Below are 57,671 nucleotides of genomic sequence, written 5' to 3'. Positions count from 1 at the left end.
TTGTTTATTGACGTGCGCCATCGTGGTTTAATGCGTTATTTCGCTTTGATGGTATTGGTTTGAAGGAACACAGATTTGTCAGCGTTACGATTTCTCGCGGGAGCAACGGCATTTAATACCTTGGCAGAACAAGGTCTTAAATCTGAACATTTTACCCAGCTACTTGCCGCCTCTGGTGGACCTAAATGGCTTGGTATCGCTGGGCTGGATAAATATCTGTTTTCTGAGTTTTTCAAAGCAAGACAAACGCCGCTTTATACATTAGGCGCGTCTTCAGGGGCGTGGCGTTTAGCGTGTTTGGCGCAGCAAGATCCCCTCGCAGCCTATGGCCGCTTAGAGGATTTTTATATTGGTCAGCGTTACGACAGCATGCCAACCCCGCAGGAAGTCAGTGCGCAAGTTAAAGGCGTAGTGCAGGGGATTTTAGGCGCCAGTGGTGCTAGTGAGATCGTCAATAACGCTCATATCCACAGTCATTTAGTAGTGTGCCGCGGCAAACATTTAAATCGTTTAACGGCTAAGTTACCTCTCGCTGCCGGACTGGTGATGACGGCGGCGACCAACTTATTGAGCCGCCGAAGTTTAGGCTGGCATTTTGAACGTGTGGTCTTTAGTCAACAAGCTGCAGCATCCCCCTTTTTGCAGCTCAATGATTTACCCAGTCGGCAGGCCGAATTAACCGAGGCCAATGTCGATGCTGTGATGTTAGCAACGGGGTCGATTCCGTTGTTGCTAGCCCCAGTGTCGCAAATTGAGGGCGTTGCCGATGGGCAATATTACGATGGCGGCATTACCGACTATCACTTCGATTTGCCTTTATCCCACGCAACTGGCTTGACGCTGTATCCGCATTTCTATCCGACGATCAGCCCAGGATGGTTCGATAAATCCTTGAAGTGGCGCCAAGGTCGAGCCAATTATCACAATGCACTCGTGTTGGCGCCAACGGCCGAATTTGTGGCTTCATTGCCCTTTGGCAAAATCCCCGACCGCGAAGATTTTAAACAACTGGATACGGCGCAGCGGATGCAATACTGGCGAACAGCGGTGGCCTTGAGTGAACGTCTGGCCGAGGAGTTTGCCGAGGTTGTTGCTAAGGGAAATGTGCTGGAGCGACTAGAGCGCTTTTAGTTTTAAGTGAGGTGGTCTATAAAACGGGGTTTAAAATGGCTGGTTTGAAATGCCCTGATTTAACCTAGTTGGGTCGCCAATTTATTTTGCACTCAAGGGCTTCAGGAAGGAAATTATTCTACCTACTACACTCTAAAGTAATAGGGAATACGAATGCATTGATGTTCGTCTCCTTCTATTTAGGTGCTGGAGGTTGCTATGCAAACACGAGAAATGGCGTTACTCATGCGCGATGCCTTGTTGCTGCCACAGGGACGGGTAGAGGTTCGTGTAGTCGACCCCGGTCATCTGCGCATGGTGGCCGATGTCTTTAAGGGCAAATATGCGCTCGCTTTTGCCACCATCAGACCCCGCGGCAGTCCGCCCTGTTATCCCACCGCCACCCAGTGCGACATTATCGATTTTAATCAGCTAGAAGACGATTCACTCAGCATAGTGCTCGAAGGGCGCCAGCGCGTCAGCATCCTCTCGGCGGCGCAGGCCAAAGATAAGTTATGGATGGCGCGCACTTTACCCTGTCGTAACTGGCAAGAAGAGCCGATTAAAGGTGAATTTGAGCTGATAAGCGCTGCATTAGAGCAATTTTATGAGGTGAATCCCGATCTGTTTGAGCTCTATTCTCAAGTGCATTTAGAAGATGCGGCTTGGGTAAGCCAACGCTGGCTCGAGGTTTTACCTATGTATAATAAAGACAAATTAGTGTTAGTGAATCAGCCCGATTGCCACAAAACCTTGGACTTCGTGCTGCAACTTATCAAGTCCCATGTGGACTGAAAAACCACAAAAAGGCTAGAATAGCGGCTTTCTATAGCCGCTTTTTTTGTGATATGACAGCATCTGCCCGCGCCGCCCAACCTTCTTACATAGTGCTTCCTGTGAATGCCACAGATATACCCACAGTGTTTGCCTTTCTCGCACAGCATTTTGCCCGCATAGGTGAAGATGTGTGGCGTCAGCGGATCCTCGACGGAAAAGTGCATTGGCGCGACGGCAGTTTGATCGCCATGGACACCGAATATCGCCCAGCAGCGCGGGTGTATTACTACCGTGAAGTGCCGGTTGAAGCGAAGATTCCCTTCGAAGAACAGATCCTCTTCCAAGATGACAATGTCATTTTGGCCTATAAGCCACACTTTTTACCTGTGACCCCAAGCGGTAATTATGTGAACGAATGTCTGGTACATAGGCTGAGATTACGCACCGGCATAGACACTATCGCGCCTGCTCATAGGCTTGACCGTGAAACCGCAGGGGTGATCTTGATGACAGTCGCTCCCGAAACCCGCGCCCTTTATCATCAATTATTTATCGACGATGCTATTCGTAAAGACTATCAAGCGATTGCCAAGCTGACACCAGAGATTATTGAACAATACCAACAGGGAAACTTAACTTTGCCCCTGCATTGGACGGTAAAAAACCGCATGCAGCCGAGCGACCCGAGTTTTACCATGAAAATCGTTGGAGGCGAGGCGAATACCCATTCTGAAATCAGCCTAGTGGCCATAAAAGGCGATCTTGGTTTGTTCCACCTGAGCCCAATTACCGGCAAAACTCACCAGTTGCGGGTGCATATGCAAAGCTTAGGTATGCCATTGTTAAACGACAGATTTTATCCAAGCTTATTACCAAAAGGGCCGGATAAGTTTGCGACGCCACTTAAGTTGATGGCACAGCGTTTACGTTTCATCGATCCTGTGAGCGGGATCCATCACGACGTGCAATGTGAGGGTTTTGCGTTTTAGTCAGCGGAAAGCATTATTTCCAGTCTGCTTGAAGGAAATGATCGGGTGCAATTGTGCGCTTGCCCCTGTGATGGTATGAATACAAGCTGCAGTATCTGAGTCTCTGCCATAGGGAGCCATATTACGATTGTTTGAAGGAAGTCCATTATGACCAAATCTGCGATGATCTCTATCTTACTTTGCGCTGCGGTATTAGTGGCGGCCATGTTTTATGGCGACTGGACGAAACAACCTTATTTAAAAGATATTGCCGCAGAGATCCGCAAGGGGGCTGCGGTGATTGAACCAAAGAAACCGAGTTCGTCTGCAGCATCGGTCATTGAGGCTGATGATGTGGACCAAGACTCGAAAGTGATTTGGGACCAAATGGTGCATGAAAAGCCGGCGAATAAGCCGCAGCCAGAGGCGTTGATTTTCAATCAAGCCCAGCCGAAGAATGTCGATACCGATGAGGCTTTATCTAAAAATCTTCCGCCGCTGGATTCGGGTTCGGGTGCCACTCAACCTGAAACGGTTAAACATCATAAACCTGTTTAAGCTGTTATTCCTGTTTGGGTGGTTCGAACAAGGTTTCACTCATATCGCCATGTAAAACCGCAATTTTTGTCGGCGCACCATCATCCGCAAGTTCCAAAATCCCAATACCGCTTTTATTCACTAAACGTTTGCTCGGTGCACCATTCGGTCTTCTGCCGCGCAGCGACATGCGTTTTCGTTTCGTCAGTAAGTTAAGCGGTGAAAAGTGGCCGTAAAGCCAGCCATTGAGTTTATCGAAAATCGGTAACAGCTTCTCGGGGAAGTGATTTTTAATGCCGCTGCAGGTGATTTGGTAGATGTTAGGGCTGCTGCGCCTAAAGCGAATACTTATGTCGTAACTAAAGGAGTAATGCACATCGCCGGAGAGGATCACAAATTCTTCAGGGGTTTTACGGTGCATAAAAATACTCAGTAGTGCGTTGGCGGCACCGGGGTGGGCCATCCAGTTTTCGGCGTCCACCAACAAAGAAGCGCCCATCAGCGTGGCAGTGCGCTGTATCGCCTCAATCAATTTTACCCCAAACATAGGTGCAGGCGAGACGATAATGACCTTAGACTGGCCGAGCAACTCTTGCTGCAAATCCATTAACGCCTCCCAATCCATTAAGCCGGACGGTTTTGCGAGATTGGATTCGCTGCGCCAGCGGCGAGTGCGGGTGTCGAGCACCACAAGTTTGGGTGAGGTCGCTAAGGTGTAATGCCATTGCTCAAATTTGAGTAATTCTTCGATGAGCAGATCCTGACTTTCACTCTGTGGCTGTGCAAAAAAGGCATCGAGCAGCGGGCGGATTTCATCGGTAAATTTATCGGGTGCATTGCCAAGTCCTTGGAACAAGGTATAGCCAATTAGTGCATTACCAATAATGCGTTTTGAAAATGCATGCTCGTAGGCTGCGAGTTCCCATTTAGCGGTCAGGTTCCAGTCGTCGGTAACATCGTGATCATCAAACATCATGTAAACGGGAATGTGCGCCATAAAGCGCCTCACCTGCGTCAGCCCAGCTTTAAAGCCGAGCAAGTGTTGCCACTCATTTTGCCAGCGGGCGCTATTGGCGGGTGTTAAGCCATCGACATCCTTGGGAATATTGACTAATTCCCACAGTTCAGGTGACCAAGTGAGTAAATACAAGGCGATGATTTCATTCAGACTGACGAGATGATTTTCGGCTATGGAGGAAGTGAAAATCGGGTTATTGCGATACCAACGCCATAGCGCGGTTTTTGCTGGATATTGAGTGTGTGGCAGCAGATTTTTATGGCGCTGATATAAATCAGCGGGCTGATAATGCAGCGCTTCACTACTGGCTATGTTCGCCCCTTCAAATTGCTCATGCTGAAGGCCAAGCAAGTCGATGACTTGTCCTATGGCGTTTAACATGGGTCCAGCCACATCATCGATATAAACCTGATCGCCACTCATCACGATAAGTGCGGGGCGATCGTCCGCTACACCCGTGTCGATTATTTGGGCTAAATGGGTATCGGCGGCGACGAGCGCATCGTCACTGTGGTGATGCGGATTGCGGCAAGAGCCATGGAATACTTGGGTTAATTCTGGGGTCAAACGCACGCTTGGCGATGAGGCATCGCCATAGTTCAGCTGACTGATGTTGGCAAAAATATCCCCATGTTGGGCGGCGGACACTTGGTAGCTCATGACTCGATTAGGCGTGAGTAACTCTGGTCGCGACAGCATGATCAGATATTGATGGGCGTGCTGCCCGAGTGGCACATAGTGCACATCGGCATCCTGCAACGTAAACTCATGTTCCCCTAGACGCAACATAAGCTCAGTTAATGGCTCACGACTTACAAACCACAAGGTAAAATGGGTGGTATCGCAGTGGCGCAGCATAGGGCCTGCCAATATCAGAGGAAGTGTCGGAGTCAAATTCAGCCTATTGGTGCTCAGGTTAATCTCAAGTGAGTTAACCCTAAGTAAGTTTGGTTTAAAAGAGTAAACAAGTGCGTTGAATATGAAAAGCTTTTAGAATTGTCAGCCATACACATGAGTTGAAACTGAATGGGGCAATATGGCTAAGATCATGGTAACAGGCGCGACTGGGCTACTCGGCCGAGCTGTTGTAAAACAGCTTGAATTAACGGGACATGAGGTTGTGGCCACAGGTTTTAGCCGCGCAAGTGCACGAGTGCATAAACTCGATCTGACTGCCCCTTTGGCTGTCGAGGCATTTATCGCCCGCGAGCAACCGCAAGTCATAGTGCACTGCGCCGCCGAGCGTCGCCCCGATGTGTCGGAGCAAAATCCACAGGCTGCATTGGCACTTAACTTAACCGCCAGCCAAGCCCTCGCTATGGCAGCCAAGGCTAATAACGCTTGGCTTATCTATATCTCCACCGACTATGTGTTCGATGGCACTCAACCTAAGTACGCCGAAGATGCCGCCACTCATCCGGTTAATTTTTATGGTGAATCTAAGCTAAAGGGTGAAGAAATCGTGCTTAACACGAGTGCTGATTTTGCCGTGCTACGCTTGCCAATCCTTTACGGTCAAGTAGAGAAGCTGAGTGAGTCGGCAGTGCTAGTACTGATCAATCAACTGATTGAACGTCATGCTCAGGGGGTCGATCATTGGGCAGTCCGTAGTCCAACCTCGACCGCCGATATTGCCCAAGCCATAGATAAGATGATCGCACAGCATATTGAAGCACCTATCGTGCAGGGGATTTATCACTTTAGCGCCGCAGAGACTATGACTAAGTATCAGATGCTGCTGACCTTAGGGGAGATTCTCCAACTCAGTACGGCGCACTTAATGCCTGAGTCGACACCTACGGATAATGCCAAACGGCCAAGGGACTGTAGCTTGAGTTGTGCGCGTTTAGCTGCGCTCGGTATTCGCTCCGACATTGATTTCGCCACTGGCGTTCGCCAAGCATTAACGCAATCGAGTGGCGCACTGGCCGCACTCGGACTCACTCTGTAGGAATGGCTATGGCTAAGATCTTAGGGACCAGTCTACAGGCCGCCGACCAAGTCGCATTACTGCGAACCTTAGGATTGCTGCTGCAAATTGGCTTAACCATGTTTGCCGCTGATACTTTTGGTCTTAGCCTGCAAATGGAGCCGTTAGTGCATGTGTTAGTGCTGGAGGTGTTATACCTGTCACTCACATTAGCCTTACGTAAACCTTTGTTTGCCAAGGAACGTGGCCTCTTTATCGCGCTCAGTTTAGACACACTATTTTGGATCTCTTGGCTGCACTTTTCCGGCGGCGCGACTAATGCGTTTATCTCGTTATTACTGCTGCCGATCGCACTTGCGGCTGTGACTTTGCCAATCTGGGCACCTTGGGCGTTGACGGCTATTTCAACCTTAGCTTACAGCTTGATGATTTTTACTGTGCCCGAATCTCCCATGCAGCACCACGGTATGGATATGAGTTCCCACTATTTAGGCATGTGGTTTAATTTTGTGATTTCAGCTTTGGTGATGACAACCAGCGTGGCGTTAATCACTAAACGTATGCGCCGCCAAGATGCGCAGTTAGCTTATATGCGCGAAGGACAATTACGTCAGGAACAACTTTTAGCCCTAGGTACGGCATCGGCGCAGATGGCACATCAATTGGCCACACCGCTTTCGAGCCTGAGGTTGTTACTCGATGAAGTCAAAGAAGATATGAGCGGCACTTCGATAACGGTTGTCGAGATGGAGACTGCGTTAGGCCGCTGTGAACATACACTCACCGAGCTGCGATTAGCGACGGAGTCGATCCGCGATCGCCGCCAGCGGCCACAAAAGATCGCTGAGCTGGTGGACGGTTTAAAGCAGAAAACCTTACTGCTCATGCCGCAGACCGAACTGAACTGGCTGTTTACCTGTGCGCCTGAGCAACTGGCAGAGCAAAGCATTCTGACTGATATGAGTCTAACGCCTGCGATCATGGCTTTGATTGAAAATGCCGCCCGCGCTAGTGTCGAAACTCTAGGTGCGCCGCAGGTGGATATCAGCTTAGATATCGCGCCAAGTGAAGCTCAGATCTACTTGCAGATCCGCGATTATGGCGCTGGTATCGCGCCCTCTTTATTGCCGCAATTGGGCACCTTATTAATTGAGAGTCCCAAGGGCTTAGGTGTTGCGCTGCTACTCAGTCACGCGAGCCTAGAGCGTTTGGGCGCAGAATTGATTCTGGCCAATCATCCCCAAGGCGGTACTGTGGCACAAATTCGCTTTACGATTCTAAAGGACAAAGCGGCATCGTTATCGCCCAACACTAAGGCTGCTGACGGAGTCAGATCATGAAACGTTTATTGATTGTCGAGGATGATCTTTCTCTGGCGAGTATTTTAGGCCGACGGCTCACGCGCCACGGCTTTGAGTGCCGCTTAACCCATGATGCCAGCGATGCTCTGCTGGTGGCGCGGGAGTTTCGTCCTAGCCACATCCTGTTAGACATGAAACTTGCCGAAGCTAATGGCTTAGGGTTAATTGTGCCACTGCGTAACCTGCTGCCTAAGGTGACCATGGTGTTGCTCACCGGCTACGCCAGTATCGCCACTGCGGTGGAAGCGATTCGCCTCGGCGCCGATAATTATTTAGCTAAACCTGTCGATACTCAAACCTTACTCGCCGCGCTGGAAATGGAAGGGCATTCTCATACCCTTCAAGAAGATGAAGTCGATGACTCGCCCCTCAATCCTAAGCGTTTGGAGTGGGAACATATTCAGCAAGTACTCAATGCTAACCAAGGCAATGTGTCCGCCACCGCCCGACAACTCGGGATGCATCGCCGCACCTTACAACGTAAGTTACTCAAAAAACCTGTGGGTGAAAGTGGGCATTTGAAGTAACGCTTTATTCTCGCATGCTGGCCAGTGAAGCTGACTCAAGCACATGAAATAAGGATACTAACGGGATTGAGGCCGGCTTAGTGCGCCGCATTTGAGCATAAAAAATGCCACTCAAAAAAGGCTGAGTGGCATTAACAAGAAACGAGAAGTTTATCGATGAGTCGGCGCTAGGATTTTACGCTAGCGCCACGATACGATTTCTTATGCGATTAAAAGTTAACGGTTTCTTCGTTTGAGCAAGGGCCGTTAGTTTCACACACTTTATAGCTGAAGCTAGTGCCAGCTAGGTCGGTGAAACGGTCAATAAACGATGAATTGCTTGAAGTACCTACCGCAACGCCGTTACGGAAGATAGTGTACTCATCAGCGTTATGGCCTTCCCATGCGAGTGCAACACGAATGCTGCCGCGACGAGATTTGTTAGCGTTTTTCACTGTCATTTCTAACGCCACTTCTGGTACTTCAACTGCAAATTCTTCAGAAGTGCTTGCTGTTGCGCCATCGTTGTCAGTCACAGTCAATGTCACTGTGTAGTTGCCTGACTGAGCATACTGATGATTTACACTTGCGCCTGAAGCAGTAGTGCCATCACCGAAGCTCCAGCTCCATGCAACGACATCACCGTCGCTGTCAGTACTGGTGCTAGTGAAGCTACCGTTACCGTTGGCAAAGCTTGCAGTAAAGCCCGCTGTTGGATCTTGGTTTGGTATCTCATCGCCACCGTCATAAGCACCCACTAGGCTCACACCTGTGTAGCTGCTATAGCCACTGACCATGACCCAATAAGTCCCCGTTTGGGCTGGATCGATAGGGCAGCTTTCGGCATTACCGGCTTTGTATGGACGGCAATCATAGCTACTAGAGGTAGGAGCTTGGCCGAATTTAACATACATGTCCGCATCACCCGTGCCGCCTGACATATTAAAGCTCAGGTTGGTTGCACCGCTTGCTACGTCGAGTTTGTAGTATTGTTTGCTACCAGATGCGCCCGCTAAACCCGTCACAGCGACACCGTTCGCGAGTTCAGTCGCTTCTGGTGGTGGCGGTGGTGGTGGCGCTTCACAAGGTGTGATACCCACAGCGGCAAACGCAGTAACCACATCGTCAGCACTTAAGCCTAAGTCAGTCGCCGCAGATTTAACGCCACAAGCGCCTTGCCAGAACAAGCTGTCAGCCGTCCAATATAATTGGTTAGCAACCACAAATGTTTGGAATGCAGTGCGTGTATCCCAGCCCGGTAAGTTTGCGAGTGTGTAGAAGGCTTTGTTGAAGACACCTGAACTGTGGTGTACGTCGATGCCATCATAGTAATCGTCAATATGGCCGATTGAGATTCCGTCTAAGGTTGGATCTGCCATGTAACGCAGTGCGCCATTGCCTTTAAAGATATCAGCGCCGACTAACCAGTCGTTCGTGCCGTGCATGTAAAATTCAGCAGCTTCACCCGCCATATCTGAGAAGGCTTCGTTCATGCCACCAGATTGAGCATCGTAAATCAGGCCTGAGTTTTGCTCAGTGAAACCATGGCTCACTTCGTGTGCCGAGACATCTAAGCTCACTAATGGATAGAAGGTTGTTGCGCCATCACCGAAGGTCATAGCACTGCCGTCCCAGAAGGCGTTTTCATAGTTGCTGCTGTAGTGAACCCGCATGGTTAACTGGAAAGTTAACGGCGCAGTGTTGTACCACTCGCTATACATGTTGTAGATCACGTTACCAAAATAGTGCGCATCGTTTAATGGCGAGTAAGCACCGTTGATCTCTTTAACTGTATTGCGTGGGCAAGTATAAGAGAAGGCTGTTGCGCCTGATGTGGCACCGTTCAAGTTAACGGTTTTCACGTTAGGTGAGTTCATGGTGCAGGTGTCACCACTCACTTCAACGTCTAAGTAAGAAAAATCCGTACCGTATTCGTATTGGCCAGTCTTGATGTTACCGCCAGGACCTGTACCGCTCGCGGCGTGGTTAATCCCTTCCCAACGCTTGAGCACTTCACCTGAGTGCGCGTCAATCATAGTGAATGGACGGCTTAGCTCATCGCCATATACCACAAAAGACGTCACATAAACGAGGCGAGTTTTAGCCGTATCATCAAGGTAAAGCCATAATTTTGCTTGTTTGTTTTCAGCTTTTAGGCCTGCAACAGCTTTCTCTGACTTGCCACGAATGGCAATGTCTAACGCTTTGTTAGCCGTTAATGTGGGTTTGACAAAATCAGCCGACTTTTCAATATTTTTTAATACGCGGCCAGACATGTCGCTGTAGAAGCCCATGCTCGATTGTGACGTTGCAACAGAGAAACCATAAACAGGCACGTCATGGAAATATTGTTGTAAACGTTGCTTCTGCTTGCCTTGACCTAGGTCGAGTTTTTTCTCGACTTTGAGTTGGCTACCTGCGTCTAAGTTGAACTGAGACACTAAGTTATTGCTTGAAGACGCGCTTCTGAGTGTGCCGACATCGACAACATCAGCAGCAAATGCTGATGTGCCTAACGTGGCCGACACAGCAATGAAGAGTAGCGACAGTTTTTTGTTTAGCATCATGCTTAAAATCCTTTTTCCGTTTGTCATTAACGTTGGAATGCCATACTGTTTAACTGGCTCGGGCGAGCGTTTTTTTATTGTAATTTCTACAGGGTCGTCGGCATCCCTCTGCCATGGCCGAATAGAATGAGCTGTTGCTCAGGCGGAAATTCTCAGATTTTTATTCTGTGTAAAGCGTGAATAACCGCATGACCTTAGATGTTATTTAAATGTAAAAGTGTTAACAATCGTACAAAGGAACTATCTTCAGCATTCATTTAGGTGCTTTTAAATTTGAATTAGGACTTTTGGGTAATAGCGATTTAGCCTAGTCAAATGGCGGGTTTTGTGAGTCGTAAAAAGTGCTTTATTGATGAATTTTCATTGGTTTAGGCTGGAACTGTTGGCGAGGTTAAGCGGGTAATTTTTAGGTAGGTGATTTTTAAGCGGGTGGCTTTAAGGATTAGCGGTGCTTTTGGGCATAACCCTTTTTTAAGGGCAAAGATCCATAGCTTTGCCGGATTCATTTTGAAAAATGCACTTTGCAAGAGCCATTTGAAAGATGCCCTTTGAAATATGTTCGTGGCAAGAGCCCGTTCGCATCGCGCGACTTGGCTCACTGTTCAGCTTATTTCACCAAGGTAACTCAGTGCCATCGTAGGCGAAAAAGCACCCTGTTTGTGCCGGAGTGGCATTGGCAATGATGGGCAGCAAGCAGTTGGCGACATACTCAGGTGTAAACAGTTTGCCTTTAGGCACACTCTGTTGAAAGGGTTGAGACAATGGCGTATCTGTGGTGCCCGGATGCAGGGATAACACCACGCAGTGTTTCATGGTTCGTTGCCACTCAATCGACAGTGTTTTGAGAAACATATTCAGCGCGGCCTTTGAGGCCCGATAGCTGTACCAGCCACCTAATCTATTATCGGTAATGCTACCAACTTTCGCCGATATCACGGCAAATCTTGCCGAGTCACTTTGTTTTAAGGCATGGCAGAAGTGTTTAGCCAGCATGACGCTGGGCAGGGTATTGAGCGTTAAATTGTGCTGGAAAAAGGCAATATCCAGTGACTGTAGGCTTTTTTCTGGCCCTTTATCTTGGGTGTGCAAAATCCCGACACAGTTAATCAGCCAATCTAATTCAGTGAGTTGTTCACTCAGCTGTTTAATCTCGGCCTCATTGGTCACATCTAGCGCATGCCATTGGATATTATTCTGCCTGTCTTGGGGAAGATGATGCCTATAGGTGGCGTGCACAGTTGCCTCGGGATATGCCTCTTGGACTTGCTTAACCATGGCTTGGCCAATACCCCCACTCCCGCCGACGATAAGTACTTTCATGGCAAACTCTCCCTATCCAAATCTCTATATCAAACTTTCCATATCAAACTCTCTATATCCAAGAGTCACGCTTAGGCCCACTACTAATGCTAAGTACTAACAATCAGTACAAATGCTAAGCACTAACACTCAGTGCTAATGGTTCAGCTATAAACGGTTTAGATGAACAAGATTGTGTTCGGCCGTGGCTAATATGGCGTGCCTTACGGACTCGTCCATTTTGTCCCAAGTTTGGTATAGCATGCCGATCCTTGGGTTCTGCGACAATCGAGCGCGGTGTTTGTCCATAAAGCGCCAATAAAAGCTATTGAACGGGCAGGCAAGTGCGCCGCTGCGCTCTTTTATCTTGTAATGACAGCCGCTGCAGTAATCACTCATTTTATTGATGTAGGAACCGCTAGCGGCGTAGGGTTTAGTACCGACAATACCGCCGTCGGCAAACAAGGCCATGCCGCGAGTGTTGGGCATTTCAACCCATTCTATGGCGTCAACATACACGCCTAAATACCACTCATCGACTTGATTTGGCTCGATTTCAGTTAATAAACAGAAATTGCCGATCACCATTAAGCGCTGAATATGATGGGCGTAGGCAAAATCTAATGATTGGGATAACGCTTGTCGCATGCAGTTCATTTTAGTGTCGCCATGCCAAAAATAATCGGGCAGCGTCCCATGGGCATTGAGCGCGTTAGTGCTGGCGTACTGCGGCATATTGGCCCAGTAAATGCCGCGAACGTATTCTCGCCAACCTAATATCTGCCGCACAAATCCTTCGACTTGGGCGATATCAATTTCAGCATTGGTCTGATAGCTGTCGATGGCCGCATTGATGACTTCTAACGGGCTGATTAATTTGCTGTTAAGGCTGAATGATAGTCGACTATGGTACAAGCTCCACTTGGCCGGATGTTGTGCTGTCATGGCATCTTGAAAACGGCCAAAGGATGGCAAGCAAACCTGACAAAAATACGTCAATAGTGTGAGGCTTTGCGCACGGTTTATCGGCCACAGCAATGGCGCATCAATGCGACCCATGGTCGGGATTTGGTGACGCTCAAGCCTAGCGAGAATCTCAGTTACATCGAGGCTAAACATTAATGGCTCAGGCAAGACTTTTATATCCTGAGTTTTAAGCTTCTGACGGTTGCTGGCATCAAAGTTCCATTGTCCGCCGAGTGGTTTTCCTTCTTGCATCAAGATGTTGAAGCGTTTACGCATACGGCGATAAAAGTGCTCCATCATAATGTGTTTGCCGACGGGGAACTGCGCATCGATTTCGTCAAACGGCAAGATAAAGTGCTCTGTATCAACACAGTTCACCACGGCGGTGTTGAGCTTAAGCTGGCTCAATTGCTCAAGTAGGCGGTATTCATCTGGCCTTTGGTATTCAAACTTGATCGCGCCAACCTGTGTTACCTGATGTCGAATGAGCCCCAGTAGATCGCTATAGCCCTGAGTGTTATTGAAGGTGTCATCAAGGGTGAGAAAGAGCACTTGATGCCCTTGCGCCCGCAGCTCTTGGGCAAATTGCGCCATTGCCGCAAAGAAGGCACATATCTTTTGCACATGATGGGTCACATAAGTGTTTTCTTGGTGCAATTCTGCAATCACATACAGCACTTGCTCATCAACACGGTTAAACCAAGAATGTTGGGCATTGAGTTGATCGCCTAAAATTAACCTGACTGTATGGAATTGCTGTAATTGCATTAAGTGGACTCGTTGAATGACAATTTTCAATTGAGGGTTACGGTTAAATGGGGGATTGGGATCAATCTGAAGGTAGCTTTACAGGGGGAAGTTTTATCGCTGTGATTTGGGATTGGTTAACTTCTTTGAATACTGAATCAGGTTAAATTATTTTAAAGCAAAGTCGTGGGGCTTCACCCCACACCCGACCAAAAGGGGAAAAGCGCCTGTTCCCCTTTTGGAAATCCCCCGGCGTCCCTAGCGAAGTTACATGCATTAGTTACTGGTCTCATACTCCAATAAAAATTGCCTAACGGCTCAGATGGGACATCCCTGTCCCCCCGAGCCTGCGCCATCATCCATGATGCCGCCACGGCATTTTTATCTGCGTATTTCGACAACTTCGCAGGGGAAGGTGAACTCCTGAAGTTTCGGTGTTAGCTTCTAATCTCAAAAAATTTTGCCTGTCCTATCTTTTTCATTATTTTATAGTATGTTACTCAATTTTAATGCGTCACTTAACGCAGCAGGAGCTTAGTTTGTATGCGGGAATATGATGGGATTGAAAAGCGTTACCAAAGGCCAGATGCCGATTTAGCTAAAAGTTTGATGATTATTGAAAATTTATTGGGTTTTACGCCGCTAGAGGATAGGTTGGAATTTGATTTGTCTTTTTGGGCTGGCGGTTCAGGTGTATTCGATAAGTTGGCGGTTTCATGTTCTGTGACTCCAGAGCAAATGGTACTCGCTCAAGATAAGTTGAGACTCTATTCCCCAGAGGCAGCGATAGCATTGGATGAATGGCGTGATGATTTTATTTGGTTAGTGGAGGATGAAGACGTTTGTACCGATGTGTTGGTTAGGTCGGCGCATTTTATTAATAAAAATAAAGCGCCATTTCAAGATGTTTGTCTTAAAACGCAGTCCATTTATTTCGCTTACATGAGTGATGTGAATGGCTGGACTGCGGTATGGGGTCAGCAAGATAGGCTCAATTATGCTTATTTCTGCCAAGGATAGCCTTTATCTTTAAGTGATTACTGACAATCGCCAGTTAAGTGTTATTTACCAGTCCGTAATCAAGGGCGTAGTTTTCAAGCTTGGCATCGAGATCATCTAGATCTTTATAAAACTCGTCATCGAGCTTATCGAGTACGCTGTACAGGTCTTGGTTATCGGTTGCGGCTAAACGACGATCTCTGTCGATTGGTACTGGCTTTTCGCCAAACACGGCCTGTTTTGCTTGGTGCAATAAGTTTAACGAGTGGCTTGCTCCCATTTGGATAAGTCCACGTTCGGCGAAGGCGTAATGCTCACCTGAAGAGTTGTCGAAATACTGAATAAATCCACCATTATAGACTTCGCCAGATAAGCAGTTCACCGCATAGTAGTTTTGTTCCTCTGGTCTAAGCGTATAAAAACCTTGATCTTTGTTATGTACCCTTACAACAAGATCTCGCCAAAAGGCTCGAAAGGGACAGGTTTTATCGAGTTCACGCTCATGTTGGTAGTATTCCTTCGCACGCTCGAGATTTGCACGTATGCCATTTTTGCAGGGCATGCATAAACCCTCATTTTTCTCGGCGGTACTCGGAAGGATTAAGGTGTTACATTCTTGGCAGGGGATTTTTTCCGACATGGTCTTTCCTTTGATACTCAAGTCAGTAAGAGAACTCACAGCTTCACAAGCTACCCATTGTTAAATTCTCTGTTTCTAGAGTTTACATCCCACAATTAAGCGTCTATTTACCTAACGTACTAGTTGTACTTTATATTCATCGCGATCAGCGGTTCGCGTGAGGCTTTTTCGGCGCGTAGGCGGGCGAGGTATTTTTCCCATAGATCCACTTGGTGGGTGGCGAGATCGTAGAGTACTTTCCACGAGAATAGGCCTGTGTCGTGGCCGTCATCGAAGACGATTTTTACGGCGTAATTACCGACAGGTTCTATGGCGCTGATGTTGACGTTTTTCTTGTGGGTGACCAGCTTGGGATTGCCGTGACCATGCACTTCTGCCGAGGGCGAGTAGACTCTGAGCATCTCGCAGCTGAGCTGATATTGCTCACCATTATCGAAACTGATTTCTAGAATGCGCGATTTACGTTTCAGTTTAAGATCGGTGACATTCGGCGTTGCTGTGGTCATAGGTTGGCTACCAAGAAAATGCTAAGGATAGGATAACGACTCATTAAAGTAACACCTGACTAATGTAACCACTCGCGGCCAAGGATACAAAGGGTAAGCGAGAGCCTTGGTCAGGCTTTTCGTTTAAGTCACACTTTTGCATTGTGAGTTACCGTTCACCGCCAAGTCGTTGGGCTTGGCGGTGAGCGGGTTTTCACTAGAGGATAAAGCGGCTTAAGTCTTCGTCTTTGACTAAGTTATCTAAGTGGGCGCTGACATAGTCGGCGTCGATAACAAAGGCGGAGCCCGATTTTTCCGATGCCTCGTAGGAGATATCTTCCATCAGCTTTTCCATCACAGTGTGTAAACGACGGGCGCCGATGTTTTCGGTGCGCTCATTCACTTGCCATGCGGCTTTTGCAATGCTGTCGATACCCGATTCACTGAATTCAACTTTCACGCCTTCTGTGTTCATCAGCGCGATATATTGCTCGGTGAGCGAAGCGTGTGGCTCGGTCAGAATGCGTTTAAAATCATCGGCTGAGAGCGCATCTAACTCGACACGGATCGGTAAACGACCCTGTAATTCAGGAATTAAATCCGACGGTTTAGACATCTGGAATGCGCCAGAGGCGATAAACAGTATGTGGTCGGTTTTCACCATGCCGTGTTTGGTGGTCACAGTGCAGCCTTCGACTAACGGCAGTAAATCGCGCTGTACGCCTTCACGGGAAACGTCTGGGCCAGAGGTTTCGCCGCGCTTACAGATTTTGTCGATCTCGTCGAGGAACACTATGCCGTGTTGCTCAACCAATTCAATGGCTTGCTCTTTTAAATCTTCCTGATTGACCAGTTTTGCCGCTTCTTCTTCGATCAACAGCTTGAACGCTTCTTTGATTTTCATCTTGCGACGTTTTGCCGGTGCTTGGCCCATGTTTTTAAACAGGCTTTGCAGCTGGTTGGTCATTTCTTCCATGCCGGGTGGCGACATGATTTCGACGCCGATTTGTGGTTGTGCCACATCGATATCGATTTCTTTGTCGTCTAATTGACCTTCGCGCAGTTTTTTGCGGAACACTTGACGGGTGTTTGAACTGGAATCGGTTTCTGTGCTTTCCCAGTCATTTTTAGGTTTAGGCAGCAAGGCATCAAGAATGCGCTCTTCGGCGTGTTCTTCGGCGCGTTGACGGCATTTACCCATTTGCTGTTCACGGGTCAGTTTGATGGCGATGTCGGTTAAGTCACGGATGATTTGCTCGACTTCTTTACCGACATAACCCACTTCGGTGAACTTAGTGGCTTCAACTTTGATAAAAGGCGCATTGGCGAGCTTTGCTAAACGGCGGGCAATTTCAGTCTTACCCACGCCTGTTGGGCCAATCATCAGGATGTTTTTTGGGGTGACTTCTTGACGGAAGTCTGCGTCCAGTTGCATCCGGCGCCAGCGATTACGCAGGGCGACGGCGACAGAACGTTTGGCCTTTTGTTGACCAATAATATGTGCATCCAGCTCGTGGACAATCTCACGGGGGGTCATTTCAGACATAATATTCCTCACGGGCTGTTTAGTAATTGAGTTCTTCAATCGTTTTGAATTGATTGGTAAATACGCAAATGTCGCCCGCAATTGTTAAGGACTTTTCAGCAATTTCTAGCGCAGACAATTCGGTATTTTGCAGTAGGGCGAGCGCCGCAGCTTGGGCATAATTGCCGCCTGAACCTATGGCAACTAAGTCATATTCTGGCTGTACGACATCACCGTTACCTGTGATGATCAGCGATGCTTCGGCATCCGCAACAACGAGCATGGCTTCGAGTTTTCGTAGCATACGATCGGTACGCCAATCTTTGGCAAGCTCAACGGCTGAGCGCAATAAATGGCCTTGGTGCATTTCGAGTTTGGCTTCGAAACGCTCGAATAGGGTGAAAGCATCGGCGGTGCCGCCTGCAAAACCTGCCAGTACCTTGTTGTGATATAAGCGACGCACTTTTTTGGCGTTACCTTTCATCACGGTATTGCCTAGGGAGACTTGGCCATCGCCGGCGATGACAACTTGATTATTACGGCGTACTGATACGATAGTGGTCACAGTGAATCCTCTTCTGGCCCGCAGCAAAAGTTGCGGTGGATGATGGGATATATATGGGGATGGATGACAATAATTCAAGTAATCGCGGCAAATGCCAAAGGAGTTTGCGATCTTTCGCGCTCCTTTAGCAATAAAAATAAGCGCTTATTGGGAAAGGGTGGATCGACCTACAATAGTGCGGCCATCGAAGGGATAGTATTTAAGATCCCAGTTTTCACTGCCGAAGCTGCGATCGTCAGAGACATAGTTGAAAATGCAGTAAGCATTGGGATCGGTAATGTCGACGGCACCATACCAGTAAACAATGTCGACATTGGGAACTGTGCGCCAAGAGTATTGATCGGCAATGACAAATTCATTATTAGCCAAAAGACCTTGCCATAACTGACCACAATAATCGCCCTGCAATTTAGCACCGGCATCAGCGGTTGCAGTCTCTATTCCCAGTGGAAATCCTGTGGTGGTCGAGTCGAGTTTTCCGTCACCATAACAGGCGAGATCTTGGGTATAACCAGAGTGACCGCCCGCAAGCCAGCAACTGTGATAAAGCTTAACACCAGAGGCAAAGGCCGCAAATGCGGTTTTGGCTCTGGCATCGTGAGCATCTTGGCCTAGGTTTAAAAACCGTGGTGCTGCGACGACGGCCAAGATCCCAAGGATGATAATGACCACAACCAGCTCAATTAATGTAAAACCTTTCGATGACTGCAAACGACTCATATTGCTCACCTATTTGTTAGAGGACAATATTCTAACGGAACTTTGATTTGCAATCAGTAAGCCATTGATAATATTTAGTTGTTTAACATTGCTGTTACATGGTTATGCAGCAAGATGGTAAGCCATCACTTCACCCTTCAATGCAATCAGCCGAATGTAAACGGCTTATAAAGCGGTTTCGTCTATAACACGATAGCGGGTTTGTACGTAGCCATTGTCGTATTGCTGCGTGTGAATTGGCATTAATTGAATCGCTTGAGCTAAGTCGCCAAAGAGGGAAATACCTTTACCCAGTAAAGTGGGGATGCGAGTGAGCGTGAGTTCCTGAATTAGCCCTGCCGCTAAAAAGCCTTGGATTGTTTGGCCGCCATCGATATAGAGATGCTTAAAGCCACGGGTTTTGAGTTGCTCGCTAATGCTTGCTGCATCGCCATTTAGCACTTGCACGTGCTCACTTAACGCCGACGGTACTGTTACACCGCTGCGACTTAATACAAACACTGGGATATTTACATAGGGCCAATCACAATCGAAGGAGAGGACTTTTTCAAAGCTTTTTCGTCCCATTACAATCGCATCGATAGTGTCGATAAAGGTATGATAACCAAAGTCTTCATCGGGATTAGTACTGGGGTGCTGATTTAAAAAGTCGATATCCCCATCGGGCGTTGCGATATAACCGTCGAGGGTCGCGGCAATAAAAACGGAGGCTTTCATTCATCTTCCTTAATGCTATTTTCGAGCGTGTTTCTCTAATGATTCTTTCAGTGCTTGTTGTTGAGCGAGGCAGTCTTGTTTTGCTTTGCCTGACATATCGTTACACATTTGACCTTTATCTGGGCCTTCCAATATGGCGGCTGCAACATAAACTGCGGCATCGGCTGCATTGCATTCTTGTTTGCTGTAGGGGGAATTTGTATCACATTTTGAATTAAGCGGCCCAACGCAGCCACTCATACAGGTCAAGACTAAGGTGCTAAAGCTGAGTAATATTAAAGGTTTGAACATTCGCTCTTCCATGATTCTTATTATTTGAGACGGTTGGAAAGTATATAACTGCTTTGCAGACGGAACTAGAATTGGATCGTTACATTTCCACTTTAGTTGTTATCTTGGAGGAAGGCATTCGCAGATGGAAGCAAAAAAATCCCCGAGGGTATAGTTACCCTCGGGTGGAGGTTCAAAAAGCAGTGGATTTCTTGAGCGCCTGCGGGGCACAAAGGAAGGAACCTATGGCTTGATTGTGCGGGTTGATACGATATTTAACAAAGCCAAATGCGCAAACTGCGACAGCTTGTCGCAGGCTGGATGAAAACTGTGTAGTTACGGTATCTTGAATGGTCGGGGTAAAAAGGGTTTAACGGTTAAATCCTTATGCGTGGCGAGAAGGCGTCGCGATTGTTTAGCGACTATGGGTCATTGGCTTATAAAACAGAATGTAGATTGCCTAAGTGTTGCACTAGCTCTGCCATATTGTTCACTTCGAGTTTTTTCATGATTTTGGCGCGGTGTACTTCAATCGTGCGTAGGGATAAAAACATCGCCTCCGAGATTTGCTTATTGGTCATGCCTTGGATCACATGGGCTAACACTTGCTGTTCGCGCTCGGTCAGTTGGTCAAACTTATGCTGCAGACTTTGCTGCTCGAAGGCCGCTTGGCTTTCACGCTGTGCCTTTTCAATCGCTTGTACTAATGCCTTACCCGATACGGGTTTTTGAAAAAAATCGCAGGCCCCCTTACGAAAGGCGCTTAACGCCATAGGTAAATCGCCGTGGCCAGTGAGAAATATCACGCCTAGCGGGCTGTGGGTTTCCAGTAATTTTTGCTGCACTTCTTGGCCGGTGATTTCTGGCATTCGACTATCTAAAATCACGCAGCCCGCCTGTGATAATGCACAGTGCTCAAGGAAGTCGCGGCCGCTGTTGAAGGTTTGCACTTGATAGCCAAATTGTCCGAGCATAAAGCCTAGTGAATCCAGAATCGCTTCATCGTCATCGACTAGATAGAGTGGCAATTTTATTGACATGGTGTTCCTTGTGGGGCGGTAAGCATGCTATCAGCTTAAGCTGGGTGCCGAGTGGGCTCAATTTTAAGCCTAGGTCTTGGGAGATACATCACTAAATTAGCCAATTCCCTCTGGGCATAAATCAGAGTTTGGCGACATTTCACAGCTTGATTTTTATCTGTGAGCTAAAGTCGTTCCATGACAATGGCATATAAGAGTGGGTAATAGAGGCGATGACGATTGACTCTTGGTGTAAAGCGGTAGTGATGGGATTATGCCTAAGTGTCATTGGGCTCAGTCAGTCCTATGCCGATGACGTGCCGCAGGTGAACCACTTTAGAGTCGGAGTGTTGGCAAATCACAGTGTGTTACAAGCTAAGCAGCGTTGGCAACCTATGATGGATTACCTGACTGAGCAAGTGCCTAATAGTCATTTTGAAGTCGTGCCAGTGGATTTTAATGGCATGCGTAGCCAGTTACTCGGTCATGATTTGCAGTTTATCGTCACTAATCCTGGGCAATATCTGCATCTAAGCAATAACTTCCCGCTGTCTTGGCTCGCGACGATGAAGAGCCGTAAGCATCAAGGCAGTACTTTTACCATAGGCGCGACTATTATTGTCCGCGCCGATAGCCCTATCCGCACTCTGCAGGATTTGCGCGGGCGTAATGTGGTCGCCAGTGATCCGCAGGCATTAGGCGGGTATCAGGCGGCCATGGGGTTACTGCATAAAATGGGCTTTTTACCCGAACAGTTTTTTGGGCAAGTGCGCTTTCTCGGTTTCCCGTTAGAACCGCTTATCTATCAAGTCAGAGACGGCAGTGCCGACGCCGCCATTGCGCCTTTTTGTACTTTAGAAGAAATGATCGCAACGGGTCTTGTTAATCAGGGCGATTATCGGGTTATCCATCCTGCAACGCCTGCAGGATATGATTGCGAGGTGAGCACTCAGTTATACCCAAACTGGTCATTCGCTGCGGCGGATACGGTTTCTCCTAAGCTGACGATGGCGATTACCCGCGCCTTATTCGATTTACCTGCCGATCATATTGCAGCAATTACCGCCGATACTTTGGGCTGGACTGCGCCCGTAAGCCAGTTAAAAGTGATTGAGTTATTTAAAGAATTACAACTACAGGGAGCATCACCACCACTTTATCAAACCGTATACAAATGGATGGCAAAAAATAAAGAATGGGGTGGCGCACTGTTGTTAATTTTCATTATTTCCACCATTTATCACCTGTGGCTTGAATATAAGTTTCGCCAGAAAAGTGAGTTTTTAGTCAGCACTGAGCGTCAATTAAAGGACAAGGCACTGCAGCTTGAGCGACTGCAAAGTGCGGCGATTCTTGGGGAAATAGGTGCAGGACTTGCCCATGAACTCAATCAACCCATAGCCGCCATTACCCAATACAGCGAAGGTGCCATGCTACAACTGGAAAGGCTTGGGCAAGATAATCCGGAACTCTATGATGTACTCGGTAAAATTAATGCGCAGTCGATTCGCGCCGGAGCGGTTGTGCATCGTATTCGCGGTTTACTCAAGCGGCGTCAGGCCAAGACCGAACCTTTAGATATAGTGCCAGTGGTGAAAGAAGCTTTAGCTCTGTTGCGGCGCGAGCTAGACCGAGCGAATGTGCAAGTTAATGTGCGAGTGCAGGGTGAGCCCTTTGAACTGATGGGCGATAGCGTTGGTTTAAGTCAAATGTGGGTCAATTTAGTAAAAAATAGCTTAGATGCGTTAGAAACCTGCGGCGATAATCGTGTGCGTCAATTATGGATCGATATCTATTATCATCCAAATGAAATCAAAGTGTTAGTTATTGATAATGGCGAAGGGCTACAGGGGCAGGCGAGTGAGTTGATGGCATCTTTTGCCTCAACCAAAGATGCGGGATTAGGGCTTGGCTTAGCCATCTGTAAGGATGTGGTTACCCGCCATCACGGCAGCATTCAAATCGAAAACTGTCAGCAATCCACGCAAGCTTTACTGCCTTGGCAACAGGGCTGTGTGGTGACTGTGGTCTTACCTAAGGGGTAATGTGCTTAGCTTCACTTAGCTGCAGATCAATTGTATTAGGGCAGTGGATAGTTTTGGGCGAATTGACTGAGCTTTTCTACTAAAAACTCTATGGTGCGACGGATCTTATGGCTGGGATAATCGGTTTGTAGGTATACCAATTGCAGTGGGATCGGTGGGGCTATTTTATCGGCTAGCACTAAGTGGAGTCTGCCTTCGGTGACATCTTGCGCCACATCGAGCCAACTCTTATAGGCAATTCCACGGCCTTCGATTGCCCAATCGCGGATCACTGCGCCATCGTTACAGAAACGTTTACCCTTGACTTCGATTTCAACGGGGGCGCCATTATGGCTGAATTTCCATTTCTGCCACGGCTCACCGCCGCGATTTAAAATCAGCACAGCATGTTGGCTGAGTTCATTTAGTGTGCTTGGTGTGCCGTGTTGTGCCAGATAAGCGGGTGAGGCGACCAGTACTCTTGGGGTCATGGCGAGCTGACGCCTTTTAAGGTTTGAGTCGTCAAGTTGACCATAGCGCAAAGCTAAATGGATATTTTGGTCTATTAAGTCTGTCATATGATCGCCAAAATACAGCTGCACTGTCAGTTCTGGGGCGCTGTCCATCAATTCATCGAGCCAAGCACGGATCTGACTGCGGCCGATATCCGAAGGCAAGGCGAGACGCACTTCGCCCTTAAGCTCACCCCTGTGTTCGGCTAAATTGGCGCTGGCGGTTTCGAGAATCGCCAGTGCGGGTTTCGCCGAATCGAGAAAGATCCGCCCTTCTTCTGTGAGCTGTAAGCGCCGCGTTGAGCGAGCAAATAGCTGACATCCTAGCTTTTTCTCTAATCTTTGCAGCGCGGCACTTGCCGCTGCCGGCGTCATGCCGATTTCTTTACTGGCTGCCGAGAGACTCTCTAAGGCTGCGATACGCAGCGCTAATTGCAGATCGTTTAAATGATACATATCAAATTATTTTTGAAAATGATTTTAATAATAGCCTGATTATCAATATAGATTAACTAATGCACAATTGCACCACTGATGTTTCATCTTAATTTCTGGTTCGGAGTGTGTATGAGTTTATTCATGTCTTACAAATTAGCGTCACTGGCGCTAAACAATCGCATTGTGATGGCCCCTATGACTCGGGCGCGTACCATGCAGCCAGGCAATATTCCTAATGACCTGATGGCGCAATATTATGCCCAGCGTGCCTCGGCGGGGTTAATCATTACAGAAGCGACACAAATCTCCGATGACAGCCAAGGCTATTCATTTACGCCGGGCGTGTATACCGCAGAGCAAATTGAGGGCTGGAAAAAAGTCACTTCGGCGGTGCATGAAGCAGGCGGTAAAATCTTCAATCAAATCTGGCATGTTGGCCGTGTATCACACCCGATTTTTCAGCAGGGTAATGCCCCGATTGCGCCATCAGCTATTACGCCCGTTGACACTAAAGTATGGATTGTGGATGAAGCCCATCCTGAAGGACAAATGGTGGATTGCCCAGAACCTAGGGCTATGGTGCAAGCGGATATCGACCGCGTTGTGGCCGATTTTGCACAGGCGGGTGTGAATGCGGTTGCGGCGGGTTTTGATGGCATCGAAATTCACGGCGGCAATGGTTATCTGATTGACCAGTTTTTACGCACCAATTCAAACCACAGAACCGATGTCTACGGCGGTTCTCAGGAAAATCGCATTCGTTTTTTACTCGAAATTGTCCAAGCCGTGAGTGCGAAAATTGGTGCCAATAAGGTCGGGGTTCGCCTCGCCCCTTACGTGACGTTTAAAGATATGGCGTGTCCCGAAATTGTAGACACTATTCTGTTAGCGGCTAAGCATTTATCGGCATTGGGCGTGGCCTATTTGCATCTTTCAGAGGCGGATTGGGATGATGCGCCCAAGGTGCCAGAGTCCTTTAGAGTCGAGCTGCGTAAAGTCTTTAAGGGCAGCATTATTGTTGCGGGTCGCTACGATGTAGCGCGTGCCAATGAGGTGATTGAGAGCGGTTATGCGGACTTAGTTGCCTTCGGTCGTCCTTTTATTGCCAATCCTGATTTGCCTTACCGTTTAATGCATCAATTGCCTTTATCTGCATTCGACAAAGGGCCCTTGTTTGGCGGCAGTGCGGCGGGTTATACCGATTATCCTACACACAACGAAGTATTGAGAGCCGTCATCCGATCCGCTGACGATGAGGTGGCCTAATGGATCGGGTTAACCGTTTATCTGTGCAGTGCTTACCCGCTTGGCTCAGCTTAAGTCTATGGTTTTCAGGTTTTATAGGTATCGCGATTGTGGGTTTTAGCTTAGCCAGTCTGAGCTTAGATGCTATGGCCGCCCAAGTCGGCGCGACCCCAGAAATCACTAAAGTACGAGCGGCGTTAGTGCCTAAAGTCTCGGCAATGGAAACGATTTCTGATGAATCACCGCAGGCACAAGTTATCGCCCGCGCCGCCTTGCTGTATGCCAGTTTTTGGAGCACGGGCGATGTATGTTTTGCCCACAGTGCGTTAGCGACAGGGTTTATCGACCGTACTCTGCCCGCTGGCCGCGCACAGGGGATCACGGGGCCACTCGAAGCCTCAAAGGCATTTAGGGCAGCGGTCCCCGACCTCTCAGTTTCAGTTGAGCATTTGCTAGTAGTTGGCGATCGTGCAGTGGTACGTCTGCGTTTTAATGGCCGCTTTACTGGTGTCTTTGGTGAGCAACAAGGCCAAGGGCAGAAAATCGATTTTCGTGCTGTTGACATGTATCGAGTACGGGATGGTTTCATCACAGATAACTGGCACCTTGAAGATTATCAAACGCTATTTTCTCAATTAGCTGCAGGGACTCAATCATGAATCAACGTCGACGATTTTTAATGGCAGGTGGCGCCATCGCTGCTGGGTTCGGCCTAAGCCAAACGGCGCTTGCTATTGGTTTACCATCATTAGATACCTTAGAAAATGACTCCAAAAGTTCAGGTGGCAGTGGGATGAACAAAATATTTTGGCCAAGTGGTGAGCAGTTAGTGATTTCAATCTCAATGCAGTTTGAAGCAGGTGCTCAAGATAAAAATGCCGAAGGGCCGTTTCCGCCGATGGAAAAGGGCTATCCAGATACCATCACCCCGACTTGGTACGATTACGGTATGAACGAAGGCATTCCAAGACTGCTGCGCTTGTGGCGTAAGCACAATATCAAGGTGACGTCTCACATGGTTGGGCGCGCCGCTGAGCTACATTCTCAACTTGCCAAACAAGTTGCAGATGAGGGGCATGAGATTTCGGGCCACGGACAAACGTGGACGCCACAATACAGCATGTCGCCAGCAGAGGAACGCGCCTCCTATGTAGCGAGTATTGAGACGCTGCAAAGGATCACTGGTCAGCGCCCCTTAGGTTTTAATGCCTTTTGGATGCGCCATAGTACTCAGACCCTCAATATTTTGCAGGACTTAGGTTTTATTTATCACATTGATGACCTATCGCGGGACGAGCCTTCAATTATCCCAGTAGGAAATAAGCCGTTTGCGGTTGTGCCTTACACTTTACGTAACAATGATATCGGCCGTTTTGGTGGCAATACTGCTATGACTGCCGCGGCCTTTTTGCAGGAACTAAAGGATGAGTTCGATATGCTCTATCAAGAAGGTTCGACGCAGCGACGGATGATGTCGATCAGTGTGCACGACCGTATTGGTGGCGCTCCTGGACTTGTGACCGCTTTAGATAAGTTTATTCAGTACGCGAAAGGTCACACTAACGTAGGCTTTATGCGTAAAGATGCCATTGCTAAGTGGGCGCTGGCGCAAAAGGACACACCGACCAATCCTGTAAGAACCTTTTAGCCTGCTATAACTCTCGTTCTCGTTGATGGCAGTTGGAAGAGGTTTGAATGGTTAACAAAAAGCGCGTTGTTTAACGCGCTGTTTGATTTTGGGAACCTTATTGGGTCGGAAGCGATTAACGCATGGCTAACATGGCCCAAGTGCGGCGACCTTGCTCCAGAATGATCCCCACGGCAAGTCCCGCAGCGGCGTTGATAGCGAGGCAAGTCACAGCGGTTGATAAAATCACAAAGATACAGAAGGGCTTACCATCGATTAAGCGTTTCGACCATGCTAATTGTAGCCCCGCAGTGGTCAGTAAACTGCCGAGGATTGCCATAGGAATAAGGCTTAATAGCCAAGCGATATTAGTACCCCAGCACAGGGCTATCATTAAGCACGTACTGCCAAAAATTAACGGCGCCAGATAAGTGCGAGCGCCAAAATGGTATTGCACCGCAAGTCCGCCCGCACCGTGGCACATGGCCGAGGCACCAAAGGGCGCGAGCAATAAGTTGGCAAGGCCTGAGCTAGTGGCGAAGTTTTTGGGCGTGAGTTTGGCGGCATCTTCAGGAAATTTCTCCTGTGCCATCACAGACGTGGCGATCACTGCATTGGTTAAGGTGAGAGCCAGTTGTGGCAAAACCAATAAAAGGGCGGCGGAAGTCCACTCAATAGACGTCGGCCATGCCAATTGAAATGGCGCTGTAACGGCTTGAATATCAAAGTTAGTGACTAAATTAGTTTGTGTACTGGCTTGCCAAATCATCCCCGCCGCTATGACTAAGGGCATGGCAAGGTAGCGCAGCGGCAAAAATTTACTGATAAATAACAGGACAAAAGCTCCCACGCCAAGCAGCCAAAATTCACTCATCATCTTAGTGCCCATCCACATCAGTTGCAGACCGATGGCGAGTTGAATGCCAACACTTACTGCTTGGGATAACTGTTTTGCTAACCAAGTAATGGCGCCGCTAAAAGCCAGAATTAACAGGATAATGCCCATCAACATGGCGCTTGCCTGCAACATGCCTGGGGTTAAGCCCTGAGCGATCACCAGTGCAGCGATGACTTTCATCGGTTGTACCGGAATCGGGCGACGGTAAAACAGCGCGCTGAGAATAGCGAATAGACCAAACCCCAAAAAAATCCCTTGGGGCGAAAATTGATTAAGGGCAATCAGCCCCAACACCAAAGGCAAAAAAGTGCCTAAGTCGGCAAAGGCACCACTGGTTTCACCGAGTAAACGGTTGAATGAAAGATGGAATACTGTTTGGGATATTTTGCCCGAGGTCATACTGATTGCCGTAATTGAACACGCTATGACTACGCAAAATAAATGCCATAAAAATCAGATGATTTGGCGGATAGACAGAGTCAAACTACCGTGAAGCGTCACCCGGTGAGACAAACTGGGGCAAGGTAGAAGACTGGCTGAGTCTAAATGTCTGTGTTTGTGCCAGAGTGGCAACATCATAAAAAAGAGATCTTAGTGAAGCACTAAGATCTCAATGGGTTTTGCAGGGAATGGTTTAATTAAGGCTGTTTATGTTTTGGTCCTTGTTTATTCTTCATTGGGTCACCTTGATAACCTAGGGCTTGCCAATCGAGTCTTGAGCCTTTGTTATGGCAGTCGTTGCAATTTAAGGCCTGTGCTTTAGGTGACACCATATGGTTGATACGCCACCACATTTCTGTTTCAGCAAAGCCATATTCGCCACTGTATTTCAGGCCTTTTTCTACCATAGTCGGGTTGGCTTCCATTCCGAGCTTGGCAGCTAAGCTCCAATCGAAATCGCTCCAGTAACCGCCTTTGCCATAGACTTTAGCGGTCACAAAGATATTGAGTTTTTTGTCGTAAATTTGCTTACCTGTGTGAACTTTAAAGGGATAAATTTTCGCTTTTGCATCATTGATATCGCCTATGGGGTAGGTGAGTTTTGTGATGGCATTCGGGTCCATTTTGTCGCCAGTCATGTACGCATTGGCTGTACCGTTATACCAAGCGTATTGGGGTTTAACCATTTTATCCCAGACAAAATTGCCTTTTTTCTTCTGGTAGGTGTGTTTGCCGTATTGGTCAACGGCTTCTGGTTTATCCTCGCCTGCGGTTGACCAATCCCAACGCATTTTGGTGGGTTCATTCTTAGCAAAGTAAGGGATATGGCAGGTTTGACAGGCAACCGTTGCCGTATGAGTGTTGAGCTTCTTATTGCTGTGCGGTGCGCTGTCGTGGCAGTTTTCACAACCAATATGGTCTATACCACCGGGAGATACGCCCATCGCATTGCCAGATATCTGATGTTTTTCAGTGGTGTGGCAGTTCTGACATTGAAAGTCATTTCCGTCGCTATCCATGTGAACATCGGTCGCTTTGTCTGGGTAAGACATGGAAGAGTCAAGATCGCCATGTTTCACCGCATCGCCACCTCCGCCATAGAAGTGGCAACTGCCGCAGTTGTCGCGAACTGGCTTACCGACATTTTGGGCGATTTTAGCTAAGTCGAGTTTTGCCATTGGCTCGCCCGCGCCTGCAGGATCTTTTACATAAGTTCCAGTCGTATCGTGGCAGACAAGGCAATCGACTTTAGTTTTATCTTTAAAATCAAAGTCGTTATCTTTCCAGCCGTAGCCCGCATGGCAGCTGGTACAGCGAGGTTCGTTGCCTGAAATTGAGGTGCAGAAGTTATTGATACTGTTCTTTTTGCCCCTAAGTACGGTTCTGTCGGGCAGCTTTTGTTCTAACTCCCAAGTCCAGTGGGAGGTTTTCATAACGTCTGTGGCTTGGTCTTCATGGCACACTAAACATTGTGCCGTGACTTGCGTACCCGTCGCAAAGGGGCCCTCGAGCACCTCTTTATGGGGATTAGCGGCATAGGTATTTAATGTCATACCCGCCAAGGCAATAAGTAAGAGTCTTCTCATTTTTTACTCCCACCCTCGGCTTGACCGAGGGCTGATAGCTGTTATTTATGACGGATTAGAAGTTAATTGTGAGTGAGGCGTTCATGTCGAAGGCGGTATCGACCACAGGCAACATGGAGTAAGCCGAACCTGCTAACACATCATCAATTTTTTGCGGAGCACCCACAGGTGTGCCGCTACCTGTGTATTCATAGTCGTAGTAAAGCCCGGCCAATTTGATAAACATTTTTGGATTGATATCAAAGATATAATAGGCTTCGGCCACATGACCACGGGTGGCAAGTTTGCTACCGATAGGGTCGTCTTGGGCTTGGGTGAAGGGTGTCCAATATTTAGAACCATAGTTATATTCCAGACCAAACTTGCCGTAGGGTGCAGGAATTTGTACGCCGACATAAATGCCGTAACCGTCTTTGGTATCACTATCGTCACTGGTTTTAGGCACCATGATGATCTCAGTACCAGTGCTATTTAACTCAGCCTCGAAGATAGCATCGGATAACATGCCACCAAACATACCTGCGTTGCCATTGGGCTCGGCGCGAGTCCAGCCGAGTGAGGCAAACCATTTAATATCGTTTGCTTCTTCCCGTGCAAAGCCAATCCCGCCTAGGTACATGTCACCCATCACACCGCTGGGTTGTACTCGGGTAACAAAGTTAAAATTGTCGAACTTTTGCATATCTTGGTACATGGTCGGAGCGAAAATGCCCGCCAGCTGAGTCGGGAAGGCCATAGTGCCTTTAAAGCCGTCATTCACATCTTTAGCGCCAAACAGGGTGAACTGGAGGAAGTTGGTGCCATCGTTGATGGCATCGATATTAAAACCACCGAGGTGGGTATCTTTAGTGACTATGTCACCAAACATTTCGCCATTGCCCCATTGGGATTCAAAGCCTTGGCCGTAACAAAAACGGACAACTTGCCCTTCAACCCCGGTGATTTCCCCTAGGTTATAACCTAGGGTGGCGCCATCGAAGTTGAAGTTAACTAAATGGCCTGAAGGCGTGCCGCCACGTAGCTCGTTTTCACGGTAGTGGCTTGGTGGGCCATAGGTTGAAGGGCGACGGCCAATGGAGAGATAAAACTCGGAGCCGTTGATTTTTTTCCAGTCAAAATAGGCGCGTTCGACCCGCAACCAGTCGCCACTGGTATTGCCGCTGCTGGTGCCATCCATAGTGAAAGATCGCCAAGAGTCAAACACTTGCACTCCTGTGGAGTCGCCCCAGTTTTTGAACATACTGAGACGGCCAGCAAAGCTGACGTTATCCCATACTTTTGCCTTAAGGTTGAGGCGCAGTCGAGTGGTGTAGTAGATGTCGTTATCTATGTCTTGTACGCTTTTGGGGGCGAGCACATAGGGCATCACGCCCTGCAACATGCCATTTTGGAAGGCGGCGGCAAGGTCTGGATTGGCTTGCATCATTTTGCCAAGAGGCGAATTTAGATCGTTGGGCATGCCAAAGGCGCCCGACATAGCTTTGGCGCCAAAGTCGTTGAAGTTAACCTTCATCGCAGGGCTCCAAACCACATCTTGGAAATGCAATGAATGGGCTTTAGTGCGGAAATCACCTGTAATTTCAAGACGATCTAATGATGTGTGTCGCTCTGTTTTATCTACGCGATTATTAAGGTCATCCAATTGCTCGGTAATATCGGCAAGCTGTTGTTTAAGTTCGGTAATTTTTTGCGTTTCATTTTGCACATCGTTCGGTGCAGCAAGGGCTTGGCCCGACATAAACAAGGCATTAGCAACGAGTATTGAGATAAGGGTACGCATAAGGTTTCTCCCTGAGTTTTTTTGTTGGCGCTATCTCGCTAAGAAGCATTTCGCCAAATTTACCCAATAGGAGTCCCTGAGGTGTTTCCCCATTTTTTCTCGCATTGGGTTTGAGTGTTAAGCCGCTAGGTGTAAAGCAGTTGCAGGGCCGCTTTGTGCTATGGCTTTAGGCTGTTAAGGCGCGAAGGCCTTGCTCGAGATCAGCCGCAGGTTTGTGGTTGGTCTGAGTCAGCGGCGTGGTCATACAAAAATTGCTGTATGTCCTTAAGGTCTTGTTCTGTGAAGCCGTTGAATACTTCTGGTTTGAGCTTGTGCTTATCTTTATCAAAGAAGCGATCCCATTGGCTCATAGTCTTGGTCATAGGTGTGAGTTCACCGCCTTCGCCACCTTGGCTATGGCAGGCTTTACATTCTTTTTTGTATAAATGTTTACCTTTCTTTGGGTTACCACCGTCTGCTGCGTAGGCATTGATACCTAAGCTGCCTATTACGGTCATTGCTATTGCTATCTTGGTTAATGTTTTCATCATCTCATTCCTTACTTTTGTGGTCATTTGTATGACTTTGTTGGCGAAGTGTTTTTATTGATTCCGCCTTGTGAACAAATTTATCAAAAACCACAGTGAGTAAATTTGAGGTGCATCACTTCCATTAAAAAAATCTAATTGATAAAAACTTCATTGATAAAAATCTAATTGACTGTATTTTGTCGCGGTTTACGTCATTTTTATTTCAGTAAAACCAATAGGTTGATTTTTTAGCTAAATTAGCCATGACGATTTTACCTGTCGTGTTTGGTACTTAACACGCCAAAAGCGACTGTGATTTAGCTAACACTTTGTAAAATATGCATTAACTAAAGTAGCTATTTTAAAATTAGCGAGATGGGGAGGGATGTGGCACTAAGCTATAAATGCTAGAGCATGATCTGACATTTTTTGTTTTTTGGCTTGGGTTGATGAGTGTTTCTGAGCCGTATTCGCCTAAACAGTCTAGGCGAATACGGACTCGGGACGGATTAAGGTTGCTGGCGCGTTGGTGCTAGAACGATTTCGCGTACGCACACATTTTGCGGTTGTTGCCATGCAAACAGTGCGGCAGCGGCGACGTTTTCAGGCGCGATAACGCCGCCCATTTCTTCTTTCCAGTCATGGTAACCGGCTTTAATGTCATCGCTGGTGGTATGACTTAGCAACTCAGTTTCTACTGCGCCTGGGGCGATAGTGATAAGGCGTACGTCATCCATGGCGACTTCTTCACGAATGTTTTCTGTTAAGGCGTGCACGGCAAATTTAGTGGCGCAGTAAGCAGCGTGGTTTGGAAAGGTTTTACGCCCCGCCACTGAGCTGATATTAATGATAGTGCCAGTTTTACGAGCTTTCATGTCGGCTAATACCGCATGAATGCCATTAAGTACGCCCATCACATTGATATTGAGCATGCGGCTCCATTCGTTAGGATCTTGCACATCGATCTGACCCAGCAACATCACACCCGCGTTATTGATAAGACAGCCGACAGGGCCAAATTGTGCTTCTGCTTGAGTTATGGCGGTTTTAATGGCTGCAGCGTCGGTGACATCGACGCTGATAGAGAGGCTGTTAGGTAATTCAAGTGCTTGCATTGCTTCAACCCGGCGTGCCAGTAATAACAGTGGGTGGCCTGCGGCGCTAAAACTTTTGGCCATAGCGGCGCCAATACCCGATGAAGCGCCCGTGATGACAACCAGTGATTTAGTAACTTGATTCATTAGTATTTCCTATTAATTGAAGTCAATCTGAGCCGTAAACAAACTGTTTTTCGGCGTCTTTAAGTTGGCAATCAGTATAGGCTGGGGATTTTTAGCCGAAAAATACTTATTCCAGCTGGATATGATAGGCTCAGCCTATGACACTATTATCGAACTTTGTACTAATTCGCCGTTGTCGGAGAAGATAAAATGGTTGATTTACGTTTACTGCGTTTCTTTATCGCAATTTTTGAAGAGAACAATATCACCGCAGCGGCTAACCGTTGCTTTGTGAGCCAGCCTTCACTGTCAGCTGGTTTAAAGCAATTGGAAGAAGAGTTAGGCGGCCAGCTATTTGAGCGTAGTAAGAAAGGCGTTAAACCCTTAGATAGCGCCCATTATTTGTATCCTTTGGCGGTTAAATTAGTTGAGGAGGCGAGTAAATTGCCGGGTCTGTTTATGGCGAAGGCGAGCCGACAAAAGCTACGTTTGGCTGTGATGCCAGATCTCAGTCAGCGGCGTTTGGCGGGATTTTTACAGCAGGTGAATCAAGCCATTGAGAAGCTAGATCTGGAGCTGGTGGATTACCAAAGCCCCGCAGATTGTCGTTTAACTATCGACAGTTTACGCCATGAAGATGAAGTGTTTTTCCCGCTGTGGGAAGAAGATTATGTGTTGTGCGTCCCCAAGGAGCATGCCCTCGCCCAAGTAGATAGCCTACGCCCCGAGCAGCTAAATGGTTTTGACTTTATCGAGTGTCCCCCCTGTGAAGCTCATCAGCAGACGATAGGTTTATTGGCGTGCAGCAATATGTCGCTCAATTTAGTCGCTAAGGCCGAATCTAAGTCTCTCGTGATGTCGCTGGTGTTGGCTGGATTTGGGGTGAGTTTTTTGCCTGATGGTTTAATTGAGGATGAGCCTAGACTCAAGCAAGTAAAATTTGATGGTCCGAGAATGTTTCGTCGTATTGGTCTGTGTTACCCGTCCCATCAGACGATTGCGCCAACGCTGGCAGCCTTGTTACGGCATTTAGCCGCACACGCGCATTAATTCCAAGTTAGTTTTGGGTTATCAGTATTCAGATCAGTGAGTCGCTAAGGGCGATTCAGTGAGATTAAGCGGAGGCTCGACGCCATAGGACTCAAATAGCCGAGTGATTTCACCTGAGGTGCGCATGTCGTCGACTATCTGGTGAACTTGCTTGGCATATTGATGCAGCGGGGACATGAGCGGAATGCTGAAATAGCGACCGTTCTTGCTGATGTCGACGTATTCCATCTGCTTAAGTTGGGGATTTTTAGCAAAGAATTGCATCTCATGTTGTTCGGAGGTGATGGCTAAATCGATACGCTCTGCCTTCAACATATTGATTAACTGGCCGTTATCATTAACAAAAGACACTTTCAGTTGATTTTGATTGTCATTGAACTGCGGACAGTAAAAAGCGCCTCTGAGTGCACCAATGATATAAGGCTTTAATTCATCGAAATTTTTGACCTCAAGCTGTCGATTCGCAAGGGCAAAGTAATAGACGTAGCGCTTGTCGTAGCCCAGTAGCATAGGGTCCAGAAAATCGTTGCGCTCGGGTGTCATCGAATGGACGGGAATGAGGTCGACTTGTCCCGTTTCGGCGACTTTTATCGTGCGTGCCCAAGGCACATTACTCCAATTTACCGTGTGACCTAGACGGGTGATAACTTGATTGATCACCGCAGCACCTGGGCCTTTGCACTCACCATTTTCGAAATAAATTACAGGATGCCTATCGCGGCAGTGTGCTTGCCAGTTAACGGCAGAGGTTTCTGCTCTCGCTTGGGGCAGAAATAAGCATGAAATGACGATTATCAGTATCAGCCTCATTCATCTTGCCTATTAAAATGGTCCGTTTTAATTATCGGGCTGGACAGTTAATCCGACTAGGTTTTATGTCTAGTCATTTAGCCGTACAGGTTTAGTGAATACAATGATTGTAGTGCTTATAAATCCACTGTGCTTTTTAAGTAATTATAAATGCACTCTATTTTATCACTAAAAGGTTTGGCTTATTTCATTTGGCCAAACCTTTTCTGGGACTCATTCGCTGCTGCGAAACTTACCTATACAGACTCAAGATAGGGCGTTAATTGAGTTTCAATGGCCTCAATTTGGATTTCGGCGTAGGCAAGTTCAGATTCTGTTAAGCAAGATTTAGCGCTAGTTTGGTAGAGCAGCTGATCGCTATTCATACCGTATTTGCCAAAATGACGCAGTAATAAGCTAGACCAAATAAACACTTGTACTGGCTTGTTTAATCGCTCCGCACCGTAAATATCGACCAGTTCTTGCATGGCATGTTCATTACCGAGCTCTGCCGATTTGATGTACCAAGCTTCTGCTGCCTGTAGATCCTCTCGCGTAGGATTTTCACCACTTAGAAACGATTCAGCCTTGTTGCCATAGAAATAGGCTTGTTGCTCAGTGGGGATCGGATACTGATGCAAGAAACTGTCACGCAGCCGCTCGGCCTCTCTTATCTCTAAGGTGCCCAGTTGTTGACTCAATCTGGCTAATTCTTTTAGGTGATCAGCGCTATGGCTCATGGCCGCGAGCTGATAATACATTAATGCTTTAATCGGCTGGCGGCTTACGCCTAAGCCTTGTTCATGTATTTTGCCTAAGCCTGATAGGGCGTCTTCATTCCATTCTGTGATGAGTTCTTCGTAGTAATTTTTGGCTTGTTGGTAGTCATCATCATTTTGCGGGTCGACGAGTAAAAGATTGGCCAACGTGACCTGAGCAAAGCTATTACCTGCTTCACAGGATTTCGTTAACCAATAACGGGCCTTGACATAATCCACTGGAAAATCTTCGCCATAAAAGAAGCGTCTACCCAAGTAAAATTGTCTGAAATCATTGTCTTCGGCTTGTTCGCTGAGCAAAGCCTCTGCGCGAGCTACATCTTTTGGCCCACCTTGGCCAGCGAGGAGCATATTGCCTAAGTGCTCTTTGGCCAGTTCATCGCCATTAGCCGCAGCTTTTTCAAAGTACTGTCTCGCTTTGGCAAAGTCAGACGTCACTCGTTTGTCATGCCAATAAAGCGCCCCTAGGTGGTAATCGGCATCTGGATGTTGCTGGGCTGCGGCTTTTTCAAACCAATCAATTGCTTGAGCCGCATCTGGATCGAGTAAAGGCTGCCTTTCATATAAAAGCCCAAGTTCATACTGAAACGCGGCATCGCCTGCTTCAGCATTGGGTTTGAGTTGAGCCTCCAGCATTTCTAGGTCTTCCCGAGTTTGCGCTTCTGACGAAAGCAAATTCGGTAGTGTTAACAGTGATAAGTATTGGGCATCGAGTTCGGCCGCTTTTTTATACCAATCGTTCGAGGCTTTAGCATCGGCTGGCACTTGTGGGAATCGACCCGAATATAATTCGGCAAGAGTGATAGCCGCAACGGCCAGCCCTTTATCCACGGCTTGATGAATAAAATCTAAGCCAGCTTCCACTTGATTTTTATTAATCAGTGCGATGCCATGATGGAGTAGCGCATTGGGCTCTCCTGCGGCAAGCGCTTCGGCTTGAGCTTGTTTTTTTTGATATTTAGCGAAGAAAATAAACAGTACAACAAAAGCAATAATTATGAGTATCAACAACATAGTAATCCATCACTATCGATATTTGGGAGCATAGTAAACGTAAATTCGTACAAGAATGCAAGTTTACAATGTGAGCTAGGCTGACCGACTACGCCGGTCAACCCCAGGATCATTAGCGTTATTTATCTTGCAGATGGATCTCCCTGATGGGGCAGGCAATCTCTATTCCCGCCTGCTTAAGGGCGTTGTAGAGGGCTAAGTTCACCTTATATTTATGCTGAAAATAGCTTTGCGTGGGCACCCAATAGCGCACTCCCATTTCAATCCCGATAGCATTAAAACCATTGATGCCGACATTGGGTGCAGTCTCTTGATAAACATAGGGATTGTTACTCAATAATTCAGTGATCACACTAATGGCCCGTTCAGGATCTGTGTTGTAACTGAGATTGAACTGGGTTTCGACCAGTTTATTGCTAAAGGAATTATGCAGGATCTCACCGACGATATGCTTATTGGGAATGCTGATTTGTTCGCCTTCCTCATTAGTGAGTATGGTCATGCCTAAGTGGATACGTTTAACGACGCCGCTTTCCCCTTTGATTTCGATAGTATTCCCTACAACGAAAGGACGAGTGACGATAATGGTCACGCCGGCGGCATAGTTGGCTAACATGCCTTGCAAGGCTAAGCCTGCACCTAAGGAGGCTGCACCAATGGCTGCCACCATAGGGGTGACGCTGATGCCGATTTTGCCGAGGGCGATGATCCCAACCATTATGATGATCAGAATACGGATAAGGTTACTGACAAAATTACTTAAGGTAATGTCGATATTGTGTTTTTCGAACTGCTTTGCGACTAAGTGTGATGTCTTACTGGCGACCCACAAGCCCAGTAAAAAGATCAGTAAAGCGCCGACCAATTGGAAGCTGTAGGTGACTAAAAACTCAGTGATCAGTTGATAAACGCCTTGTAGTTGCTGCAATTCCTGATCGAGTCCAGGTGTTATCATTATGATATCCTTGTAATAAAATTAACTGTGCGAGTATAGCGCAGAAATCCCATCAAATGCTTATTCACCTGCATGTGTGAAGCGTATCATGTAATCGCGGTTGATTTAATGAGTCGATAGGGGGAGTCAGGTATGCTGTCCGCCTATCCAATAATGGAGTCGAGTGTTTATGAAAACGCTGTTGTTATGTCTGTCTTGTTTATTAACCCCCATGTGGGCCTATGCTGCGAGTTATGTTGCGGGCGATGCGATTAATCCTATTTCACTTCTCGATCAAAATGATCAAACGGTAAGTGTGACAGATGAAACTCAAGTGTTGCTCTTTAGCCGCAGCATGAAAGGCGGTGATGTGATTAAAGAAGCACTCACGCCTCTAAGTACGACTCAAATGCCTGCGGGTTTAGTTTATGTCGCCGATATCAGTGGTATGCCTTCTTTAATCGCTAAGTTTGTTGCTGTGCCACAAATGCAAGATTTACCCTTTGCGATTGGGTTAGATAGGGAAGGTGAGATCAGTCGTTTACTACCAGATACCAAAGATATGGCCACTATGATATTGCTCAATCAGCGTAATATTTTAGATATCGCCTATTTTGATTCCAGTGAAGCCTTGGGCCAAGCACTCGCAAAACTCAATCAGCCGCAGTAACGATTCAATTTAATTGACCTAATTTAAGGCGTCACATTAGCCTTTTTTCGTGGCGCGCTTGCCCCTCAAGCTTATCGCTTTGGGATGGATATGTTGGCTTGAGCCAGTCTATCCCTCTCCTTTGCGATAACGTCGTAAAAAATTCACTTTTTATTCTGCTAATGCACACAAATTTACCTTATACCAATCACATTAAATATCTAATCAGTTCAGAGCCTCACAGGCATCTCAATCCAAGGCGCATTGACGCAGAAATGGTTATTCCCTTTTAAGTCAATGCAACACCGGAGTGGGATGCCTGTGTGGCTCCCGAAGGGCGGGTTTCAAAGCACTTTATACTGCGTTCAAGGCTTTCGACAGAGCACCACTATGCCTTCAAGCCTTCGCCTTGTCTAAAGCGCGTTGAACTCCCGCTGAATGAAAGATATTTAATACGATTGGTATTAGGGTTTGTGTGCATAATTATTTGTTTTATAGAGGCTTTTTTTGGTGGTTTAGCCCCTTAAAACATTGTGGAATAAAAAGTTATAAATTCAGCATAAAAATTCGTTGCGTAAAGTGAGAAAATATCGTTTACTGCGCACGTTTTTAAGACATTACACTCACTTTTATCTACCTGACCCAAAGGAGACTCTGGCCCAATGAGCCAATTTCAATCTATTGATGTTGCTGACTATTATGACATGGACACATTCAAGCGTATTGAAGCGTTTGCCAAAGACAAAGCAACCCCGTTCGTAGTGATTGATACCAGTATCATAGCGAAACAATACGATGACATGGTTAATAGTTTTCCTTACGCCAACGTTTATTATGCAGTTAAGGCAAACCCCGCGGCCGAGATCTTATCTTTACTTAAAGATAAAGGGTCAAACTTTGATATTGCCTCGATTTATGAGCTAGATATGGTCATGAATGTCGGCGTGACAACCGACCGAGTCAGCTACGGCAATACCATTAAAAAGCGTCAAGATGTACGTGCATTTTATGAGCGCGGCGTGCGTATGTATGCATCCGACTCAGAAGCCGATCTGCGAATGATCGCTGAAGAAGCACCGGGATCGCGTATTTACGTGCGCATTTTGACCGAAGGTACAGACACGGCTGATTGGCCATTATCGCGTAAATTCGGCTGCCAAAACGAAATGGCCTATGAGCTATTAGTATTGGCGCAGGAATTGGGCTTAGAACCTTTTGGTATTTCTTTCCATGTGGGTTCTCAGCAACGTGATATCGGTGCTTGGGATTCAGCCATAGGTAAAGTGAAAAGCATTTTTGACCGTCTGCGTGATGAGCACAATATCACCCTGAAGATGATCAATATGGGCGGCGGTTTCCCTGCTAACTATATTGATAAAACCAATCAATTGGGTGTGTATGCCGAGCAGATCACTCACTTCCTGAAGGAAGATTTCGGTGACGATTTACCGCAGATTATTCTGGAGCCGGGCCGTTCGTTGATTTCTAACGCGGGGATTTTAGTGTCTGAAGTAGTACTGATCAGTAAAAAATCCTACACAGCGTTAGAGCGTTGGGTGTTTACCGATGTGGGTAAATTCTCAGGCTTGATTGAAACGATGGACGAGGCGATTAAGTTCCCGATTTATACTGATCGTCAAGGCGAGCTGGATAAATGCGTGATTGCCGGCCCAACCTGCGACAGTGCCGATATCATGTATGAGCACTACAGCTACGGTTTACCGAATGACTTAGCCATTGGTGACCGCATGTATTGGTTAACTGCTGGCGCTTATACGACGACGTATTCGGCAGTGTGCTTTAACGGTTTCCCACCGCTGAAAGATTACTATCTGTAAGCGATTGTGGTGACATGAATAAGGGCGCTTAGGCGCCCTTGTTGTTCGCTAAAGAAGTTTGGGATTACTCGTGGGATTTGAGGATCTGATAAATCTCTTCTTTTAGGTGTAACTTTCTGCTTTTGAGTTCTTTCACTGTCGGATTGAAATCACTGGCGACACGTTTTTCCAGTTGTTTGATTTCCTCGTCTAACTGATTATGCTCGTTAAACTTACGTTGAAAATGAGCATCTTGGGTTTTCAGGGTGGAAATTAATTCTCTGTACTCTGGAAACATCGGCATTCTCCTTGTCGTCATCTACTACACTTCTGGTTTCGTCTTAACCCTAACCTTTCACCCTACAGTGAAATGTGACTTAGATCACTCTTCGCCCTGTTTCAGATTAATACTAAATGATGATTTATTTTAATCACTTATAAATCATTGGATTAGATGATTTCGGCCGCTGTCTATGGCATGTGATTAGGATCTGGTTCACACTTTGTTAGGCATAAATCAGACTGACATTCGCAGCGCGGGCAAATTTGCTATCTTGTGAGCAGATGCGAGGGTAATTGGTAATTTCATTACGACTAAACAATTACTTCTTGCCGATAATTCTGTGATCAAGTTAACCTTCACCGCTTCGATACTAGGTTAAAGTCGATTTTATAAGAATTTAATTATCAAAAATGAAAGGGGTTTTCACAATGGCTGATGTATTTCATTTAGGTTTGACCAAAGCAATGCTCGATGGTGCAACTTTGGCAATCGTTCCTGGTGATCCAGAGCGCGTAAAACGTATTGCCGAACTAATGGACAATGCGACGTTTCTTGCTAGCCACCGCGAGTATACAAGCTATTTAGCTTATGCCGATGGCAAGCCAGTAGTCGTGTGTTCAACCGGTATCGGTGGTCCATCGACTTCTATCGCAGTAGAAGAACTTGCACAGTTAGGTGTGAATACCTTCCTGCGCGTTGGTACTACAGGTGCAATTCAACCCCATGTGAATGTGGGCGATGTGATTGTGACTCAAGCTTCAGTGCGTTTAGATGGCGCGAGCTTACACTTTGCACCTATGGAGTTCCCTGCGGTTGCAAACTTTGAATGTACCACTGCTATGGTTGCAGCGTGTCGCGATGCAGGCGTAGAGCCACACATTGGCGTAACGGCTTCTTCCGATACTTTCTACCCAGGTCAAGAGCGTTATGACACTGTCACTGGCCGTGTAACGCGTCGTTTCGCGGGTTCAATGAAAGAATGGCAAGATATGGGCGTACTGAACTATGAGATGGAATCTTCCACCTTATTCACTATGTGTGCCACTCAAGGCTGGCGTGCTGCCTGTGTTGCTGGTGTGATTGTAAACCGCACCCAACAAGAAATTCCTGATGAAGCCACAATGAAGAAAACCGAAGTCAGTGCGGTTTCTATCGTGGTTGCTGCAGCGAAAAAACTGTTAGCTTAATTTTTATTACGCTAAGCGACACTCCCCTGCAAAGTGAGTGAACAAACTAAAAAAGGTGCCAATGGCACCTTTTTTGTTACTTCAAAATGGTGTCGATACCGATTAGAAATGATATTGGGCAATCACAGAGTAAGTGTCTTGATCGACGCCTTTCACACCGTATTTGTTGGTCCACAAATCATATTCGATACCCACCAATAATTTATTGGCTTGATGATCCCCGAACAGACTCTTACCAAGATCGTATTTCAGCTGTGGGTTGAAGTGGAAGTTCTCCTCGTAGCCGTTATCGTCGGTGGCAAATACCCAGTCGATAAAGCCATCGAGCACTATGTTGGCTGAGCCAACGGGAATGTCGATGCGAAATACAGGGGTGAACTGCCAGCCGTCACTGTTGTTACCTGTGCTCATACCATTGCGGCGATAGGTATTAAAGTTCAGGTAAGTGAAATAAGGCACGGCGACATCAACGCCTAAACCGTACAGCAGGCTGTGAACTGGGCCTTCACCTTCTTCATAGGTCAGTGCCAGAGATAAATCTGTTACTGGACCAAAGGCGATTTTCTCGCCGAGGATTTTACTGGCACTGAAGCGTGGCGAAATTTCACCATAGGTGGTGCTTTCCATGCCAGTGTCGTTACCTTTGAAATAGATAAAGTCTTGGAAGGCAAACCAATCACCGTATTTCCAGCCGCCCGCCGTTTCTAAGGTAATAGTGGCTTGTTTGTCTGATGGCGCTAAATCGTAGTCTTCGCCATAGAGGGCTATTGCACTGAAATCCCACCATTGTATTAAGTCGCCCGCAAATGCTTGAGGAGAAAGCATGAGTGCTAGGTATAGGCATGTTTTTTTCATTGTTATTTCCTGTTGTATAGGTCGAAGTTAATTCGTGTCTTACTCAATCTGCTCTCTGACCTATGGCATGGTTTGATGGGTAAGTTCAAACCTAGCGTGGGTGTACGTCAAAGGACTGGCACAAAAGTGGGGGCAATATATGCAAAAATTTACATTTATTCAAAGTTTTTATCGAATGTTGTTGTCAAAATCATATAATCGTTATGGTGAAAATCAATTTTTAGCCGATTGATTTTAAATAGATTTTTCTGTGGATGAATAAGTGTCGGCTTTGAGGTTTGCTATCTTTTTGAATTGATTATGCTTAATTTTAAAACAACCTAAGGGCATTGCCGTATGGATGTGGGAGAATGAGGCCTAACACATAGGCGATTGATTGCGCATTCGGCTGAGTAAATTTTGACATATTATGTCGCTTATCCGAAACGCTGCTGTTATAGTTGCTGCAAAGGACACTCTCATTTCAGGGGGAAATATGGAGTTTTCAAATCCGATTTTAGTGTGGGCTGTGGTGGGGCTAGTATTCATGCTCGCCGAAATAGTGGTTCCCGGTGGCATCATAGTGTTGCTGGGTGCGGCTTGTTTAGTCGTAGCTGGCGCGTTAGCCATAGGACTAGTCGAAGGCGTGGTGCAGAGCATGACCCTATGGTTTATCTCGGCCATTGTGCTGTTATTGGCCTTCAGACAAGTGACTCAAAGGCTCGTTGGTGGTGATTCCCATGTGGATAACACGGATGAAGCAATCGATCTATACAATCAAATTGTTCGCGTAAAGCAGACCATAGGTCCTGGGCAAACACCCGGGCGGGTGGAATTTCAAGGTAGTGAATGGCCAGCGCTGGGCGATGGCACCACTATCGCTGCGGGGACCGTAGTCAGAATTATTTGTCGTGAAAATATCGCTCTAGTCGTTGAGCCTATTTCAATAGAAGCTTCCAAAAACTAAAGGATGGAATCTATGTTTGTATTTACCTTAGTCATTTTATTTATCTTTTTTATTCTCTATAAGTTGATGCTTATCGTGCCGATGCGTGAAGTGCATGTCATTGAGCGTCTGGGGAAATTCCGTGCAGTATTAAACCCAGGATTTCATTTTTTGATCCCTTTCTTCGACCGCGTCTCCTACCGTCACGATACCCGTGAGCAAGTATTAGATGTGCCGCCACAGAGTTGTATCTCTAAAGATAACACTCAACTGGAAGTGGACGGTTTAGTCTACTTAAAAGTGATGGATGGCAAATTAGCGAGTTATGGTATTGAAAACTATCGTAAAGCGGCGGTGAATTTAGCCCAAACCACAATGCGTTCTGAGATAGGTAAGCTGAGTTTGAGTGAGACCTTCTCCGAGCGTGATAGCTTGAATGAATCCATAGTGCGGGAAATAGATAAGGCGTCAGAACCTTGGGGGATCAAAGTATTGCGCTATGAAATTCGCAATATTACGCCTTCGCGCCATGTGATCCACACCCTTGAGAAGCAGATGGAAGCCGAGCGTCGCAAACGCGCCGAAATCACGTTGGCCAATGCGGAAAAAGCGGCGATGATCAATATGTCTGAAGGTGAGCGCCAAGAGGCGATTAACCTGTCAGAAGGTCAAAAACAGAAACGGATTAATGAAGCCAAAGGGACAGGGCAAGAGATTGCTATCATAGCCAAAGCGAAATCCGAAGGTATGGCAATGATCTCGCAGGCGTTAGCGGTCAATGGCGGCACAGATGCGATGAATATGTTATTGAAAGAACAGTTTATTGCTCAGGTTGGCAAGATCCTCAATGATGCGCAAGTCTCTGTGGTCCCCGCTGAAATGGCGAAACTCGAAGGTTTCTTCGAAGGCATGGAGCAAGTTACTCAGACAGTGAGTGGCCAGAATAATAGTGGCAAAGGAGCGCGATAATGAATATTCCATTAGATACAGATTTAATTGTGATGGCAATTTGGGGACTGATTTTTGCCATTTTCGTGATTAAGCTTTTCCAATCAATTCGCCTAGTACCCACTAAATCGGCTTATATTGTTGAGCGTTTAGGTAAGTACCACAGCACCTTAGATGCGGGTTTCCATACCTTGATCCCCTTTGTGGACAAAGTCGCTTTCATTCATGATTTGAAAGAAGAGACCATCGATGTACCGCCGCAGGAGTGTTTTTCGAGCGACGAAGTTAACGTTGAAGTGGACGGGGTGATTTATATCTCTGTGACCGACCCAGTCAAAGCCAGTTACGGTATTACCGATTATCGCTACGCGGCTATCCAGTTGGCGCAAACCACCACACGCTCTGTCATTGGGACGCTGGACCTTGACCGCACGTTCGAAGAGCGTGATGTGATTTCTGCCAAGGTCGTGCAGGTATTAGATCAAGCCGGTGCCATGTGGGGAATACGCGTGCATCGTTATGAGATTAAAAATATCACCCCACCTGAAACCGTTAAAAATGCCATGGAAATGCAAGTGAATGCTGAACGTGAGCGCCGGGCATTATTGGCTAAGAGTGAAGGCGACAAGCAGAGCAAGATTAACCGTTCAGAAGGTGTTAAAGCTGAGACGGTAAACCGCTCTGAAGGTGAGATGCAGCGACGTATTAACGAAGCTGAAGGTAAGGCTGAGGAAATTTTAACTATTTCCCGTGCGACGGCGGAATCGATCGAACGTCTTGCCACAGTTATTGCTGCGCCGGGTGGCCACAATGCCCTGCGGATGCAACTTGGTGAACAGTACTTTAAACAGCTCGATGGCTTAAGCCAGAAGAATAGCCGAGTGGTATTGCCGGGTAATATGGTGGATTTCGATTACTGGATGAATAGCATAGGCTTAACGGAAGAAAAACCGAGCTAAGGCTGTGGTTAACATCTGAAACTAGCTAGATCATTAAGGTCAAATACTCAGGTATTTGGCCTTATTTTTTGGCTGTAATTGGGTGATGTGTGTGACGGTTTGTGTGGTGGATAGTGTAGAGGAGAGGGGGAGATCATACAGCTTCTGTTGAATGAACCGCCAGAAGCTGCAGTTGGGCATAGATAAATTTTTCATTGAATGGAAGGCTAATAAGCTAGGCGTTCATGAATTTGGGAATGGGCGTGGGTTTCAATGAGTTTCGCAATTTGGTTTTGTTCTAATTGCTGAAGCGCTGAAATTTCGTCATAAATCTTGTCTTGAACATCCAGCGGCATGCGAACATGCTCCATAAACATTCTAATTCCTAGCATGTCACCACTTTTGAAAAGTTGGCTGAATTCGGTGGCTTCTATCTCTATTAATGCATTCATAATACTTCACCCTAAGGTTGGATTTGACACAGATACAACAGTCTTGCTGTTACTTAAGAGATACGCCTAAGTTTGATCTAGGTCAATTAAACTGCATATTAATCTTTATTAATAAAGGATTTTGTTGTTTATAAATAATCAGTTATAGATTTAACAAAACAGTACTATTAAAAAATAGGGCTGTTTAAAACTGGGGATGTCGAGGTGAGCTTGGGTAAATAGTGAGTGATGTTATGTGGCAAGCTAAAGCGAGATCACATTAAGTCTAGCGGATAAAAAATAGCGACGAGCTATAAACGCTGGCCGCTATTTTTTGTGACTAGGCTTATTAAAATAAGCCTAGAAAGGGTGAAGCCTTATTTAGGGATTGCCAGAATCTGACAACCATTAATCCCCGCATTTTGTAGCGTATGACGCTTACGTTCTGCATCACGCTTACGTTCGTAAGGACCTAAAGCGACTTTGTACCACATACCTGTCGTACCTTCGACCTGTCTTACTTGCGCCTCTAAACCTTGGAAAGCGATCACGGCTTTCATCTCGTTCGCCTGTGATTCTTGGCGGAAAGAAGCACACTGCAACTGATATTGCATCGGTGTTCGGCTCGCGACCACATCGGGAATATCGACTTCAACATGCTTGTTTTCAAGCTCACTGAGATAGGTCCATTCTTCCTTCGGTTGAGGCGGCAGAGCGTTAGGGTCCTTCTTCGGCGGAGCAACAGGCTCTGCTGTCTCCTCTGTCGCCACAGGAATAACGACGGCTTTACGCTCGGGTTCTTTCACCTTAGGGGTGAGCACCACATTTTCTTGCGGCTTAACTCGGACTTCAGTTTTCTTAGCCGGAGTTGGCCTCGGCTGCTCTTCTTGCTGAGCATTATCTTTAATGCTCCATAGAAAATAGACGAAACAACCCACAGCGAGTATGACAAAGCCTATCAGCGTCAGCGGCAGCTTCTTACGCGGCGCTGATTTAGATTGTGAAGGCTTTGCTCGGGTTGGGCGAGTCGCGCGGACTGGGCGCGGTTTAGCGCCCGACTGCGGCCTTCTATTGGCATAATCGCGATTACTCATGGCTTACATCCGCTCTAAGGTTTCGATACCGAGTAGATTTAGGCCTTTTTGTAACGTACGAGCCGTCAGTTGTGCGAGTAATAAACGGCTGTTCTTTTGCGCGTCGTTATCAGCAGCAAGTACGGGGCACGCTTCGTAGAAACTTGAGAAAGCTCCCGCTAATTCATACAGGTAAGCACACAGTACGTGCGGTTGACCTTTATCGACAACGCGACTGAGGATCTCACCGAACTGCGCTAACTTGTTACCGAGGTCTTTCTCTTTTTCATGCTCAAGCACGATTTTCGCTTGGCTGAGATCCAGATCGGTTACACGCTTGAAGATGCCTGCAACACGGGTGTATGCGTACAGCAGGTAAGGTGCGGTATTGCCTTCGAAGCTGAGCATTTGTTCGAAGCTGAATATGTAATCGCTGGTACGGTTTTTCGACAAGTCAGCATATTTAACGGCACTGATCCCAACGACGCGAGCGATTTCAGTCAGCGTGACTTCATCCATATCTGGATTTTTGCTGCGAACGAGTTCAAGTGCGCGCACGTTGGCTTCTTCTAACAGGTCGACTAACTTAACGACGCCGCCGCTACGGGTTTTGAATGGACGGCCATCTTCGCCGTTCATCGTGCCAAAACCTAAGTGTTCCAATGACATATCTTCACGAACAAATTTAGCCAGCTTGGCTAGGCTGAAGACTTGTTGGAAATGCAGCGCCTGACGTAGGTCAACAAAATACAGTACGCGATCGGCTTTTAACACGTTCGAACGGTAGCGCATTGCCGCAAGATCTGAGGTGGCATACAAGTAGCCGCCATCAGCTTTTTGGATGATCACTGGTAGTGGCTCACCTTCTTTATTGCGGAAGGCTTCTTGGAATACAACTTTGGCGCCGTTGCTTTCGGTTAATAAACCTTGGGCATCTAAATCTTTAACTACTTGCTCGAGATCGGCGTTATACGCACTTTCACCGTGCACGTCGGCGCGGGTCAGGCTCACACCTAAACGGGCGTAGACTTCATGGCAGTGGCTCAACGAAATGTCGTTAAATTCGCGCCACAGTTTGTTGCAGTATTCGTCGCCAGATTGCAACTCAACCACTAATTGACGAGCGCGGGTCGCAAACTCGGCCGATTCGTCGAAGCGCAGTTTGGCAGCGCGGTAAAAGTTTTCTAAATCAGACAGTTCAAGTTGCGCTTTCTCACCATTTTTGGCGCGTAGCTCTTCCATATAGGCCAGCAACATACCAAATTGTGTACCCCAGTCGCCCACATGGTTTTGACGAATGACTTTGTGGTCTAAAAATTCCAGCGCACGTACCACACTGTCACCAATGATGGTTGAACGTAGGTGACCTACGTGCATTTCTTTGGCGAGGTTTGGTGAAGAGTAATCAACAACAACGGTTTGCGGTGTCGGTAACTTGATACCTAAATGCTCATCGTTGACGGCATTTTGCAGTTGATCCGCTAAGGCGCTGTCGTTGATAAAAAAGTTGATAAAGCCAGGACCTGCGATCTCAACCTTAGCCACATAAGCCGAAGCCGGTAAGGTGTCGATGATCAGTTGGGCTAATTCGCGTGGATTCTTGCCTGCGACCTTAGTCAGCATCATGGCTAAGTTGGTTGCCAAGTCGCCATGACTCTTATCCTTGGTTCGATCTACCTGAATGCGCGCTTCAAAGTCAGCAGGCACAATACCTTGTTGTTTAAAGGATTCTAGAGTTTGTTCAAGTAATGATTGGATATGTGATTTCATGGGTTCTAATCGGCACTAACTTTAAGAGTGAATACAGGGAATAACCGCATATTTTAGCCGTTTGTGGCTAACAATTGCTATCTTCCCGATGATTTTTTATCAAATGGCGCTTAAATACTTATCAAATACTCGACTCAGAGGAGATCCTGTGGATCTCTGTCTAAGCTCCATCGGCAGCGCTTGGCTTCGATAAGCTGCTCTACAAGCGGATGAATACGTTCAAACTCTTGCTGCAGACGGTTGCGGTTTTTAGCTTGGAATAGCAGTTGGCGACGGAACTTGCCGGCTTTTTTATCTAAGGGCGCTGGCATAGGACCAATTACCTCAAATTCTTTATCTTGCGGCAAAAGCGCGGCGAAGGCGTTGAGAAAGTTATCGGCATCACTGGCTAAGTGCGCTTCGGCGCGCACCAACACCATGTGCCATGCTGGCGGCAGCAGTGCTTGTTGACGCTCTTTTAACTGGCTGCGAGCAAACTCGCCATAACCGCGATGCAGCAAATCCCGCAAAATAGGATTGTCGCTCTGGTGAGTTTGCAATAATACCGTGCCGGGTTTGCTGGCGCGCCCAGCACGACCGGCGACTTGGGTATAGAGTTGCCCAAAACGCTCGGGCGCGCGGAAGTCGGCGCTAAATAAGGCGCCATCGACATCGAGTAGCCCAACAAGCGTCACATCAGGGAAGTGATGACCTTTGGCCAGCATTTGCGTGCCGACGAGGATTTTATATTCGCCCTTATGAATTGCGTTTAAGTGGGTTTCTAATGAGCCTTTTAGGCGAGTGGTATCGCGGTCGATGCGCACCACTGGATGTTTCGGAAACTCCTGTTGCAGTGCCTCGGCGAGTTGCTCTGTGCCTATACCTTGGCCCATCAACATAGTGCTACCACATTTGTGACATTGCTTAGGTATGGCATATTGATTGCCGCAATGGTGGCAGCAAATTTCACCAAGGGATTGATGCACTGTGAAAAACGCGTCGCAGCGGTCGCACTCGTGTAAGTGCCCACACTCGTGGCAAAGCAGAGCGGGTGCGAAGCCGCGGCGATTGAGAAACAGTAATACTTGGTTGCCTGCGTCTAAATGCAGACGGATTTCGTTCAGCAGCGGCACCGACATTCCTGCTTTTAACGGCATATTTTTAATGTCGATAATGCCTTGGCGCACTTTTTTAGCTGCGCCAGCGCGCTCACCCAATTGCAAATGATGGTAACGGCCACTTAAGGCATTTTGTAGACTTTCGAGTGAGGGGGTTGCCGTGCCTAATATCACAGGAATTGATTCTAAATGGCCTCGCATGACTGCCAAGTCACGGGCGTGGTAACCGACGCCTTCCTGTTGCTTGAAGCTACTGTCGTGTTCTTCATCGAGTATGATGATGCCGGGATAGGCCATCGGCGTGAACAAAGCCGAGCGGGTGCCGATAATGATGGCGGCCTGACCACAGCGGGCTTGGCGCCAAGCTTCGAGTCTTTGATTGTCGGTTAACCCTGAGTGCAATATGGCGACATTGACTTTAAAACGGCGCTTAAAGCGATTGATAGTCTGGGGTGTTAAACCGATTTCAGGCACTAAAATTAACGCTTGCTTGCCTTGCTTGAGGATTTCCTCGAGCACCGCCAAATAGACTTCAGTTTTACCCGAACCGGTAATGCCTTCTAATAAAGTACAGTGATACCCTTGTTGCAGATTTAACGTGGCAACGGCGACGGCTTGTTCTTTATTGAGTTTATGTGGCGTTTCGTCCATTTCGAGTGTGGTACGCCAGTCGAGGTTAAGCTCGGCGATTTTTTCGTGGCGTGCCACCCAGCCTTTATCTTCTAGGGCTTTCAGTGCCGCTTTACTGATATCTAAGCTGATCACTTCTTCTTGGGTTAAGCTGGCGGGTTTGAGTAACTCGAGTAATTTTTTCTGTGCGGGTGCTCGCTTAACCGCTTCGGGCGCAATATTTTGGCCTATCTCAGTTAATTGCCAGAATTGGATCTTTTGCGGCGCGGCATCGAGCCCTTTGCGAAGGGCCACTGGTAAGGCTTGGGTTAGCATCTGCCCTTGGCTGCAAAAATAGTATCTCGCGGCCCAAAGGGTTAATTTATAAAGTGATTCAGGCAACAAAGGTTTATCGTCGATAAACTCAAGCACAGACTTAATCTGCTTAGGCGCTAAGCTGCACGTATCTGTGATACCTGTGACTAATCCGATTAATTGTTGACGACCGAAGGGGACTTTAACGCGCACGCCTATCTGCGGTGTACTAGGATAAGTTTCGGGTACGCGGTAGCTAAAGGTTTGCCGCATAGGCACAGGTAACGCAACTTCGACAAACAATGACATATGCAGGCAAGTCTTAGGCAAGAATGTGGTTTAGTGTACTCAGCGCGGCTGGCTAGGGCTAGCCCTAATGATGGTTTACCAAGGATAGTTGAGAGTAAATAAATGGCTAATATAGTGAAATCATTAGGTCTACTCGCGTTAGTGTGTAGCGCACAGAGCATGGCTCAAGTCTCCCATGTGAGCGTTAACAGCCGCATGTTTGAGTTAGGTGGTTATCCTAAACTCAGGGTGAATGTGATTGCGGACAATCAAGACATGTCGCGCTTAGAGTTTGTAGTGCAGCAAGCCGGCAGCGAAGAAAAGTTAATGGTTGAGGCGCTTAATCGCTTTTTAGTTTTGCTTACGGGTGTTGAAGATGTAAAAGATGACAAGGCTAAACTCTTAGTGAGGGAGTATCGACTCGACCGATGGTATGAGGTCAAAAGTATCAATCTATTTGGTGAGGCTAAGCCAACATTGGCCACGCTAACCGTAAAAGCGGCATCGGGCAGTAAAAATACGACGACAGCGCTGGTGCAAAAGCGTGCGGATAAAGTGAATGTTCAGTCTGTAAAAGTGGCCGCAGAATCCACATCAGTGGTGGGTGCTAAGACCGCGACGGCGGTTATTGCGGCTGCAAATACTCATGTAGATGCTCATGTAAATACTAAGCCCACAGTGCCAGCGGCTGAAGTTGTGACTGGCTTTAAATTTCCTGAAGCAGCGGATGAGCAAAATACCCAGGTTGCCGAGGTAAAGGCTGTCGCCAAAAACTCTGAACCTGTTGCCGTTAAAGCAACGTCTGCTGAAACTATGATGCCTGAGCCTGTTATGTCTGAAGTCGTAGTCACTGAAGCAGTTAAGACAACAAATAGCGAACTCAAAGTGAATGCCGCTGAAACGTCCCCAACAGCTTCGCAGACACCTGAACATTGTCAGTTAACTTATCTTGCAGGTGAGACCTTGTGGCGTATCGCCAATCGCTATGCCAACGATTGGGACGTGAGTGTCTATGGCGCTATGCTGGCGATCTATGAGGCGAATCCTGCGGCGTTCTCAAAAAATAAAATCAACGCACTCAAGAGTAATGCGGCTCTGTCCTGTCCTTCGAAAATGATTTTGGCACAGCATGCTAACGCCAAAGAGGCTCAGGCGATGTTTGAAGCTAAAGAGGCGGGAAAATGAAGCGGCGAACTAAAGTCAAAATAGCCGCAGATTAACCGCCAAACGCTCAGATAATCTACTTGTATCCCTTGTGGGTATGCTGTACCATTCTGCGCCCTAAACATATTGTTATTAACATGCATGTGGTGTCCGACTACGGGTTGGAAGAGCGACATGGCCTTACACTTTTGAGGTAACCCCAATGAAACCAGGTATCCACCCAAAATACGCTATCATCACTGCAAACTGTACTTGTGGTAACGTTATCAAAGTAAACTCTACTGCTGGTAAAGATCTGCATTTAGACGTATGTGGTGCATGTCACCCATTCTACACTGGTACACAAAAAGTTGTTGATACAGGCGGTCGTATCGACAAATTCAACAAGCGCTTCGCAGTGCTTGCAAAGAAATAATTGCGATTGCAATGTTTCTAGAAAAGGCGCCTATGGCGCCTTTTTGCTTTCTATCATTTGCCGAACCGCTTTATTTACGCCTATCTTAATACTTATGTTAAATCCCCCATCTGGTACGACTTCACTCAATTAATCGTCAACTTATTGCGTATTGCGAGTTCAAGTATGTAATTCGACTTATTTATAGCAATTAACTATAAGATAAATATGCTAGCCGCTAGATATTGTAATTTAACCAACATTTTTGAGATTAACGCGCTACAACTAGCACTATAACTACAAAATATATGTTTGTTTCCTACAAAATATATTAAGAAATGCAGCTTTATTATAGGAGATAAGTTTATAAAACTAAGCTTAGAGGGTCTATTTTAAGGCTAAAGTGAAATTTCTGAATCTCTTATTTAAAAATTCCCCTTATTGGCGTATCTTACCCCGACCAGCCAGACTATTAACATCACCCTTTGGTGAGACTAGATGTGTGTTGGTAGGCCTTACTCTCATAAATTATAAATGTCGCATTTCAGGATTTTAAAATGTCAGATATTCGTCAACAAGCACTCGATTATCATGAATTTCCAATACCAGGCAAAACCGCAGTTTGCCTTACCAAACCTGCCGAAACGAGTCACGATCTCGCCCTAGCTTATAGCCCTGGTGTGGCTGAGCCTGTGCGTGAAATCGCGGCTAATCCTGACAATGCGTATCGTTATACCAATAAAGGTAATACGGTTGCCGTGATTACTAATGGTACGGCGATCTTAGGTTTAGGCAATTTAGGCCCCTTGGCTTCTAAACCTGTGATGGAAGGCAAAGCATTATTGTTCAAGCATTTTGCAAATATCGATTCGACAGATATTGAGATCACCCATAATACGCCTGAAGAATTTATCAATACAGTTGCAGCGATTGCTGACACTTTTGGTGGTATCAATCTTGAAGATATTAAAGCGCCCGAATGCTTTGTTATCGAACGTGAATTGATTGCCCGTTGTAAAGTGCCGGTATTCCATGACGATCAGCACGGCACCGCAATTGTGACTGCGGCGGGTATGATTAATGCGCTGGAAATTCAAGGCAAGTTGATCAGCGACGCAACGTTTGTATGTATGGGCGCCGGTGCTGCTGCCATTGCTTGTATGACTATGTTGGTCAAATGTGGTGCGAATCGCGCTAACATTTATATGCTAGACACTAAAGGTGTTATTCATTCTGGCCGTACTGATCTCAATGAATATAAAGCGCTATTTGCGAATGATACCGATAAACGCACGCTTCTTGATGTTATTAAAGGCGCAGACGTGTTTTTAGGCCTATCAGGTCCTGACGTGATTGGTGCAGAAGAAGTTGCGCTGATGGCTGATAAACCGGTGATTTTTGCCTGTTCTAACCCAGATCCTGAAATCAAACCGGCACTGGCTCACGCAACGCGTAGCGATTTGATCATGGGTACGGGTCGCAGCGATTATCCAAACCAAGTGAATAACGTATTGTGTTTCCCGTTTATTTTCCGTGGTGCCTTGGATGTACGTGCGTCATGCATTAATGATGAGATGAAAATCGCCGCAGTTCATGCCATTGCTGCACTGGCAAAAGAGCCTGTGCCTGCGAGTGTATTAAAGGCTTATCCTAATGTGACTTCACTGAGTTTTGGCCCTGAATATGTGCTACCAAAACCTATGGACCCACGTTTGTTGCCTAATGTTGCCCGTGCGGTTGCACAAGCGGCGATTGACTCTGGTGTCGCTGCTATCCCTACTTTACCTAAATACGCTGACTAAGCTAAAAGTGGTAAAAACATCGAAAAGAGGCTAATTAGCCTCTTTTTTGTTTTTAAGTGGACATTAAAGTCACAGCGTCTTGGTTGCCTTTTAGGTTATGCTACTGAATAATCAACGGACAACTTTGTTGTACTCCTGTTAAAATCGCACAAATAATTATAATAATCCTGCAGGATAGCGGATAGATGAAATTCACCCGAATGTTAACTACAAAATTAACCAGCTTTTGGTTAATGTCATTAGCCGCTATTGCCTTCGTATTTTTGCTTAGCGCTATGATGAGTTTCGTGCAGCTGACCTATAAATTTCAGCAGCAAAAAGTCGCCGAACTCGAAACTATGTTAGTGGACCAATATCAACACCAACCCGATTGGGATTTGGAGGCTTGGCTGCCGCCCATGCTGCTCGCCTACAATGCTGTTGATTTTCGGCTGACCTTGAAAGATGAAGTGATCTTTGCCTATGAAGGCAATCTCACTACGCAAAATGCCATGGTGTATGACCATGTGTTAGATCCAAAATCTGGTCTGCGTATGCAGCTGACCTTGACCCAACCCTTCGAGCATTACACTTTTAGTTGGTATGAAATCCTCATCCTGTTGGTCGGTGTGTTAGCTGTGGCAGCCTTAGTGCGTTTTGGCTATTTATGGTTTTCCCAGCAATTGGATGGCATTGAAGAATTAGCCTTACGCAGTCGATTGATTCTGCAAGGTAAGCACGAGCAAGCACTCGCGACTCCCGGAAATGGCAAGCCAAGGCTTATTAACCGTGCTTTGACCAAGTTGTTAGAAGAATTACAAGACGCACAAAAAGAGCGCGGTCGTTTTGACAAGTTCATTCGTTCTAATACCTTTCTCGATGCGGAAACGCGCATTGGTAATCGACTTTTCTTAAATAACCGTCTCGACGCCCTTAGTCATAATCAGGCGATGCTCGCCCATGGGGTGATTTATTTATTAGAGATGGATGATCTGGATTTACTGCAGCAATCCCAAGGTGAAGCGGTAACCAAAGAGTTATTAAACTCGACTGTTAACGCGATAAGCCAATTACTGCAAACCCAAGCCAACAGTATTTTTGCCCGTCGTTCCCACAATCAATTTGCCATAGTCGTGCCGCAAATCTCGTTAATTGAAGCCGACCAATTCGCCAGTAAGTTGCTTAAGATATGTTTGAGCCAGCCGTTACCTGAAGTCGAGAATAGCGATAACTTTTTCCACCTCGGATGCGCTTATTTTACCGCGGGCGACAATGCGGCGCAGTTAATTGAAGAAGCCGATATGGCTTTGAGGGCGGCACAATTACAGGGCAATAGTAATTGGTTTATGTACGACAAAGGCGCGATTGATGAAGAGTTTGCTAAAGGCTCAGTGCGTTGGCGCAGCTTTTTAGAAAACGCGTTAGTGCAAAGGCGATTCTTCCCCTTTAGCCAGCCGATAATTGATTCAGATGGTAATGAGCACCATAAAGAGATATTTACTCGGGCGCGGGATAATCAAGGCGCGCTAATTCGTGCCACACTGTTTATTCCAATGGCGAATAAATGTGGTTTAATGCCGCAAGTCGAACGGCAAATTATTGAGCGGGTATTATTGTTACTGTCGAATGAATTAGTGGGTGGCGTACAGAATACTCAAACAAATAAAAAACCAGCGTCACAGATATACAGTATTAATCTGAGTTTGGATTCGCTAATGAGTCGAGCTTTTACCCAATGGCTAAAAACGACGCTGTTAGAATATCGCCATCTGACCACGCGACTGATTTTCGAAGTGTCGGAAGATATCGTTATTCAACATCAAGAAAAGTTGCAGCCTAAATTAGATATGATCCGTAAAATGGGCGCGAGATTATGCGTCGATCATGTGGGCCAGCAGGTCGTTGGCACTTACTATATTCGTGAATGTCATTTTGATCTAATTAAGCTACATAGATCGATTGTGCGGCATATTCATTTACGCCCAGAAAACCAATTATTCATCCGTAGCTTGATTGGCGGTTTGTATCGAACGGAAGTGCAAGTTTGTGCCGAAGGGGTTGAAGTCTTCGAAGAATGGCAGACGCTGCAAATCCTCGGCGTTGGTGCAGCGCAGGGAATGTATTTCAGTGAACCCATTGAAGCTAAGTAAGGCAAGTGTGGTATTTGGGTGACTAATGTCGTCTTAGAGACAAATAGATCCTATTATTCACGTATTTATCTATAAAATACGAGTATTTGCAGCTAAACTATTCAGTGCCAAAATAATGACGTTTGCCGTTTAAATTAGGTATAAAGCAGTTCATAGGGCAAGGAATACTGGAGAGTGGAGTAACAGGAAGTTTAAGCATAAGAGACTACTCACGCTTTTAAATTCAGTTGGTTACAGGCATCTTTATGGAAAAAAGTCTTATAGGTCGACTCGCCTTTTGGCAGAAAAGAACGGATCCGACTAGCCTTGGCGTCTATGTTTGTGCCGATAAATTATGGGTTTACGCACCTGCTCAAGGAGATAGTGCTGAGCAGTGGTTACCGTTTGAGCTTAAAGATGAACACTGGTCATCGGCGTTTGCTGCCGTCGCTAAATCCTTCCCTAATGCCCAGTTACAACTGATTTTGGCTTCAGGGCTTTATCAATTACTGCTGACCGATAAACCCAATGTCGATACTGTCGAATTATCCCAAGCCTTGCTGTGGTCAATTAAAGACATGGTTACGCTACCTGTGCCGCAAATCCATTTAGACTATTTCGAGTCACCCATTCCCAGTAATAAAATCAATGTGGTGGTGGTCGATAAAGCTAAACTCGTGAGTATGGTACAGGCCATTCATGAACAAAATTTACAACTTATCGGTATCAGTATCGAAGAGTTAGCCATGACCAACTTATTTGGTGATGACAACCAAGCTCGTCTGGTGGTCAGCCATATTCCAGGGCAAGAGTTGTTATTGACTGTGGTTAAGCAAGGTCAGCTGTATATGCAGCGGCGTGTGCGCGGATTTGCTCAGCTGGATAAGACCCAAGCCGATGAGTTAACTTATGGCATGGCAGACAATTTAAGTTTAGAAATTCAGCGCTCTATGGATTACTTTGAAAGCCAGTTAAGGCAAGCTCCGGTATCTTCTATTGAACTTCTCGCTGATGGTGCCGTGGATACTTTAGCTAAGCTAGTGTCGGCAAACTTTAATCAAGCTGTGAATGTCATCGATAAAAGCTGTGTTGGCGCGCGAATGGCGGGATTAGCCTTCGCCGAATTTTCCAGAGGTGCTGAGTGATTAAATACCGAGTCAATCTCTACACTCCTTCCTTACTTCCGCTGAAGCAAAGATTAACCTTTGCACGTTTGGGGGCTTATGCTGCGGGATTTTTGGTCCTATTTGCGGCTTTAGGCGGTTATAGCTACTGGCAAGTCAGTGAGCTGCAACAGGCTCAGCAATTGGCTGCTCAGCAAAAGCTGCAATTCGATACCCAAAAACAGGCATTAGAAGCACAAATTGCCGCGCGTAAACCCGATGCCGATCTCGTTGCGCGAGTAGATTTAGCGGCACAACAGTTAGAGCTGAAGCAGTTACTCAT

The 57,671-nt window shown here is 46.8% G+C and carries 52 protein-coding genes (1 of these 52 only partly in view); 25 read left to right on the top strand and 27 right to left on the bottom strand.

Annotated elements, in window-relative coordinates; genetic code table 11:
* The first annotated feature begins 75 nt into the window (after positions 1-75).
* From FW758_RS07075 to FW758_RS07060, 4 genes are all read left to right on the top strand, one after another.
* Positions 76-1,131 carry an alpha/beta hydrolase gene (locus tag FW758_RS07075; RefSeq protein WP_226059462.1) on the top strand — a complete coding sequence of 352 codons (1,056 nt, stop codon included), beginning with the start codon at positions 76-78 and terminating at the stop codon, positions 1,129-1,131.
* 198 nt (positions 1,132-1,329) lie between these two features.
* A complete protein-coding gene (locus FW758_RS07070) occupies positions 1,330-1,905 on the top strand; it encodes an LON peptidase substrate-binding domain-containing protein (RefSeq protein WP_006083313.1) in 576 nt (191 codons plus the stop codon).
* Positions 1,906-1,958: 53 nt separating this feature from the next.
* The gene (locus tag FW758_RS07065; RefSeq protein ID WP_446445008.1) at positions 1,959-2,876 is read left to right on the top strand and encodes a pseudouridine synthase; all 918 of its coding nucleotides are present in this window, start codon (positions 1,959-1,961) and stop codon (positions 2,874-2,876) included.
* Positions 2,877-3,023: 147 nt separating this feature from the next.
* Positions 3,024-3,413 (top strand): hypothetical protein, encoded by a 390-nt coding sequence (locus FW758_RS07060; RefSeq protein ID WP_446445007.1) that lies wholly within the window; start codon positions 3,024-3,026, stop codon positions 3,411-3,413.
* Positions 3,414-3,417: 4 nt separating this feature from the next.
* Here FW758_RS07060 and FW758_RS07055 read toward each other — a convergent pair whose 3' ends face one another.
* Positions 3,418-5,268 (bottom strand): alkaline phosphatase D family protein, encoded by a 1,851-nt coding sequence (locus FW758_RS07055; protein ID WP_446445017.1) that lies wholly within the window; start codon positions 5,266-5,268, stop codon positions 3,418-3,420.
* Positions 5,269-5,446: 178 nt separating this feature from the next.
* On the opposite strand from FW758_RS07055, the gene FW758_RS07050 reads away from it, so the two are divergent.
* The 3 genes from FW758_RS07050 to FW758_RS07040 are packed head-to-tail and all read left to right on the top strand — an operon-like array spanning position 5,447 to position 8,228.
* Complete coding sequence (locus tag FW758_RS07050) at positions 5,447-6,361, top strand: dTDP-4-dehydrorhamnose reductase family protein (RefSeq protein WP_446445006.1); 915 nt, start codon at positions 5,447-5,449, stop codon at positions 6,359-6,361.
* 8 nt (positions 6,362-6,369) lie between these two features.
* Positions 6,370-7,680: a sensor histidine kinase gene (locus FW758_RS07045; RefSeq protein ID WP_311906307.1), complete on the top strand. Its 1,311-nt coding sequence runs from the start codon at positions 6,370-6,372 to the stop codon at positions 7,678-7,680.
* Positions 7,677-8,228: a response regulator transcription factor gene (locus FW758_RS07040; RefSeq protein WP_011847973.1), complete on the top strand. Its 552-nt coding sequence runs from the start codon at positions 7,677-7,679 to the stop codon at positions 8,226-8,228. The genes FW758_RS07045 and FW758_RS07040 overlap by 4 nt, the downstream gene beginning before the upstream one ends.
* A 209-nt stretch (positions 8,229-8,437) precedes the next feature.
* On the opposite strand, the gene FW758_RS07035 is transcribed toward FW758_RS07040, so the two are convergent.
* The 3 genes from FW758_RS07035 to FW758_RS07025 form a co-directional block, all read right to left on the bottom strand.
* Positions 8,438-10,774, bottom strand: a complete 2,337-nt coding sequence (locus FW758_RS07035) for a M4 family metallopeptidase (RefSeq protein ID WP_446445005.1) — start codon at positions 10,772-10,774, stop codon at positions 8,438-8,440.
* A 612-nt stretch (positions 10,775-11,386) separates the two neighbouring features.
* Positions 11,387-12,094 carry an SDR family oxidoreductase gene (locus FW758_RS07030; RefSeq protein ID WP_446445004.1) on the bottom strand — a complete coding sequence of 236 codons (708 nt, stop codon included), beginning with the start codon at positions 12,092-12,094 and terminating at the stop codon, positions 11,387-11,389.
* A gap of 147 nt (positions 12,095-12,241) precedes the next feature.
* The gene (locus FW758_RS07025; protein ID WP_446445003.1) at positions 12,242-13,807 is read right to left on the bottom strand and encodes a cryptochrome/photolyase family protein; all 1,566 of its coding nucleotides are present in this window, start codon (positions 13,805-13,807) and stop codon (positions 12,242-12,244) included.
* A gap of 522 nt (positions 13,808-14,329) precedes the next feature.
* Here FW758_RS07025 and FW758_RS07020 point away from each other — a divergent pair.
* The gene (locus FW758_RS07020; RefSeq protein WP_198573037.1) at positions 14,330-14,806 is read left to right on the top strand and encodes a hypothetical protein; all 477 of its coding nucleotides are present in this window, start codon (positions 14,330-14,332) and stop codon (positions 14,804-14,806) included.
* A gap of 34 nt (positions 14,807-14,840) precedes the next feature.
* Here FW758_RS07020 and FW758_RS07015 read toward each other — a convergent pair whose 3' ends face one another.
* The 8 genes from FW758_RS07015 to FW758_RS06980 form a co-directional block, all read right to left on the bottom strand.
* Positions 14,841-15,425: a DMP19 family protein gene (locus FW758_RS07015; RefSeq protein WP_446445002.1), complete on the bottom strand. Its 585-nt coding sequence runs from the start codon at positions 15,423-15,425 to the stop codon at positions 14,841-14,843.
* A gap of 119 nt (positions 15,426-15,544) precedes the next feature.
* Positions 15,545-15,931 carry a gamma-butyrobetaine hydroxylase-like domain-containing protein gene (locus tag FW758_RS07010; protein ID WP_063883307.1) on the bottom strand — a complete coding sequence of 129 codons (387 nt, stop codon included), beginning with the start codon at positions 15,929-15,931 and terminating at the stop codon, positions 15,545-15,547.
* 196 nt (positions 15,932-16,127) lie between these two features.
* Positions 16,128-17,456, bottom strand: a complete 1,329-nt coding sequence (gene hslU, locus FW758_RS07005; protein WP_311991644.1) for an ATP-dependent protease ATPase subunit HslU — start codon at positions 17,454-17,456, stop codon at positions 16,128-16,130.
* 19 nt (positions 17,457-17,475) lie between these two features.
* Positions 17,476-18,000: an ATP-dependent protease subunit HslV gene (gene hslV / locus FW758_RS07000; RefSeq protein ID WP_011918556.1), complete on the bottom strand. Its 525-nt coding sequence runs from the start codon at positions 17,998-18,000 to the stop codon at positions 17,476-17,478.
* A gap of 144 nt (positions 18,001-18,144) precedes the next feature.
* Positions 18,145-18,720, bottom strand: coding sequence for a type II secretion system protein (locus FW758_RS06995; protein WP_131523473.1), 576 nt, complete (start codon positions 18,718-18,720; stop codon positions 18,145-18,147).
* Positions 18,721-18,885: 165 nt separating this feature from the next.
* Entirely contained in the window at positions 18,886-19,437 is a 552-nt protein-coding gene (locus FW758_RS06990) for a dihydrofolate reductase family protein (RefSeq protein ID WP_446445001.1), read from the bottom strand.
* Positions 19,438-19,452: 15 nt separating this feature from the next.
* Entirely contained in the window at positions 19,453-19,728 is a 276-nt protein-coding gene (locus FW758_RS06985) for a hypothetical protein (RefSeq protein ID WP_432357824.1), read from the bottom strand.
* Positions 19,729-20,144: 416 nt separating this feature from the next.
* A complete protein-coding gene (locus FW758_RS06980) occupies positions 20,145-20,747 on the bottom strand; it encodes a response regulator transcription factor (RefSeq protein WP_432378563.1) in 603 nt (200 codons plus the stop codon).
* Between the two features lie 212 nt (positions 20,748-20,959).
* Here FW758_RS06980 and FW758_RS06975 point away from each other — a divergent pair, with 212 nt between their 5' ends.
* Complete coding sequence (locus FW758_RS06975; RefSeq protein ID WP_446445000.1) at positions 20,960-22,771, top strand: sensor histidine kinase; 1,812 nt, start codon at positions 20,960-20,962, stop codon at positions 22,769-22,771.
* 35 nt (positions 22,772-22,806) lie between these two features.
* Here the strand turns inward: FW758_RS06975 and FW758_RS06970 are convergent, their stop codons facing one another.
* Positions 22,807-23,718, bottom strand: coding sequence for a LysR family transcriptional regulator (locus FW758_RS06970; protein ID WP_446444999.1), 912 nt, complete (start codon positions 23,716-23,718; stop codon positions 22,807-22,809).
* Between the two features lie 111 nt (positions 23,719-23,829).
* On the opposite strand from FW758_RS06970, the gene FW758_RS06965 reads away from it, so the two are divergent.
* Genes FW758_RS06965 through FW758_RS06955 form a run of 3 tightly spaced genes read left to right on the top strand, consistent with a single transcriptional unit; the run spans position 23,830 to position 26,593 of the window.
* Positions 23,830-24,966, top strand: a complete 1,137-nt coding sequence (locus FW758_RS06965; RefSeq protein ID WP_446444998.1) for an alkene reductase — start codon at positions 23,830-23,832, stop codon at positions 24,964-24,966.
* Positions 24,966-25,604 carry an ester cyclase gene (locus tag FW758_RS06960; RefSeq protein WP_446444997.1) on the top strand — a complete coding sequence of 213 codons (639 nt, stop codon included), beginning with the start codon at positions 24,966-24,968 and terminating at the stop codon, positions 25,602-25,604. Before FW758_RS06965 ends, FW758_RS06960 begins: the two co-directional genes overlap by 1 nt.
* Positions 25,601-26,593 carry a polysaccharide deacetylase family protein gene (locus FW758_RS06955; protein ID WP_446444996.1) on the top strand — a complete coding sequence of 331 codons (993 nt, stop codon included), beginning with the start codon at positions 25,601-25,603 and terminating at the stop codon, positions 26,591-26,593. Before FW758_RS06960 ends, FW758_RS06955 begins: the two co-directional genes overlap by 4 nt.
* A gap of 115 nt (positions 26,594-26,708) precedes the next feature.
* Here FW758_RS06955 and FW758_RS06950 read toward each other — a convergent pair whose 3' ends face one another.
* From FW758_RS06950 to FW758_RS06930, 5 genes are all read right to left on the bottom strand, one after another.
* Positions 26,709-27,869, bottom strand: a complete 1,161-nt coding sequence (locus tag FW758_RS06950) for a putative sulfate/molybdate transporter (protein WP_446444995.1) — start codon at positions 27,867-27,869, stop codon at positions 26,709-26,711.
* Between the two features lie 239 nt (positions 27,870-28,108).
* Positions 28,109-29,497 (bottom strand): tetrathionate reductase family octaheme c-type cytochrome, encoded by a 1,389-nt coding sequence (locus FW758_RS06945; protein ID WP_063883317.1) that lies wholly within the window; start codon positions 29,495-29,497, stop codon positions 28,109-28,111.
* 55 nt (positions 29,498-29,552) lie between these two features.
* The gene (locus tag FW758_RS06940; protein WP_446444994.1) at positions 29,553-31,277 is read right to left on the bottom strand and encodes a DUF3373 domain-containing protein; all 1,725 of its coding nucleotides are present in this window, start codon (positions 31,275-31,277) and stop codon (positions 29,553-29,555) included.
* A gap of 200 nt (positions 31,278-31,477) precedes the next feature.
* Entirely contained in the window at positions 31,478-31,807 is a 330-nt protein-coding gene (locus FW758_RS06935) for a c-type cytochrome (RefSeq protein ID WP_446444993.1), read from the bottom strand.
* Between the two features lie 488 nt (positions 31,808-32,295).
* The gene (locus FW758_RS06930; RefSeq protein ID WP_126491060.1) at positions 32,296-33,027 is read right to left on the bottom strand and encodes an SDR family oxidoreductase; all 732 of its coding nucleotides are present in this window, start codon (positions 33,025-33,027) and stop codon (positions 32,296-32,298) included.
* Positions 33,028-33,216: 189 nt separating this feature from the next.
* Between FW758_RS06930 and FW758_RS06925 the strand changes: the two genes are divergently transcribed.
* Complete coding sequence (locus tag FW758_RS06925; protein WP_126491061.1) at positions 33,217-34,056, top strand: LysR family transcriptional regulator; 840 nt, start codon at positions 33,217-33,219, stop codon at positions 34,054-34,056.
* A gap of 33 nt (positions 34,057-34,089) precedes the next feature.
* Here FW758_RS06925 and FW758_RS06920 read toward each other — a convergent pair whose 3' ends face one another.
* The 3 genes from FW758_RS06920 to FW758_RS06910 all read right to left on the bottom strand — a co-directional run bounded on the left by FW758_RS06920 (position 34,090) and on the right by FW758_RS06910 (position 37,593).
* Complete coding sequence (locus tag FW758_RS06920) at positions 34,090-34,866, bottom strand: substrate-binding periplasmic protein (protein WP_432358000.1); 777 nt, start codon at positions 34,864-34,866, stop codon at positions 34,090-34,092.
* A gap of 236 nt (positions 34,867-35,102) precedes the next feature.
* Positions 35,103-36,638 (bottom strand): sel1 repeat family protein, encoded by a 1,536-nt coding sequence (locus FW758_RS06915; protein WP_446444992.1) that lies wholly within the window; start codon positions 36,636-36,638, stop codon positions 35,103-35,105.
* Positions 36,639-36,756: 118 nt separating this feature from the next.
* Positions 36,757-37,593: a mechanosensitive ion channel family protein gene (locus tag FW758_RS06910; protein WP_446444991.1), complete on the bottom strand. Its 837-nt coding sequence runs from the start codon at positions 37,591-37,593 to the stop codon at positions 36,757-36,759.
* 169 nt (positions 37,594-37,762) lie between these two features.
* On the opposite strand from FW758_RS06910, the gene FW758_RS06905 reads away from it, so the two are divergent.
* Positions 37,763-38,242, top strand: a complete 480-nt coding sequence (locus FW758_RS06905; protein ID WP_006087064.1) for a hypothetical protein — start codon at positions 37,763-37,765, stop codon at positions 38,240-38,242.
* A 641-nt stretch (positions 38,243-38,883) separates the two neighbouring features.
* Positions 38,884-40,059, top strand: a complete 1,176-nt coding sequence (locus FW758_RS06900) for a type III PLP-dependent enzyme (protein ID WP_006083289.1) — start codon at positions 38,884-38,886, stop codon at positions 40,057-40,059.
* A 64-nt stretch (positions 40,060-40,123) separates the two neighbouring features.
* Here FW758_RS06900 and FW758_RS06895 read toward each other — a convergent pair whose 3' ends face one another.
* A complete protein-coding gene (locus tag FW758_RS06895; RefSeq protein WP_006083288.1) occupies positions 40,124-40,336 on the bottom strand; it encodes a YdcH family protein in 213 nt (70 codons plus the stop codon).
* A 413-nt stretch (positions 40,337-40,749) separates the two neighbouring features.
* Between FW758_RS06895 and udp the strand changes: the two genes are divergently transcribed.
* On the top strand, positions 40,750-41,508 hold the full coding sequence (udp, locus tag FW758_RS06890; protein ID WP_006083287.1) for a uridine phosphorylase: 759 nt from the start codon (positions 40,750-40,752) through the stop codon (positions 41,506-41,508).
* A 102-nt stretch (positions 41,509-41,610) separates the two neighbouring features.
* Here udp and FW758_RS06885 read toward each other — a convergent pair whose 3' ends face one another.
* The gene (locus FW758_RS06885; RefSeq protein ID WP_446444990.1) at positions 41,611-42,363 is read right to left on the bottom strand and encodes an outer membrane protein OmpK; all 753 of its coding nucleotides are present in this window, start codon (positions 42,361-42,363) and stop codon (positions 41,611-41,613) included.
* Positions 42,364-42,838: 475 nt separating this feature from the next.
* Here FW758_RS06885 and FW758_RS06880 point away from each other — a divergent pair, with 475 nt between their 5' ends.
* From FW758_RS06880 to FW758_RS06870, 3 genes are read left to right on the top strand one after another with little or no spacing between them, the layout of a single operon-like run.
* Entirely contained in the window at positions 42,839-43,309 is a 471-nt protein-coding gene (locus FW758_RS06880; RefSeq protein WP_446444989.1) for an NfeD family protein, read from the top strand.
* A 12-nt stretch (positions 43,310-43,321) separates the two neighbouring features.
* Complete coding sequence (locus FW758_RS06875; protein ID WP_012586651.1) at positions 43,322-44,257, top strand: SPFH domain-containing protein; 936 nt, start codon at positions 43,322-43,324, stop codon at positions 44,255-44,257.
* Complete coding sequence (locus tag FW758_RS06870) at positions 44,257-45,195, top strand: SPFH domain-containing protein (protein WP_006087061.1); 939 nt, start codon at positions 44,257-44,259, stop codon at positions 45,193-45,195. The genes FW758_RS06875 and FW758_RS06870 overlap by 1 nt, the downstream gene beginning before the upstream one ends.
* Positions 45,196-45,401: 206 nt before the next feature.
* Here the strand turns inward: FW758_RS06870 and FW758_RS06865 are convergent, their stop codons facing one another.
* The 4 genes from FW758_RS06865 to priA all read right to left on the bottom strand — a co-directional run bounded on the left by FW758_RS06865 (position 45,402) and on the right by priA (position 50,778).
* Positions 45,402-45,626 (bottom strand): hypothetical protein, encoded by a 225-nt coding sequence (locus FW758_RS06865; protein WP_006083282.1) that lies wholly within the window; start codon positions 45,624-45,626, stop codon positions 45,402-45,404.
* A 356-nt stretch (positions 45,627-45,982) separates the two neighbouring features.
* Positions 45,983-46,699, bottom strand: coding sequence for an SPOR domain-containing protein (locus FW758_RS06860; RefSeq protein WP_012088109.1), 717 nt, complete (start codon positions 46,697-46,699; stop codon positions 45,983-45,985).
* A gap of 3 nt (positions 46,700-46,702) precedes the next feature.
* Positions 46,703-48,448, bottom strand: a complete 1,746-nt coding sequence (gene argS, locus FW758_RS06855) for an arginine--tRNA ligase (protein ID WP_446444988.1) — start codon at positions 48,446-48,448, stop codon at positions 46,703-46,705.
* Positions 48,449-48,582: 134 nt separating this feature from the next.
* Positions 48,583-50,778 (bottom strand): primosomal protein N', encoded by a 2,196-nt coding sequence (gene priA / locus FW758_RS06850; protein ID WP_107402736.1) that lies wholly within the window; start codon positions 50,776-50,778, stop codon positions 48,583-48,585.
* 102 nt (positions 50,779-50,880) lie between these two features.
* Between priA and FW758_RS06845 the strand changes: the two genes are divergently transcribed.
* From FW758_RS06845 to FW758_RS06820, 6 genes are all read left to right on the top strand, one after another.
* A complete protein-coding gene (locus FW758_RS06845) occupies positions 50,881-51,942 on the top strand; it encodes a FimV/HubP family polar landmark protein (RefSeq protein WP_446444987.1) in 1,062 nt (353 codons plus the stop codon).
* A gap of 181 nt (positions 51,943-52,123) precedes the next feature.
* Complete coding sequence (rpmE, locus tag FW758_RS06840; protein ID WP_006083277.1) at positions 52,124-52,336, top strand: 50S ribosomal protein L31; 213 nt, start codon at positions 52,124-52,126, stop codon at positions 52,334-52,336.
* 536 nt (positions 52,337-52,872) lie between these two features.
* Positions 52,873-54,117 (top strand): malic enzyme-like NAD(P)-binding protein, encoded by a 1,245-nt coding sequence (locus FW758_RS06835; RefSeq protein WP_006083276.1) that lies wholly within the window; start codon positions 52,873-52,875, stop codon positions 54,115-54,117.
* 185 nt (positions 54,118-54,302) lie between these two features.
* Positions 54,303-56,246, top strand: coding sequence for an RNase E specificity factor CsrD (gene csrD, locus FW758_RS06830; protein ID WP_446444986.1), 1,944 nt, complete (start codon positions 54,303-54,305; stop codon positions 56,244-56,246).
* 245 nt (positions 56,247-56,491) lie between these two features.
* Positions 56,492-57,370 (top strand): hypothetical protein, encoded by an 879-nt coding sequence (locus FW758_RS06825; protein WP_006087056.1) that lies wholly within the window; start codon positions 56,492-56,494, stop codon positions 57,368-57,370.
* Positions 57,367-57,671, top strand: partial view of a fimbrial assembly protein gene (locus FW758_RS06820; RefSeq protein WP_446444985.1) — the 5' portion only. Its footprint extends 298 nt past the window's final position; only the first 305 of its 603 coding nucleotides appear in the window; its start codon is at positions 57,367-57,369; its stop codon lies off the right edge, out of view. The genes FW758_RS06825 and FW758_RS06820 overlap by 4 nt, the downstream gene beginning before the upstream one ends.

Source organism: Shewanella sp. 1180_01, assembly GCF_052850535.1.
This window is presented reverse-complemented; position numbering and strand designations above follow the sequence as displayed.

Coding starts and splice junctions, on each gene's coding strand:
- FW758_RS06920 (WP_432358000.1), bottom strand. CDS start 34,866: ATGAGGCTGATACTGATAATCGTCATTTCATGCTTATTTCTGCCCCAA.
- udp (WP_006083287.1), top strand. CDS start 40,750: ATGGCTGATGTATTTCATTTAGGTTTGACCAAAGCAATGCTCGATGGT.
- FW758_RS07025 (WP_446445003.1), bottom strand. CDS start 13,807: ATGCAATTACAGCAATTCCATACAGTCAGGTTAATTTTAGGCGATCAA.
- FW758_RS06825 (WP_006087056.1), top strand. CDS start 56,492: ATGGAAAAAAGTCTTATAGGTCGACTCGCCTTTTGGCAGAAAAGAACG.
- FW758_RS06915 (WP_446444992.1), bottom strand. CDS start 36,638: ATGTTGTTGATACTCATAATTATTGCTTTTGTTGTACTGTTTATTTTC.
- FW758_RS06865 (WP_006083282.1), bottom strand. CDS start 45,626: ATGAATGCATTAATAGAGATAGAAGCCACCGAATTCAGCCAACTTTTC.
- FW758_RS07030 (WP_446445004.1), bottom strand. CDS start 12,094: ATGAAAGTACTTATCGTCGGCGGGAGTGGGGGTATTGGCCAAGCCATG.
- FW758_RS07070 (WP_006083313.1), top strand. CDS start 1,330: ATGCAAACACGAGAAATGGCGTTACTCATGCGCGATGCCTTGTTGCTG.
- FW758_RS06975 (WP_446445000.1), top strand. CDS start 20,960: ATGACGATTGACTCTTGGTGTAAAGCGGTAGTGATGGGATTATGCCTA.
- FW758_RS06835 (WP_006083276.1), top strand. CDS start 52,873: ATGTCAGATATTCGTCAACAAGCACTCGATTATCATGAATTTCCAATA.
- FW758_RS07055 (WP_446445017.1), bottom strand. CDS start 5,268: ATGCTGCGCCACTGCGATACCACCCATTTTACCTTGTGGTTTGTAAGT.
- argS (WP_446444988.1), bottom strand. CDS start 48,448: ATGAAATCACATATCCAATCATTACTTGAACAAACTCTAGAATCCTTT.
- FW758_RS07060 (WP_446445007.1), top strand. CDS start 3,024: ATGACCAAATCTGCGATGATCTCTATCTTACTTTGCGCTGCGGTATTA.
- FW758_RS06885 (WP_446444990.1), bottom strand. CDS start 42,363: ATGAAAAAAACATGCCTATACCTAGCACTCATGCTTTCTCCTCAAGCA.
- FW758_RS06910 (WP_446444991.1), bottom strand. CDS start 37,593: ATGATAACACCTGGACTCGATCAGGAATTGCAGCAACTACAAGGCGTT.
- FW758_RS06960 (WP_446444997.1), top strand. CDS start 24,966: ATGGATCGGGTTAACCGTTTATCTGTGCAGTGCTTACCCGCTTGGCTC.
- FW758_RS06900 (WP_006083289.1), top strand. CDS start 38,884: ATGAGCCAATTTCAATCTATTGATGTTGCTGACTATTATGACATGGAC.
- FW758_RS06990 (WP_446445001.1), bottom strand. CDS start 19,437: ATGAAAGCCTCCGTTTTTATTGCCGCGACCCTCGACGGTTATATCGCA.
- FW758_RS06925 (WP_126491061.1), top strand. CDS start 33,217: ATGGTTGATTTACGTTTACTGCGTTTCTTTATCGCAATTTTTGAAGAG.
- FW758_RS06860 (WP_012088109.1), bottom strand. CDS start 46,699: ATGAGTAATCGCGATTATGCCAATAGAAGGCCGCAGTCGGGCGCTAAA.
- FW758_RS07045 (WP_311906307.1), top strand. CDS start 6,370: ATGGCTAAGATCTTAGGGACCAGTCTACAGGCCGCCGACCAAGTCGCA.
- FW758_RS06945 (WP_063883317.1), bottom strand. CDS start 29,497: ATGAGAAGACTCTTACTTATTGCCTTGGCGGGTATGACATTAAATACC.
- FW758_RS06985 (WP_432357824.1), bottom strand. CDS start 19,728: ATGTTCAAACCTTTAATATTACTCAGCTTTAGCACCTTAGTCTTGACC.
- rpmE (WP_006083277.1), top strand. CDS start 52,124: ATGAAACCAGGTATCCACCCAAAATACGCTATCATCACTGCAAACTGT.
- FW758_RS07015 (WP_446445002.1), bottom strand. CDS start 15,425: ATGTCGGAAAAAATCCCCTGCCAAGAATGTAACACCTTAATCCTTCCG.
- FW758_RS07040 (WP_011847973.1), top strand. CDS start 7,677: ATGAAACGTTTATTGATTGTCGAGGATGATCTTTCTCTGGCGAGTATT.
- FW758_RS07010 (WP_063883307.1), bottom strand. CDS start 15,931: ATGACCACAGCAACGCCGAATGTCACCGATCTTAAACTGAAACGTAAA.
- csrD (WP_446444986.1), top strand. CDS start 54,303: ATGAAATTCACCCGAATGTTAACTACAAAATTAACCAGCTTTTGGTTA.
- FW758_RS06930 (WP_126491060.1), bottom strand. CDS start 33,027: ATGAATCAAGTTACTAAATCACTGGTTGTCATCACGGGCGCTTCATCG.
- FW758_RS06845 (WP_446444987.1), top strand. CDS start 50,881: ATGGCTAATATAGTGAAATCATTAGGTCTACTCGCGTTAGTGTGTAGC.
- FW758_RS06880 (WP_446444989.1), top strand. CDS start 42,839: ATGGAGTTTTCAAATCCGATTTTAGTGTGGGCTGTGGTGGGGCTAGTA.
- FW758_RS07020 (WP_198573037.1), top strand. CDS start 14,330: ATGCGGGAATATGATGGGATTGAAAAGCGTTACCAAAGGCCAGATGCC.
- hslU (WP_311991644.1), bottom strand. CDS start 17,456: ATGTCTGAAATGACCCCCCGTGAGATTGTCCACGAGCTGGATGCACAT.
- FW758_RS06875 (WP_012586651.1), top strand. CDS start 43,322: ATGTTTGTATTTACCTTAGTCATTTTATTTATCTTTTTTATTCTCTAT.
- FW758_RS06870 (WP_006087061.1), top strand. CDS start 44,257: ATGAATATTCCATTAGATACAGATTTAATTGTGATGGCAATTTGGGGA.
- FW758_RS06970 (WP_446444999.1), bottom strand. CDS start 23,718: ATGTATCATTTAAACGATCTGCAATTAGCGCTGCGTATCGCAGCCTTA.
- FW758_RS07050 (WP_446445006.1), top strand. CDS start 5,447: ATGGCTAAGATCATGGTAACAGGCGCGACTGGGCTACTCGGCCGAGCT.
- FW758_RS07065 (WP_446445008.1), top strand. CDS start 1,959: ATGACAGCATCTGCCCGCGCCGCCCAACCTTCTTACATAGTGCTTCCT.
- FW758_RS06905 (WP_006087064.1), top strand. CDS start 37,763: ATGAAAACGCTGTTGTTATGTCTGTCTTGTTTATTAACCCCCATGTGG.
- FW758_RS06965 (WP_446444998.1), top strand. CDS start 23,830: ATGAGTTTATTCATGTCTTACAAATTAGCGTCACTGGCGCTAAACAAT.
- priA (WP_107402736.1), bottom strand. CDS start 50,778: ATGTCATTGTTTGTCGAAGTTGCGTTACCTGTGCCTATGCGGCAAACC.
- FW758_RS06940 (WP_446444994.1), bottom strand. CDS start 31,277: ATGCGTACCCTTATCTCAATACTCGTTGCTAATGCCTTGTTTATGTCG.
- FW758_RS06955 (WP_446444996.1), top strand. CDS start 25,601: ATGAATCAACGTCGACGATTTTTAATGGCAGGTGGCGCCATCGCTGCT.
- FW758_RS06935 (WP_446444993.1), bottom strand. CDS start 31,807: ATGATGAAAACATTAACCAAGATAGCAATAGCAATGACCGTAATAGGC.
- FW758_RS06980 (WP_432378563.1), bottom strand. CDS start 20,747: ATGTCAATAAAATTGCCACTCTATCTAGTCGATGACGATGAAGCGATT.
- FW758_RS06950 (WP_446444995.1), bottom strand. CDS start 27,869: ATGACCTCGGGCAAAATATCCCAAACAGTATTCCATCTTTCATTCAAC.
- FW758_RS07035 (WP_446445005.1), bottom strand. CDS start 10,774: ATGATGCTAAACAAAAAACTGTCGCTACTCTTCATTGCTGTGTCGGCC.
- FW758_RS06895 (WP_006083288.1), bottom strand. CDS start 40,336: ATGTTTCCAGAGTACAGAGAATTAATTTCCACCCTGAAAACCCAAGAT.
- FW758_RS06995 (WP_131523473.1), bottom strand. CDS start 18,720: ATGAGTCGTTTGCAGTCATCGAAAGGTTTTACATTAATTGAGCTGGTT.